Below are 57,671 nucleotides of genomic sequence, written 5' to 3'. Positions count from 1 at the left end.
ACTTTCAGAAGTATTTTTTCGTTATCATACTTTTCATAGCTGGAAAAGAAATTTTTTTTACTCAACAGTACACATTATAATTTGTAAAAATTAAGAGTAAAGACAATAATATATATATCTTAAAAAGATGCTGGCCAGCCTGAACATAGCAAAAGCATCATTAATATATTGGCAAAAAGTGGTAAAAACCAGCCACATTGAACCAAAGCGAGAATTCTTTTAAAAATAGATTATTACATTAGTAATAATTAACGTCAAAGCCCCGCTAAGATTGGTAAAAGCGATCGTTACAGAATCTTATTGCCCAATCAAAACTGAAAATAAGTCCTCCAAATTATTTGGTTCTTATTAATTCTTAGGCATTAAAAAATTCTCAATACATCGTATTAAGTTCGTTGTCTACTTTCTAGGAATTTTTGTTAATTACAGGATTAGCATACATTTCCAGGAAGCTTTTTTTAAGTTCGGCATCTGAACTGTCAATCCGCATTTCCAGGCGGCGTACAAAAAGCTGCTTTTCTTCTTCTTTATAATATTTGGAATATTGACTGCTACCATTCAGTAAATCAAAGGCAATATAATTGGTTGGCCAAAGCTTATAGTTTTCAATAATAGAGCGGTCTATCATTTTCGCAATTGCCTGAAGCTGTTTATTTTTGTTTTCGGTTACCGAAGCAATTTCATCAAATTCTGTTTCCAACAGGTTACCGGCATGTAAGTGAATGCGTTTTTTTTGCCCCAGTACCCCACTCAGCATGGTTTTAAAATCTTCATCTTCATCTTTGATATACACTTCATTTTTAGATTTCGCCATGACCTGCGGCATTTTAAGGGCATCGGTGGGATCATACTCATATGATATGGATAATGGAACTACTCTAAGCGATTTAAAAAATTCAGCTAAAGGACGGTTTCCTGCTGCCATAGCCAGCATTTTCAGAACGCCCTGCTGGGTAGCATCATTGCCGTCTTTTGTACGGCCTTCCCGTTGAGCAATCCAGACGGAACGGTTTTCGGAATGAAGCAGATTATAAATATATTCAGACATCAGCCTTGAGCTGTTCAGCTGCTCACGGATGGGCAATCCCCTCTGCACTAAAAAATTACGGTTTAATTTTGCCAGCACATGCAGAAATCTTTTCTGGACAAGGTTATCACCGATTGCTGAAGAAGTCATAATCAGCCCTTTATCCAGCAATACTAAATTCAGCAAAGAGGTATCCAGGACAATATCCCTGTGATTGGAAATGAATAGGTAGGAAGTATCTTTATCCAGCTGATCGAATCCGGAGGTCGTCAGGCCTTCTGAACTTTGTGTGAGAATCTGCCTTACCGTCTGTGAAATATACTGATGCTGAAAATCGCTAATCGAATGAATATTTTCAAACTGATTCAGCCAAAAATCTTCTTTAGAATCCGGAAAAGTAAACTGCATTAGTGCATTCATCATGGGATGCCTGGCTATACTTCCCAAAGCACTGTTCACTTCGTGATCATAAAAAGACCTGATCTCATCAAACTCCGACATATTTTTATTTAAAAATTAAAGTTGTGCAAAAAAACAAAAATTAATTGAGTTAATAGGGTTATGGGCTACCTATTTACAGAATTTTCAAATTTAAAACTATACTTTAAGTCATTCCGGTTTATGAAAATATTACATTATCTATTTTTTCAAAAAATCTTCCAATAAATAAATGTTCTTAATGTATATCAAAAAATCCCCGTAAGTTTTCTTACGGGGATTGGGTATATTTTACTTTATTTTCTGAATTACATCGTTTCCATCTTGAACGTCATGCTTTCAATAACTTTCAGGATTGCTTCAACCGTATCCATTGAGGTCAGACAGGGAACACCGTTTTCCACACTCATTCTCCTGATCTGGAACCCGTCTCTTTCAGACTGCTTGCCTTTGGTCATGGTGTTTACTACATACTGTACTTTTCCTTTCTGGATCAGGTCGATAAGGTTTACACTTTCCTCTCCGATTTTGTAACCTATCTTACAAGGGATTCCCTGCTCTGCAAAGAATTTTGCGGTTCCTTCGGTTGCCCAGATCCTGAAACCTACTTCATGGAATCTCGCTGCCAGATCTGCCGCTTCCTGCTTATGCTTGTCAGCTACCGTGAACAAAATAGAACCGTGCATCGGAACTTTTCTTCCGGCGGCTACCAATCCTTTGTAAAGGGCTTTTTCAAGCGTTGTATCTTTACCCATTACCTCTCCGGTAGACTTCATTTCAGGGCCTAAAGAGATGTCCACTTTTGTTAGTTTTGAGAAAGAGAACACCGGAACTTTTACGAAAACGCCTTCTTTATTGGGAACCAGTCCGTTTTTGTAGCCTAAATCCGTTAGCTTCTGACCTAAAATTGCTTTGGTTGCCAGGTTGGCCATCGGAACTTCAGTAATTTTAGATAAGAAAGGAACGGTTCTTGACGAACGTGGATTCACTTCAATCACATACACATTCCCTTCAAAAAGAACGTACTGAATGTTCATTAGCCCAATCACATTCAACCCTTTAGCCAACCTCTCAGTATAATCTACCAGCGTTTTGATTTCTTCGGGGGACACATTCTGTGGCGGATACACTGCGATTGAATCTCCGGAATGAACTCCGGCTCTTTCGATATGCTCCATAATCCCGGGAATAATTACGGTTTCACCGTCGCAGATCGCATCGACTTCCACTTCCCTTCCTGTAATATACCGGTCAACCAGAACCGGCTGATCTGGGCTTGCCTCTACCGCAAACTCCATGTAATGAGACAATTCGGCTTCGGTGTAGACGATTTCCATGGCTCTGCCTCCCAACACATAGCTTGGACGAACCAAAACCGGATACCCGATCTCATTGGCAATTTTTATCGCTTCTTCTTTTGAAGTGGATGTTTTCCCTAAAGGCTGGGGAATCCCCATTTCCTGAAGGGCTTTTTCAAATTTATCCCTGTTCTCCGCTCTGTCCAAGTCTTCAAGAGAAGTTCCTAAAATCTGCACGCCATGGGCGGCTAATTTATCCGCTAAATTGATAGCGGTCTGTCCGCCGAACTGAACCACAACACCTTTCGGTTTTTCAAGTTCGATGATGTTCATCACATCTTCTTCCGTCAGCGGTTCAAAGTATAATTTATCGGAGATAGAAAAGTCTGTGGAAACCGTTTCAGGATTGTTGTTGATGATGATTGATTCATACCCCATTTCTTTGATCGCCCAAACCGAATGAACGGTGGCATAATCAAACTCAACTCCCTGCCCGATTCTGATCGGTCCTGATCCCAATACAATGATTTTTTCCTTGTCTGAAGCGACACTTTCGTTTTCCTCTTCATAAGTACCATATAAATAAGGGGTTTCACTTTCAAATTCTGCGGCGCACGTATCTACCATTTTGTATACAGGCATTACTCCGTTTTCTTTTCTGAAATTGAAGATTTCACGTTCCTGTACATCCCAGAGCACTGCAATATTGACATCGGCAAAACCTAGTTTCTTAGCCTGAATTAAAGTTTCTTTGTCAAACTTATTGTCAGCGATCACTTTTTCGAAATCAATTAATTTCTTGATTTTCCAGATGAAAAACTTATCGATTTTACTCCATTCCACGATCTGTTCCCAGTCGTAACCTCTTCTTAAGGCATCACCGATGATGAACAATCTTTCATCGTCACATACCCTGATCCTTCTTTCGATTTCTTCAGCCGTAAGGGCTTCGGCCTGCTTGGTTTTTAAACCGATATGCTTAATTCCGGTTTCCAGAGAACGGATGGCTTTCTGCAAAGACTCTTCAAAATTCCTTCCGATGGCCATCACTTCACCCGTCGCTTTCATCTGAGTGGAAAGCCTTCTGTCAGCCGTTTCGAATTTATCAAACGGGAATCTCGGGAATTTGGTAACCACATAATCCAAAGCCGGCTCGAAGCAGGCGTATGTTTTACCGGTAACCGGATTCATGATTTCATCCAATGTTAGTCCTACCGCAATTTTCGCAGCAATTTTCGCAATCGGATACCCTGTCGCCTTACTCGCCAAAGCAGATGAACGGGAAACTCTCGGGTTTACTTCGATGATATAATATTCGAATGAATTCGGGTCTAAAGCCAACTGTACGTTACATCCCCCTTCAATTCCCAATGCCCTGATGATTTTTAAGGAAGCATTCCTCAGCATCTGATATTCTCTGTCAGAAAGCGTCTGAGAAGGTGCCACAACGATTGAGTCTCCGGTGTGAACTCCAACCGGATCTATGTTTTCCATGTTACAGACCACAATGGCATTGTCGTTCGCATCACGCATTACTTCGTATTCAATTTCTTTGAAACCTGCGATTGACCTTTCGATAAGGCACTGCGTCACAGGACTGTATTTCAGACCTAATTCGGCAATTTCTTTTAATTCAGTTTCGTTGGAAGCGATTCCACCTCCTGTTCCACCCATCGTGAAAGCAGGACGCACGATAACCGGATAACCGATTTCTTCTGCAAAATTCAAAGCTCCTTCAACCGTGTTGACGATGTCAGATTCAGGAACCGGTTCGTTCAGCTCTCTCATCAATTCACGGAAAAGGTCTCTGTCTTCCGCTCTGTTGATCGCAGAAAGTGTGGTCCCGAGAACTTCCACTTTACATTCTTCAAGAATTCCTGATTTTTCCAGTTCCACGGCCATGTTCAGACCTGTTTGTCCGCCCAGGGTTGGTAAAAGTGCATCCGGGCGCTCTTTTCTGATGATGTGGCTTACAAACTGAAGTGATATCGGCTCGATGTATACTTTATCCGCGATCTCCACATCCGTCATGATGGTTGCCGGGTTAGAATTGATCAGAATTACCTTATAGCCTTCTTCTCTCAGGGAAAGACAAGCTTGTGTTCCTGCATAATCGAATTCTGCCGCCTGACCGATGATGATGGGCCCGGAACCGATTACTAAAATTGTTTTTATATCTGTACGTTTTGCCATTTTATATTTTAGATATGAGATACCAGATGTCAGACTTCAGACTTCCGGCATTGTGTTTTACTTTTTTAGATTAGATTTAAATGAGTAAATCATTTTTTGAATTTCATTGAGATTTGATATTAAACCGTTGACTTTTTCTGCATTAAGCAAGCCTAATTCTCTGGTTAAGATTAATTGGGTCTGTAACTCAAAAGAAGAGGCATTTGCAATTCCAAGAAAATGGTAGAACTCTCTGTCATTATTTCTGCCTGCTCCTTCTGCAATATTTGACGGAATTGAAACGACTGATCTTTTAATCTGAGAAACCAGACCAAATTTCTCATCTTTTGGTAAATCAGAACAAATAATATAAACTTCTTTTGCAAGTTCTATTGATTTTTGCCAAAAAATAAGTTTCTCAAAATTATGCATAGTAAAGTCTGCTATCTGATGTCTATTATCTGAAATCAATTCTACTTTTTAAACCCTTCCATCAGCTCAATGAAATCATCAAACAAATAATTTGCATCTTCCGGGCCCGGGCTTGCTTCCGGGTGGTACTGAACGGAGAAACAAGGGTGGATTTTGTGTTTCAGGCCTTCGTTGGTCCGGTCGTTCAGTGCAATATGCGTTTCGATAAGATCCGTAGCTTTTAAACTTTCCTGATCCACGGCATACCCATGGTTCTGGGAAGTGATGGCCACTTTATTTTTCTCTAAATCCAAAACCGGATGGTTTCCTCCCCGGTGACCGAATTTCAGCTTGAATGTTTTTGCGCCGCAGGCCAAGCCGATCAACTGGTGCCCTAAACAGATTCCGAAAATAGGAACTTTCCCTAAGATCCCACGGATCATTTCCAGAGCCTGCTGGTTATCTTCAGGATCGCCGGGGCCGTTGGACAACATCACGCCGTCAGGATCCATCAGTAAAATTTCTTCTGCAGTCACATCCTGGGAGACAACGGTAATATCACAGTTTCTCTGAGATAATTCCCTGATAATGCCCAATTTGGAACCGAAATCAACAAGTACGACTTTCAAACCTCTTCCCGGATTGGCGTAAGGGGTTTTGGTAGACACCTGTTCCACCTGGTTGGTAGGAAAAGTGGTTGATGTTAATTCCGAAACTACCGTATCTTCATCAGCATCCGCATTAACGATCTTTCCTTTTACCACTCCATGATTCCGGAGAATCCTGGTCAGTCTTCGGGTGTCGATTCCTGAAATCCCTGACAGGTTTTTCTTTTTAAATAATTCATCCAAAGTAATCTGAGTACGGAAATTGGATGGCAAATCACAAAGCTCTTTTACAATAAGACCTTTGATGGCCGGCTCAATACTTTCATAATCATCTCTATTAATCCCATAGTTTCCGATAAGCGGATACGTCATGCAAACAATCTGACCGCAGTAAGACGGATCAGAGATCAGTTCCTGATACCCTGTCATCCCGGTATTGAAAACCACCTCTCCCGCAGTTTCCGAGGCTGCTCCGAAACCTTCTCCATGAAATACTTCACCGGACTCCAGTATTAACTTTTTCTTCATTTTTTAAATTAGATATTAGATTTTAGACATTAGAAGTTAGACTTCTGCATTCTGTTATTTATTTCTTATTTTTAACTGCCCTTGAAAAATTCCTTGAATTTTCACCACCTCACCTTTGGAAGGAAATTTTGTGAAGGTTTATTTATCTCTTAACACTCATGCGAATCTGAGCCTTAGATTCTTTAAAGGTATACCCTTCCTTTTCCAGGGCTTCCTTAAGAATGGACATTCTTGCAAAAACCCCGTTCTGCATTTGTTTGAAGATTCTCGAACGTTCACATTCCACAAGATCCGTATCAATTTCCACTCCTCTGTTGATGGGCGCTGGATGCATGATAATAGATTCTTTTTTCATGGCCTTTTCTCTTTCTTTTGTCAAACCATATTTTCTGTGGTATTCGGATGCGGAAAAGCTCATTTTGGCATCGTGTCTTTCATGCTGGATTCTTAACAGCATCAAAACATCAACCTCTTTAATCAATTCATCTACCGAAAGATAAGTCCCGTTGATTAAAGCGCCCTCATCAAACCACTGTTCAGGTCCTGAGAAATATACCTTTGCGCCTAATTTTCTCAAAGCTTCCGCATTTGAATTGGCAACACGGCTGTGTTTTACATCTCCTACAATGCCTACCTTAAGGCCTTCAAATTTTCCGAATTCCTGATAAATCGTCATTAAATCCAGCATGCACTGAGATGGGTGATTACCGGTGCCGTCTCCTCCGTTGATTACAGGAATCTTTATATTTTTCAATTCGTCAAAATACCGGTCTTTCTTATCTCTGATCACGACAAGATTCACCCCTAAGCTTTCGATTGTCTTCACCGTATCATACAGACTTTCACCTTTGTTCACAGAACTGTTTGCCGCATCGAAAGGAACGACCTGCAGTCCTAGTTTTCTTTCGGCAATATCAAAACTTGTTTTCGTTCTCGTGCTGTCTTCAAAGAAAAGGTTGGAACAAAAAACCTCTCCTTCTATTTTAGCTGTTTTACCATCGGCAAAAGCTATGGCTTCTGTCAGTATCCTGTTGATTCTCTCGGTACTCAGTTCTGTAATCGTAAACATAATAACTCAAATTTTTTACAAAAAAAAAGCGAAGAAATATCTTCGCTTACTATAAATAAATATCGTAAAGGGCGTCTACGCCCGGTAATTCTAATGATATAAATACTGTGTTATTCATTAGGTGCAAAGATATAACAATTTTGTAAATCTGCAAAAGAAAATCGGACTTAGTTAAAATACCACAATAATACCTTACTTTCATTTTTAAATATTATTTTTGTCTCCATTCAATCATACTATATGGATTTAAAAGACAAAATGATTCTCAGTATCGTCCAGGAAAATTCCACACTGTCCGTAAAAGAAATTTCAGAAAAAATCGGTCTTACGTTCACCCCTACTTATGAACGGATCAAACAGCTGGAGAAACACGGAATTATCGAGAAATACGTTGGCCTTCTGAACCGTGAAAAGTTAGGATTGAATATTGTGGTCTACTGTAACATCCGCCTGAAGGAGCAGTCCCAGAAAGTCCTTGAAAGCTTTGAAAAGAATATCGGAAAATATGATGAAGTCCAGGAAATCATCAGCCTTTCCGGCGAATATGACTACATGCTGAAAATTATTGCGAAGGACATCAATTCGTATAATGACTTTACGGTCAATGTTATTTCAAATATCCCGAATATCGGGCAGTATCACAGTTCTATCGTTCTTAATGAAGTAAAAAAGTCCACCAAGTTTAAAATTGATCTGGATTAACAGTAATATTCGGCTTCATACATTAAATTGCTTGGAGTCCCGCATGACATTGCTACCAATGCTCTTTTTAGCATTAAAGATGTCATGCTGAGCCTGTAAAAGCATTTGATAAAAATTTTTAAGTTAAAATAAATTATCCCAACAATTTATTTTTCAATGTATTAAACTGATATTCTATTTTATCCAGACAAAGATTCCCAATACTTCCCTGATGCGTATGATTTAAATTTCCTGTTTCAAAATCAAACCTGAACTCATTATTTTCAATCTCCTGCCCTACTTTTACATACGCATCACGGAACGAGCTTCCGTTTTTCACTTCTTCATTGATTTTTTCCACACTGAAAATATATTTGTACTTCTCATCTTCCAGAATTCCATTTTTTACCTGAATATTCGGTAATGTATTATTCAAAATATCCAGACATTCTTTTAAAGAATCAATAGCGGGGAAAAGAATTTCCTTGGTCAGCTGCATATCCCGGTGATAGCCTGAGGGAAGATTATTGGTGAGCAGAATAAATTCATTCGGCAGCGACTGTATCCTGCTGCAACGTGCGCGAACCAGTTCAAAAATATCCGGGTTTTTCTTGTGAGGCATGATGCTGCTTCCGGTGGTAAACTCTTTTGGAAAGCTGATAAAATCAAAATTCTGGCTTAAATACAAACAGACATCGTAAGCAAATTTCCCCAGGGTACCCGCCATAGTTGCCATTGCCATCGACACCATTTTCTCCGACTTTCCGCGCGTCATCTGGGCATACATTGAGTTATAATTCATTGATTGAAAACCTAAATTACAGGTGGTACTCTCACGGTCAATCGGGAAAGAAGAACCATAGCCTGCCGCTGAACCTAACGGATTTTTATTAATGATGTTCTTAACGGAAAGAAACATTTCAACATCATCCAGCAATGCTTCAGCATAAGCTCCAAACCACAATCCAAACGATGAAGGCATCGCAATCTGCAAATGCGTATACCCCGGAAGCAATACATTTTTATGTCGATCTGCCAGCTTAATTAATATTTGAAAGAATTTATCTGTCAATGTTGTAATCTCACGGATCTCATCTAACAAATACAGTTTAATATCCAGCAATACCTGGTCGTTCCTGGAACGTGCCGTATGAATTTTCTTCCCCGTATCTCCTAATTTTGCAATTAAAATTGACTCAATTTGTGAATGAATATCCTCCGCACTTTTATCGATTTTAAAAGTTCCGCTTTCGACTTCTTCTAAAATTTCCTCTAAAACAAATAGCATTTGATTTGATTCTTCCTTGGAAATAATTCCAACTTCTGCCAACATTGTACAGTGCGCCATCGAACCTTTAATATCATATTTCGCTAAACGTTCATCAAAATCAAGATCTTTCCCGACTGTAAAGTTATTAACTAATATATTGGTGGCATTATCGTCTTTTTGCCATATTTTTTTCATATTTTTTTCTTTTTGTAGATTGCAGATATCAGATACGAGACTTTAAATCTGAAATCTAATGTCTGAAATCTCAAGTATTATAAAACTTTTTCTAAAATCTTAATATAAAAATCAATTCCCTCTTCAATTTCCTTTATATAGATGTATTCGTCCGCGGTGTGGGAGCGTGTGCTGTCGCCGGGACCGAGCTTTACCGATGTACACGGAATAATTGCCTGATCGGATGATGTTGGCGAACCGTAAGTTGTCCTCCCGATTTCCAGACCTGCCTGTACAAAAGTGTGATCCATTTCGATTTTTGAAGAATTTAATCTGAAAGATCTTGCAGTCAACGTTGATTTCATCTTTGATTGGATGATTTCAAACGCCTCTTCATTAGAATATTCGTCTGTAACCCTAACATCTAAAGTAAAAGCACAAGATTCCGGAACAACATTATGCTGAACTCCGGCATGAATTCCAGACAACGTAACTTTAACTTCACCCAAATAATCCGAAACTTTTGGAAATTTAAAGTTTAAAATCTGATGTAAATCTTCCATACATTTCAAAATCGAATTATCATTGTTCGGATGAGCAGCGTGAGAAGGAGTACCCTTCATTTCTCCATCAATGACCAACAATCCTTTTTCTGCAATTGCCAGATTCATCTGCGTCGGTTCTCCTACAATGGCAAGCTCTATATTGGGTAGTTGGGGAAATAAGGCTTCAATTCCGTCAAAACCTGAAATCTCCTCCTCAGCCGTCAAAGCAATCACTAAATTATATTTTAAATCTTCCTGAGCATAAAAATGCAAAAAAACCTGCGCCATCGAAACCAAAGAAGCTCCGGCATCATTGCTTCCCAATCCAAACAGCTTTCCATCTTTTTCAATCGCTAAAAAAGGATCTAGGGTATATACTTTATTTGGTTTTACCGTATCGTGATGGGTATTCAGCAAAATTGACGGTTTGAAAACATCAAAATTTTTGTTCACCGCCCAGATGTTATTTTTAAAACGTTTTGTCGGAATATAGTGCTTTTTGAAAAAGTTTTCAATTTCCACAGACGTATTATATTCATCCTTGCTGAATGACGGAATCTCAATCAGTTTTTTCAGCAAATCCATTGCGTTATTCAGTAATTCTTCCTTACTATAAACAGATTTCAGTTCCTGCATGATGGTTTTCTATATGGTTTTTCAATTCGGTTTCTTTAATTAAGAATACTTTATTGACATTATTCTTTATGGCTCCAAGAGCATTTTCCAGTTTAGGAAGAATGCCTTTATGAAGTTTTCCTTCATTTTTTAAAACAAAAAACTCTTCTTCGGAAATATTTTTTATGACAGATTCAGGATTTTCGACATCTTCCAGAACCCCTGACTTATCAAAACAATACAACAATTCAACATCATATTTTGAAGATAAAGCCTGGGCAATTACTGAAGCAATCGTATCTGCATTGGTATTGAAAAGATTTCCTTTTTTATCGTGGGTAATCGCTGAAAATACAGGGACAAGCTTAAGTTTAAGCAATTTTGAGATCAATTTCCTGTTCACGCTTTTCTTCTCAATATCTCCTACAAACCCGAAATCTATTTCTGCATGTTCTCTTCTTTTAGCTTTAATTAAATTGGCATCAGCTCCCGAAAAACCTATGGCTTTACATTTTTTCTGCTGAAGTTTAGCCACAATATTTTTGTTGATTCCTCCCGCATATACCATCGCCACAATATCTAGGGTATCTTTATCAGTGATTCTACGTCCATTGATCATTTTCTGTTTAACGCCTAATTTATCTGCCAGTGTGGTTGCTAATTTTCCACCGCCATGAACTAAAATTTTTCTTTCCTTAATTTCAGAAAACTGCTCCAGAAATTCTTTCAATAATTCCTCATCATCGATTAGCGCGCCTCCTATTTTTATGATATATAATTTTTCTTTCATTGCAAACCTTTTTGAGAACCCTGTCAAGGTTTTCAGCCTTGACAAGGTTTGCGAGTGAAAACCTAACGGGTTTCGGGAACCCGTTAGGTTTGATGTCATTTTGAATTGATCTCGTCCAAAATTTCAGAAAAAACAGCCTGTGCAGAGAAAACCCGGTTTTTTGCCTGTTGATAGATAATAGAATTCTCACCATCCATAACCTCATCACTCAATTCTACATTACGACGAACCGGCAGGCAATGCATCACTTTCCCCTGATTGGTATTGGCTAATTTTTCATTCGTCAGCATCCAGTTTTCTTGAACTTCAGGCATTGCGGCATAATCATCAAAAGATGACCAGTTTTTCACATAAATAAAATCCGCATCTTTCAACGCTTCATCCTGATTGTGAATTACTTTTACCTCTTTTGTAAAGTTTTTATCCAAATCATAACCTTCAGGATTAGCAATTACCAATTCAACATCCATTTCCTGCATCCATTCTGCGAACGAATTTCCTACCGCATGGGCTATCGGTTTGATATGAGGCGCCCAAGTCAAAACCACTTTAGGTTTGCGCTCTTCCTTCCAGTTTTCTGTAATCGTGATGCAATCTGCCAAACTCTGTAAAGGATGGCGGGTTGCCGATTCCAGAGAAATTACCGGGACTTTCGCATGTTGTACGAACTGACCTAGAATACTTTCATTAACATCATCTTCCTTGCTTTTCATTCCTGCAAAACAACGAACTGCAATGATGTCGCAATATTGGTTTAATACTTTAATCGCATCTTTAATATGTTCTACCGTATCGCCGTTCATCACGGCTCCGTCTGCAAATTCCAGATTCCAGGCTTCCTGTGCGGCATTTAATGTCAACACATTTAAACCTAAATTTTGCGCTGCAATCTGGCTGCTTAAACGCGTTCTCAAACTTGAATTCAAAAAGACAAGTCCGATTGTTTTTCCTTTTCCTTTCTCGGTTTCCGAAAGAGGAGTTTCTTTAATTTGTAAAGCCTTTTTTATGATTTCCCGTAAGTTTTCAACATCGCTTACAGAGGTGAATTTTTTCATTTGGAAATTTTTATTTTTTCAATGGACAAACAGAGCATCCATTTCATTTTGAATTGATTTTAAAGATTTTTATCTTACATATTTTTGTCATTCTGACGAAGGAAGAATCTCACATCTTTAAATAGATTCTTCACTTTACTACGTTTCGTTCAGAATGACAAAGCGCATAATTTTCGCAGTTTAGATTTCTTCAAGAACTATTTTCAAAGCACTGATGAACAGATCGGTTTCTTCTTTTTTAATGTTAAGTGCCGGAAGAATCCTCAACACCGCCTTATCACTGGAATTTCCTGTGAAAATATGATGATTGTACAACAGGCTGTTCCTCACCTCTGAGCAGTCCCTGTCGAGTTCGATTCCAATCATCAGGCCTTTTCTTCGGATTATTTTGATATGTGGAAAATCTTTAATTTCGTTTTCAATATACTCGCCCATTTCCTGAGCATTTTCGATGAGATTCTCATCTTTCATTACATCCAGTACGGCAGTTGCAGCCACACAAGCTAGGTGATTTCCACCAAAAGTTGTCCCCAATAAGCCGTTGCTCGCCTGAAATTTCGGATGAATCAAAACTCCGCCGATCGGGAAGCCGTTCCCCATTCCTTTTGCGGTTGTGACAATATCTGCTTCAATTCCAAATTCCTGATAGGCAAAGAAATAGCCGCTTCTTCCGTAACCTGACTGGACTTCATCTAAAATTAAAACAGCATCATGTTTTTGGCACAATTCTTTGATTTTATTTAAAAATTCAACCGTTGGAATCATAATTCCGCCAACTCCCTGAATTCCCTCGATAATCACAGATGAAATTTCATTTCCATGTTTTTCAAAAACGGCTTCAAGCTGTTCGATGTTATTCCATTCAGATTTAATGAATCTTTCGTCAAAATTTACCGGAGCTACAATTTTTGGATTGTCGGTCACAGAAACTGCTGCCGAAGTCCGGCCGTGAAATGAACCTGAAAAATACAGCACTTTGCTTTTTCCGTTGTGAAAAGAAGCCAGCTTCAAAGCATTTTCATTCGCTTCAGCTCCTGAATTACACAGGAATAAACTATAATCTTCCAAACCTGAAAGCTTGCCTAATTTCTCAGCCAGTTCAGTTTGTAATTCATTCTGAACCGAGTTTGAATAGAAAGATATTTTATCTAATTGGTTTTTTAATTGAGTTTGATAATGCGGATGGTTATGCCCGATAGAAATTACCGCATGACCTCCGTAAAAATCAAGATATTTTTCTCCTTTATCGTCCCAAAGAAATGATCCCTGAGCTTTTATTGGATTGATGTTGAATAATGGATATACGTTGAATAAATTCATTTTTTGTTTTTTATTAATTTCTTTTGTATTGAAATCAAAGATTCGACATAGTCAAACAAAAGAAACAAAGTTCAAGATTGGAAGCTTCCGCTAAAAATTTAAATTAAATCCTAAAATTCCCAAAACTCGCACGAAATGAAGATTTGTTCTTTAATTAAAAATTTGTCTCGTGCTCAAACAGTGGGAATTTTTGAACGGATTAAATTTCAATTTTCTTAACGCTCCATTTTCCTAGGTCGTTTTGATTCAAGTTTTAAAAATTCACGATTGACTTATTGACGATTGACATTAAAATGCCACAGGCTTCAAGTTCAATCCCGAATTTTCTTCCCAACCCATTGCAATATTCATATTTTGAACGGCCTGTCCGGAAGCTCCTTTCAACAAATTGTCAATCGCTGAGTGAATAACCGCAACCTTCCCACTCTTTTCTATATGAATCACGCAGCGATTGGTGTTGACAACCCGTTTTAAATCAATGGCCTTCTCACTTATCTTTACAAAAGGCGCATCTGCATAAAAATCCCTAAACAATTGATTGATATCTGAAAGTTCTAAATCTGTTTTCACCGTGGAACTCGTAAAAATCCCTCTTGCAAAATCTCCTCTCCAGGGAACAAAATTCAGACTGATTTCATTTGTATTAAAAGAAACCAACTGCTGTAAAATCTCATCCACATGCTGATGGGTCAAAGTTTTATAGGCTGAAATATTATCATTCCTCCAGGTAAAATGCGTAGTCGGCTGTAAAGACTGACCCGCGCCTGTTGAACCTGTAATTCCCGTTGTGTAAACTTCATCCAACAAACCTTTTTGAGCTAATGGAAGCAAAGCCAGTTGAATCGCTGTCGCAAAACATCCGGGATTCGCAATACTTTTTGCTCCTGAAAGTTGTTTTTTGTTGATTTCGGGTGATCCATAGATAAAATTTCTTTTTCCAAAATTACCATCCAAACGAAAATCATTTCCTAAATCGATCACTAACGTTTCATCTTTTACGTCATTTTGAGTCAGCCATTTCTGGCTTTCTTTGTGAGGAAGACATAAAAACAAAATATCCACCTCTTCAGTCTGATCCGTTAAAACCATTTCACAAACCGTCTCTAAATCAGGATATAAATCTGAAATCTTTGTCCCCGAATTTGAACGGCTATATAAAAAACTCAAAGTCACATGGGGATGAAAAGCCAACAGACGAACCAATTCGCTTCCTGTATAACCGTTGGCACCGATGATTCCTGCTGTTTTCATATTTTCATATCGTTAATCTGATGATATATATTTAAAGAGTTGCTTACGATTTTCGTATACCCTTTTACATCTTCACCAGTCCATGTTCTGTTTGCTTCACCGTAGCTTCCGAATTTATCGGACATCAGATCATGTTCAGATTCAATTCCATTTAAAATAAATCTGTAGGGATGAAGGGTGACAAATACTTTTCCGCTGACTGTTTTTTGAGAATCGTTTAAGAAAGACTCAATATTTCTCATCACAGGATCTAAGAAAAGCGCTTCGTGAAGCCAGTTTCCGTACCAGTCAGACAATTGAGATTTCATCATTTGCTGATATTTAGAAAGCGTATGTTTTTCCAGTAAATGGTGCGCTTTGATGATCACAGACGCCGCTGCCGCTTCGAAACCAACTCTTCCTTTAATTCCGACAATCGTATCTCCAACGTGGATATCACGACCGATTCCATAAGCAGAAGCCAATTCTTCAATTTTTTGAATCGCATTGACCGAATGTTCAAAATGTTCTCCGTTTACCGCTACAACTTCTCCATTTTTAAACTCCATTTCCAATTCCGAAGGTTGGATTTCTTTAATTTGAGATGGAAAAGCTTCTTCAGGAAGATAATTTCTTGAAGTCAATGTTTCCTTTCCACCCACTGAAGTTCCCCAAAGCCCTTTATTTACAGAATATTGTGCTTTTTCAAATTCCATTTCATAACCATGGTTTTTCAAAAATTCAATTTCCTCTTCACGGGATAAAGACTGATCACGAATGAGTGTAATAATTTCTACATTCGGGCACATGACCTGAAAAATAAGATCAAAACGAACCTGATCGTTCCCCGCTCCAGTACTTCCGTGAGCAATTGCATCAGCGCCGATTTCAATGGCATATTTTGCAATTTCCTGCGCCTGGATCGTACGCTCAGCACTTACAGACAATGGATACGTGTTGTTTTTCAAGACATTACCAAAGATCAGATACTTTACGCAAGAATTGTAATAATCTTCCTGAGCATCAATGCACCTGTATTCTTTTACCCCGAGATTAAAGGCTTTTTTCTCCAGTTCTTTTTCCTCTTCTTTAGAAAAACCTCCGGTATTTACAGTGACTGCATATACTTCATATCCAAGTATTTTACTCAGATATTTGGCACAGTAAGAGGTGTCTAAACCTCCGCTAAACGCTAAGATTACTTTCCTGCTCATTTTTATATTGATTTTCGGGTTGCTTATTCTCAACTCCATTTACTTTATTATTATCCGGAACGAAAAGCATGGCTGTACAAAGACAGTTTTTACGTTCTTTCTTCATTAAAATTTCATAATTCACACAGCTTTTACAGCCGTTCCAGAATTCTTCATCCTGTGTCAATTCAGAATAAATCACGGGTCTGTAGCCTAAATCACTGTTGATTTTCATCACAGCAAGACCTGTGGTGAGTCCAAAAACTTTCGCATCCGGATATTTTTCCCTAGATAAACGGAAAACTTCATTTTTAATTAAGGTTGCAGTTCCTCTTTCCCTAAATTTCGAAGAAACAATAAGCCCGGAATTTGCCACAAACCGGCCATGAGACCATGTTTCAATATAACAGAAACCCACCCATTCTCCTTTTTCCGTAGCTACCACAGCATGGCCCTCTGAAATTTTCTTGCTTAAATATGCTATGGAACGCTTTGCAATACCGGTTCCTCTCCGCTGTGCAGAATCGTACATTTCCTGTTGTATCTGAACCACATACCTCAGATGTATGGATGAGGAAATTTCTATTTCCATTTATTATCTGTTTTTTTGGCAAATTTAAAAAATAACAACTATAAAAAACAAATTAAAAAGATATTTTTTTACAATTAAATAAATAAACAGGTAATTTTATCTTTAATCTAAATTTTTAAGAGTATCTGCCGGAAAAACATAATTTGAATATCACATTAATTCTTTAGTAAAACAGATATGTCCTGAATATACTTAAAGGAAGTTAAATCAATCATCATAATTTACTTCAACCCGGCTTAAACTCTGAATGTACAGTAATAACTTACATTTTAAGAGCTGTTTATCCAATACAGAGAGTAGTATATTTTCAGGCAGCAGGACAAAAAAATTAAGGTAACAATGTTTTTATTACATGACAGGCTGGTGATGTCATCAATGTTAACGGACACCGGCTTTCCGCTGCTGAAACAAAGGAAAACAGAAGCACAGTTGCTTTATAGAGAATGAAGTTGGGATAAAAACTCTAAAAAATCTGTTCCGGAAAAAGTTAATCAAAAGAGTATTGACAATGATTGTTGAAAATAGAAAAAACATCAATGAATTCAGGAAAAAATTGAGGAATACAGGACTTAGATAAAAAAATAAGCCTAAATTTAGATAACAATAAATCCAAAAACGAACAGGACATGAGAAATTACCTGATAGAAGATTTACCTCATTATTTTGAAGAATATAAAAAGTCCATTAAGAACCCTAAAAAATTCTGGGATAAGATCGCAGATCAAAATTTCGTCTGGTACCAGCGATGGAGCAAGGTGGTAAAATATGATATGAATACAGCGAAAATCACCTGGTTTAAAAACGCTAAATTAAATATCACCAAAAACTGTCTGGACCGCCATCTTTCCGTACGGGGTGAAAAAACCGCCATTATCTGGGAGCCGAACGATCCGAAAGAAGATGCCCAGCATATTTCTTACACCGAATTATACACGAGGGTCAATAAAACGGCTAATGTCCTCAGGGAAATGGGAATTGAAAAAGGCGACAGGGTCTGCATCTATCTTCCTATGATTCCCGAACTGGCGATTACGATGCTGGCGTGTGCCAAACTTGGAGCCGTTCATTCCGTGATTTTTGCAGGATTCTCCGCTTCCGCAGTTTCTTCAAGGGTGAACGACTGTGGGGCCAAAATGGTCATAACTTCAGACGGAAGCTACAGGGGAAGCAAAGTATTAGACCTGAAAACAATTATTGATGAAGCGCTGGAAAAAACCCCGACTGTTGAACATGTTCTGGTAGTCAAAAGAACGGATAATGAGATCAAAATGAAGGAAGGACGTGATCACCGGATGGCTGATTTGTACGAAAAAGCGTCACCGGATTTTGTTACGGTGATCATGGATGCCGAAGATCCGCTGTTTATCCTATACACTTCCGGATCAACCGGCAAACCTAAGGGAATGCTGCATACCTGTGCCGGATATATGGTATACACCGCCTATACTTTCAAGAATGTATTCAATTATAAAGAAAACGATGTTTACTGGTGTACGGCTGATATCGGCTGGATTACAGGTCACTCCTATATTTTGTACGGTCCGCTTTTAAACGGAGCAACGACCGTGATTTTTGAAGGGGTACCTACCTATCCTGAGCCTGATCGGTTCTGGGAAGTTATTGAAAAACATAAAGTTACACAGTTTTACACAGCGCCTACCGCGATCCGCTCTCTGGCTAAAGAAAGCTCGGAATGGGTAGACAAGCATGATTTGAGCACCCTGAAAGTAATCGGTTCTGTAGGGGAGCCGATTAACGAGGAAGCATGGCACTGGTTCAATGACCATGTCGGCAAGAAAAAATGCCCGATTGTCGATACCTGGTGGCAGACGGAAACCGGAGGCATCATGATATCGCCGCTTCCTTTCGTGACCCCGACAAAACCAACGTATGCCACCCTGCCGCTACCGGGAATCCAGCCTGTGCTGATGGATGATAAACGCAATGAAATTTCAGGGAACCAGGTGACGGGAAACCTGTGTATCCGTTTTCCGTGGCCCGGAATTGCAAGGACCATCTGGGGCGATCACCAAAGATATAAAGAAACCTATTTTACTGCTTTCCCCGGGAAATATTTTACCGGGGACGGTGCATTAAGAGATGAAGTGGGATACTATCGAATTACCGGCCGTGTGGATGATGTAATTATCGTTTCAGGGCATAATTTAGGAACAGCCCCTATCGAGGACAGCATCAACGAACACCCTGCCGTAGCGGAATCAGCCATTGTCGGCTATCCTCATGACATTAAAGGGAATGCCCTGTACGGATTTGTGATTTTAAAAGATTCCGGTGCCGACAGAAAACAGGAAAACCTGGTAAAGGAGATCAATCAGTTGATTTCAGAACAGATCGGCCCGATTGCAAAGCTTGATAAAATCCAGTTTGTTTCCGGGCTTCCGAAAACCCGTTCAGGGAAAATCATGCGTAGGATCCTGAGAAAAATTGCAGAAGGGGATACCAGTAATTTCGGGGACATCTCTACCCTGCTGAATCCTGAAATCGTAGAGGAAATTAAAAATGAAAGAATCAATTAAACAATAATTAAAGATGCGCGGAGTTTTTTCCGCGCATCTTTTGATTTATTTGATGATCTTAATGGATTGCCTTCCTAAATTAGAATGGATATCAAGCAGGTAATTCCCTTTGGGATAATTAAATTCCAGAGAATATTTTTTCAGGCCTTTATCCTTCACATCATCTTTAAGGATATTTGTAATAAACTTTCCGGAAGCCTCATACAAACCGACGATAATGTGATCAGAATGTATATAATGAATATTCAGGTTCAGTTTATCTTTAACCGGATTCGGAACAACTTCCACTTTTAATTTCCGTTCCTGCTTTTCATCAGAAACTTCCTGTGCCGCCAAACTTCCGGTGGTCATTTTATAGACATTCGTTCCGGCTGCAAACGCGACATTGTTATTAAGAATAAAAATTCGGTTTAAAGAACCTCCCACCCATGTATCCGTCCATGTGTTACCACCATCAAAAGTTTCATAAAACCCGGTATTGTGGCCGCCCATCCAGCCGTGTGTTGCTGACGTAAAACCAACCGCCTGCACATAATGATCAGGAAAATCCTTTATTTCCCAGCTGAAACCGCCATTCAGGGATTTCAGCAGTTTACCGGTATTGGGAAGCTCCGATTCTATGGAACAGAAAATCTGGTTATTGTCTAAAAACTGCATTTTCCAGACATATTCGTTTTCAATATTACTGTTATAAATTTTCAGCCAGCTGTTTCCGCCGTCCGTTGTTTTCAGGATCACCGCTCCGTTGTCATCATTCCCTGCTGCGTACCCTATATTTTCAGTAACAAAATGAATTTCTACCAAGGCATTTGCGTAGGAAGACATATCAATATACTGCCATGTATTCCCGCTGTCTGTCGATTTTATGATATAGGCCGGGTAAAACCATGCTCCGCAGCCGTACACCGTAGAGGTTCCCACACAATCCAGTCCGCAGATGGCCTGTGGATAGGGTGAAATATTGTTCACCCGCTGCCAGGAATTTCCACCGTCAATAGTTTTGTAAAAATCACTGCTCAATGTTCCGAGGAAACCTACATTTTCATTTAAGAATTCTATATTCCGGTAATACTGGTTAGTGGCAGTGCTTACCGTTTGCTGCGTCCAGTTAACACCGCCATTGGTTGTTTTAAAAACGGCTCCGTTACCGCCTCTTGCTGCCCAGCCTACATTTTCATTAAGGAAGAAAACATCATCATATCTTCCGGTAGTACTGGGCGGAGGATAAGAAAAGGCAGTCCAGGAATATTGTGCGTGGAACAGCGAACCCAGAAGCGAGAAAGCAAGAATCATTTTTTTCATAAGGCTATTAATTTTTGATTCACAAATTTGTCATTTTTTAAACAGGTATGCAATATATAATTTCAAAAGGGATAAAATAGCATTGAGGTCTTAAATGATTTTCCACAGAATGAACTATAACATTTGCTGTTTGAAAAGTGCAGAAAATTTCGTATTTTCGTTTGCACATAGGCATTAGCACAAATGAGTTACGACTTAGAACAGGAAAACAAAGAGATCCTTGCAAGATATAAGGATCTGATTTCAAATACATACCGGACTTTAGATGAGGAAAACAATAAACTTATCCGAAAAGCCTTTGATATTGCACTGGATGCACACAAAGACCAGAGAAGAAAAACCGGCGAACCATACATTTACCATCCGATTGCCGTGGCAAAAATCGTGGCAACGGAAATCGGGCTGGGCGCTACGTCCATTGCCTGCGCGCTTCTGCATGATGTGATTGAAGATTCTGACTACACCTATGAAGACCTGAAAAAGATTTTCGGTGAGAAAATAGCTGATATCGTGAACGGGCTCACCAAGATCTCTATCATGAACCATCAGAATATTTCCGTGCAGTCTGAAAATTACCGGAAGCTTCTCCTTACCCTTTCCGAAGATTTCCGGGTTATCCTGATTAAAATTGCCGACCGCTTACACAATATGCGTACGCTGGAAAGCATGGCTCCGGACAAGCAGAAAAAGATCGCTTCCGAAACGGTTTATATTTATGCCCCGATGGCGCACCGTCTCGGTCTGTATAACATCAAATCCGAGCTGGAAGATCTTTCCCTGAAATACAACAATCCGGATGTCTTCAACGAAATAACGGAGAAACTTGAGCTTGCGAAGGAAAACCGCGAAAGGTATATCGAGGAATTCAAGACGGAAGTTTCAGAGAAGCTGCATGAAGAAGGATTAAACTTTAAAATAAAAGGGCGTGCCAAAGCGATTTCCTCCATTTACCGGAAAATGCTGAAGCAGGGTGTTTCTTTTGAAGAGGTCTATGACAATTATGCCATCCGGATCATCTATAAATCCGATGCCAAGAATGAGAAGTTCCTGGCCTGGAAAATCTATTCGATTGTAACAGATGTATACCACAGCAACCCTTCAAGAATGCGTGACTGGATTACCCAGCCGCGGTCAACAGGATATGAAAGTCTCCATCTTACGGTTTTAGGCCCTGACAAAAAATGGATTGAAGTCCAGATCCGTTCCGAGAGAATGGATGAGATTGCGGAAAAAGGCGTTGCCGCCCATTATAAGTACAAGGAAGGCTATAAACAAAGCTCGGACGACAGGAATTTTGAAAATTGGGTAACCGAAATCCGTGACGTGCTGGAGCAGCAGCAAAACCTTACAACTTCGGAACTCCTGGATAATATTAAGCTTAACCTGTACTCCAAAGAAGTGTTCGTCTTTACGCCGAAGGGAGAAATTAAAATTCTGCCAACCAATGCTACTGCTCTGGATTTTGCTTTTTCAGTTCACTCCGACCTGGGGATGAAATGCCTCGGCGCCAAGATCAACGGAAAGCTTGTGCCTATCTCTTACGTACTTCAGAACGGGGACCAGATTGATATTCTGTCTTCCCAAAACCAGAAACCCAAATCCGACTGGTTGGAATTTGTCGTAACATCCAAAGCCAAGTCCAAGATCAAGAGTTATTTAAACTCACAGAAAAATCAGCTGGTGGAAGAAGGGAAAGAAATTCTGCAGAGAAAGCTCCGTCACGCCAAAATTAATTTCAATGACGAAGAGATTAATAAGCTTCAGAAGTACTTCAATCTTAAAAGCTCTCAGGAACTGTTTTTAAAATTTCAGAGCAATGAACTGGATGCCAGCAGCCTAAGAAAGTATATAGAAAGTAAAAATGTATTTAACAATTTACTTTCAAGGTTCAGGAAATCCCCGTCGAAAAATACCGCTTACATAGAGCCTAAAGAGCAGAATCTCGACATGATCGTTTTTGGGAAGGATGAAGAAAAGCTCAATTACACGTATGCCAAATGCTGTACGGTGATTCCGGGAGATAAAATTTTCGGGTTTATTACAATTTCCGAAGGCATTAAAGTGCACAGCGACAGCTGCCCGAATGCCATTAATCTCCGTGCCCAATATGACTACAGGGTGATTCCTGCCAAATGGGTGAACGCAGAAAGCTTTAAAAACAGGGTGAAAATTGAAATCGAGGGTCTTGACCGTATGGGGATGATCAACGAAATAACAACCGTTATCAGCGGCGCAATGGGCATGGATATGAAAAGTTTATCCATAGAATCAAATGACGGTATTTTTACCGGGACAATCAATCTTGAAGTCAAAAATAAAAGCCAGCTGGAGCAGACCTTTAAACGGCTTACCGATATCAACGGTATTTCAAGAGTAAGAAGGCTATAATATTTCAGGAATGAATCTGACACTCTATTTTAAAAAATTTTTCAGCAGCAGCCAGGCTTCAGGAATCATCCTGATTTTTTGTGTCCTGATTTCATTATTCATTGCTAACTCTTCTTTTGCAGAAGATTTCCAGGCTATTTTAGATAAAAATACCGGAACAGACCTTTTCGGATTAAAATATCCGGTAAGCATCTGGGTCAATGACGGCCTGATGGCCATATTCTTTCTTCTGGTAGGTCTGGAAATCAAACGGGAAATGGTGGAAGGGGAACTTTCATCATTTAAAAATGCTTCCCTGCCGATTTTTGCTGCGTTAGGCGGCATGCTGGTTCCGGCGGTCATTTACACGACTTTTAACTTCGGAACGAAATACGGAAACGGATGGGGAATCCCGATGGCAACTGATATTGCCTTCTCCTTGGCTATTATTTCCCTGTTAGGCAAAAGAATCCCGAACTCCATTAAAATTTTCCTCGCAGCACTGGCGATTGTGGATGATCTGGGAGCGATTTTAGTGATTGCCGTATTTTATACAGACCAGATTCACTGGACTTATTTATTACTGTCTTTCGGGGTTGCCGCTTTGTTGTTTTTACTGAATTTTTTAAAGGTAACCAAAATTGTTTTTTATCTGATTCCAGGATTATTTTTATGGTATTTCCTGCATCATTCGGGGATACATGCAACAATTGCCGGAGTTCTGCTCGCTTTTTCAATTCCTACCAATGTGTCCACGACAGAGATTTCACCTCTGGAAAAGCTGGAACATCAGCTGCATGTGCCGGTAGGTTTCTTTATCATGCCGATCTTTGCCTTGTCTAATACCAACATCACTTTCACTCATGAAATGGTCTCAGGAATCACCAATACTTTAGGACTGGGAATTATCTGTGGCCTGGTTCTGGGTAAGCTGTTCGGCATCAATCTATTTTCATTTATTGCGATTAAGTCCAGGCTGAGTTCATTGCCTCAGAATGCATCATGGAAACAGATGTGGGGGGTCGGCTTAATAGCCGGAATCGGGTTTACCATGTCTATTTTCATTGCTTTGCTGTCTTTTAAAGGATCAGCTGAAATCCAGGATGAAGCAAAGTTTGCAATACTGATAGCTTCTTTACTGGCAGGAATATCAGGTTTTATGGTATTGAAATTAAGTTCGGGAAACCCTGTGGCTGAAGAAGAGAATTAAAGGCCACCCCGCCTGAACAGTATCTATTTGTAGAGGTTATTTCTTCGAGTTAATGTTCAAATAATAATACTCAGCTTTTATGCACCTTCATCTTTGGAACCGCTGTTTTCCGATTCTTTTTTAAGCTCATCAGACAATATTTTTTTGATCCTTACTTTTCTGAGGGCCATATTCAGTTCATTTCCAAAAAGCAAAAGATATACATTGACGTTCACCCAGACCATCAGCAGGATCATGCTTCCGATAGATCCGTATAGTACATTATAACGGGCAATATCCTTGACATATAACGCAAAGAAATAAGTGGTCACCACAAACAGAACAGTGGTAAGAATAGCTCCGGGAACGGCCTGCCTAAACCTTGCGATCTTTACAGTACCCAACCAGTAGAACATGGCTAAAAGAATAAAGTAAAAGATAGGAAATGAAACAAATCCGATAATTTTCGTAAGGTTGTTCATCAGCCAGGAAACATCATACACCGGCGTAAACATTTTAAGTACAACTTCCGAATAATATACTCCGAAAAGGGTCAGGAAAACAATGAGTATAAAGCCGATGGTAATAAAGAATGAAAGGATGAATTCTTTGACATCACCCATCTTCTCCTCTGCCTGTTCATTAAACCCGTTAATTAATGAGAAAGTCCCGTTAGTGGCAAATACCAATGCTAAAACAATCGTCAGATTGCTGATTCCCTTCATATTGGGAACAATGCTCTGTTCAATATAATTCCTTACATCCCCTTCTATATTGGATGGAAAAACATTATGCAGCAGGACTTCAAAAATATAAAACTGAAGTTTGTCATAATGCGGCATATAGGGCATTATCGACAGCAGGAACAAAACAAAGGGAAATAAACTGATGGTAAAGCTCCAGGAAATTGCCGCTGCCTTTCTTCCTATTTTTTCTTTAAAAACCCCTCTGAAATAAATCTGAAACATTTCCCACAGGGAAATACCCAACAAAGGAATATGGATGTCATCAAAAAATTCTCGGACTTTCAGGATAAATTTAGGAACTTTCATGCCCATAGTGCTTAAATAGTGTTGATCTTTTTAATCTGCTTCAGAACTGAATGAAAAACAGAAAATAAAAAGAATTAATGCTTTCATCAAATTAATGCTCTGCAAAAATAATGTTTTTTTTAAACTTAAGCATTTTTCATAAAAAACACGGAATATGACCTTCTTAAATTTATGAATATCTTTGCCGCCTCAACTCTTAAAACACATGATATGCAGATTAATTTGCTTTGTATAGGAAAAACGGATGATAAGGAAATTGCTTCATTGATCAATTATTACCTGAAACGCCTTCCCAAGCACTGGAATTTTGAAATCATAGAAATTCCTGACATTAAAAATGCTAAAAATCTGACGCCGGACCTTCTAAAAAAAGAAGAAGCCAAACTATTTATGGCGCATATTGACCGTACTGACCTTGTGCTGATCCTGGATGAAAAAGGAAAACAGTTTACCAGCCGGGAATTTGCACAGAAAATAGACAGCTGGATGAATTCTTCAGTGAAAAAAATTCATCTCCTGATCGGGGGAGCCTACGGATTTTCGGAAGAAATTTACAGCAGGGCCAATGAAAAAATGTCACTGTCCAAAATGACATTTACCCACCAGATGATCCGGTTGTTTATTGTTGAGCAGATTTACCGTGCCGATCAGATCTTACAGGGGAAGCCTTACCATAACGATTGAATTACAGGCCGGCTTTTAAACCGATCTGCCTTTTTGCTTCACCCACAACAAAAGCCACGGAATTGGCGATGTTGAAACTCCGGATCAGTTTAGACATCGGGATTGTTACATGATTTTCAAAACGGTCTAAAACATCTTTACTCAGGCCAGTGCTTTCTTTTCCGAATACCAGCCAGTCGCCATCCTCAAAAACGGTCTCAAGATAGGATTTTTCGGCATGCGAGCTCATCAGCATCACACGGGACATATCCGGAATAACTTTCAGCCATTCATCCACATTTTCGTATTCGGTAACATCAAGATGTACCCAGTAATCCAGTCCGGAACGTTTCAGGTTTTTATCATTGATTACAAATCCGAACGGATGAATCAAATGCAGCCTGCTTCCGGTGCCTACACATAATCTTCCGATGTTACCGGTATTGTTGGGTATTTCAGGTTCTACAAGAACAATGTTTAACATGAATAATGTATCTGTATTTTAAAGTTTCCGGTACACCCGGTCAGAATGGTTAATCTTCGGAATACCCGATTATTTTTTCTCACATTTAGCATAATATTCCAAAAGCAAAGGCTTTTCATACCCTAGACTCACCGCTTTGTCTAAGCTTGCACAAGCTTCCTTCGGTTTTGCGGTTTCAAATAAGATTAATGCTTTATTAACGTGGGCCTGGGCAAATTTCGGATCGATAGCAAGCGCTTTGTTTACATCTGCGAGTGCTTCCTTATTTTTCTTCAGTTTAAAATAAACATCGCCCCTCCCGCTGTACAGAAGAGATTCCGGTTTTTCTGAAATCAGCTGATTATAATCTTTCAAAGCACCTTCAAGATCCCCGCTGTTCTTTTTGAGGTTTGCGAGTCCGGTTCTTGCGTAAATGTTGTCGGGAGCAAAACTTAAAAGCTGGTTGAGGTCTTTAGCAGCCATGTCTTTTTTGCCTAAATTTTCATATACTTTAGCACGGGTAAGGTACATGTCTGCGTTTTCAGGCTGTAATCTGATCCCCTGATTCAGATAATCAATAGCGGCCTGCTTATTTCCTTTCTGTCCGTGGATGGAACCTAAATTGGCATATACTGCCGCAGACATCGGGTTGGCTTTCAATGCTGATTCATAAGATTTGAAGGCAGAGGTTGTCTTCCCCAGCCTGCGCTGGGCAGTTCCCAGGTAATTATAATATTCGGACTTGATCTGCTGGATTTTTTCATTCTGTGCCAATGCAGAATACTGTTCTTCAGCACATTTATAATCTGCCTTCTGAAAGCATTCTTCCGCAGTTTTTTTATCCTGGGCATAAAAGTTTAATGATAGCAATGCTAATGTGAGAAATGATAGTTGTTTTTTCATGAGGTTATTTTTTGTTTATTGATTACTTTTTTGGCGAGCGCAGCAAAAATCACCCCCAATAAAGTTCCAACAAACGCCCCCACCAAAATATCCATCGGGAAATGCACTCCTAAATAGATCCGGCTGTACGCTACTATGGCCGCCCATACAAATATAACATAAGGAAACCATTTCAGCCTCTTTTTTAATAAAATACTTAAATACGCCGCTAAAAAGAAAGTATTGGAGGCATGTGCAGAATAAAACCCGAACTGCCCACCGCACTTTACGATCCTCATATGATGTTCTAAAGAAGGGTCATGGCAAGGTCTCAGCCTTTCAATCCCGTGTTTGAAAACCCCGGCAAGCTGGTCTGAAACCGTGACTCCGATGGCTACGAATATCAAAATAAAAACCAGAGACCTGAGTTTATAGCTTTTAAATAAAAAATAACAGAAAATAATGTAAAGCGGAACCCAGATCCAGGTACTGGAAATCAGCATCCAGAACTGGTCAAATGAAGAGTCTCCCAGATTATTGAGAAATAAAAAGACCTTTTTATCTTCCTGAATGATTTCCTCCATCCTTAATCTATCTGCTTACCGGTCCTTCGTACGTTTCATCATCGGAAGGCTTCGGCTGTACTGCAGGCTCTTCAGATGCTTTAGGTTGGGCTAAGGTATCTTTTTCGATATCTTTCATCGGATTGTATTCTTTTGCAGCATCTTTTACCTTTTCAATTTCACGTTTGATCTCAGAAACGGGATTATCCGTTTCTTTCATAATCTCCGTTTTAATATCTTCCACTGCCCCGCGCATTTTCCGAACACCTGATCCTAAGTCCCGTGCGATTTGAGGAAGTTTATCCGGACCGAATAATACAACGATTGCAATGGCAATAAGTGCCATCTCTCCTATGCTTAGTTCCATTCGGTAAAATTACAAAAGATTATACATATGCAATACAAATGTATGGCATTTTAAACAAATTTTAAGAAATGAACGGTTTTAAGATTTAAAGTTTCGTATTAAATATTCATGATCGGTTTCAGGATTTATGAATCATTATCACTGTAAAATTTCAGAAATCCGTTTCTATTACCTTTTCTACACTTCCGGAAATTTAACTATGAATTGAAATCAGGATACCTGACTGACATCCCGGTTGATTTATTTCAAAAGATCTTTTTTTAAATTCTTTTTCTTAAAATTAATATAGGTAATAACCACGCTGACCGCCATTAAGATAAAGGCCAGGAAGAAAGGGGCTCCCGAAAACTTAAACGGGGCATCCTCATGTGTGAAAAAATAAAATAAATTGGTCATCATCGGCGGCCCGATAATAGCGGTTGCACTCATCAGGCTGGTCAATGCACCCTGCAATTCTCCCTGTTCATTGGAAGGGACACTTTTGGTGATGACCGATTGGAGTGCCGGTCCGCAAATCCCACCCAGACAATACGGGATTAAAAACACGAACATCATCCAGCCCTGCGATGCAAAAGCGAACAGCAGCATTCCGATCGCATACAGGGTCAACCCGTAATAGATGCTTTTCTGCTCCCCTAATTTCGGAGTGGTCCATCGGATCAGTACGCCCTGAACCAGCCCTACCAGTAATCCTACGACACCCAGCGAGATCCCCACCATTCTTTCATTCCAGTTGAATTTATACATTGTGAAAAAGCTCCAGTTACTCTGGACGGCATGTCCGGCAATATAAATTAAAATCAAAGAAGCAATCAATCCGGAAATTTCAGGATGCTTTCCCAGGAATTTGAATGACCCGACCGGATTGGCGCGTTTCCAGTTGAACTCCCTTCTTTTTTCCTTATCCAGACTTTCCGGAAGAATGAAATATCCGTAAAGAAAATTCAGCAAGCATAATCCGGCCGCAGCATAAAATGGAACTCTGGCCCCGTAATGTCCCAATAAACCGCCTAAAACCGGCCCTATAATAAACCCGAGCCCGAAAGCGGCACCGATCAGCCCGAAGTTTTTCGCCCGGTCTTCATCTGTAGAGATATCGGCAATATAGGCACTTGCGGTTGTAACACTTGCACCGGTAATCCCGGCGATAACCCTTCCTACAAAGAGCCATACAATGGTAGGGGCCAAAGCCAGCAAAATATAATCCACTGCAAACCCGAAAAGGGAGATCAGAATGATCGGCCTCCTTCCGAATTTATCACTCAGGTTTCCTACCACGGGAGAAAAGACAAACTGGGTAAATGCATAGGCAAAACCCAGCCAGCCGCCATATTTAGCCGCTTCACTTATATCAGCATGAATAAGTTCCTCTATCAGTTTCGGAACTACGGGAATGATAATTCCCCAGCCCGTAATATCAATCAGCAACGTGATAAATATGAAGCTCATCGCAGCTTTCTTCCTTGAGTTTTCCATAATGCTGCAAAAATACTCAAATCACGAAAATAATAGTAAAAATATTTATAATATCTAATAAGTGACTGTTAATCAAAATTGTATTAATAATAAATTTAAGAATGGTGAGATAGACAAAATATTACATTATCACATAAAGCGGTATGTCCTGAATTTTAACTTTAGAACAGATATAACCATTACCTGGAAATTGTTGTCAAATAAGATGTAAGCATAAAAAAAGCCTTTCAGGATCTGAAAGGCTTTTCTCTTATTTATTGTAGTTTACTTATTTTGAAGCAAGCACTTCTTTGCTCGTGGTTGTTTTACCGTGAACTTCATCTTCTTTTCCTGTTTTAAGGAAATCGTAAGCAATGGCCGACGCAATGAAGATGGATGAATAAGTACCGAATCCGATACCGATTAACATGGCAAACATGAATCCTCTAAGGTTGTCTCCGCCAAAGATGAAGATGGCCAGGATTACCAAGATGGTCGTAAACGAGGTGTTGAATGTTCTTCCTAATGTACTTGAAATAGAGTCATCAAATAAACCGGCAAGGGTTAAGGCTTTTTTCTCTTTCAAATATTCCCGGATTCTGTCGAAAATAATTACCGTATCATTGATTGAATATCCTAATACCGTTAAGATCGCAGCGATAAAATCCTGATTGATCTCCATGTTGAACGGCATAAACTTGTGAAGCAATGAATACGCTCCCAGAATAATGATCGCATCATGGAATAAAGCGGCAACCGCACCCAATGAGAACTGCCATTTTCTGAACCTGATCAGGATGTATAAAAATATACCTCCCAGGGCAGCAGCCACTGCCAGAATACCGTGAGTCTGAATATCATCGGCAACTGTAGGGCCTACTTTTTCGGAAGAAATAATTCCGGCATGTTCTTTATCCGCAGACTTGAAATCTTTTAATGTCATTCCTGCAGGAAGGTTTGTTTTCAAGCCATCAAATAATTTCTGTTCAATGGTCTGGTCAGCTTTCAGAGACTCGTCTTCAATCAGGTAATCCGTAGAGATTTTCAACTGGTTGTCATTTCCAAAAGTTTTTGCTTCCACAGAAGAGTTTTTGCCGTCTTCCGTTTTAAACATTGCTACCAGTTTCCCTTCGATGTCTTCTGCATTTACGGGTTTGTCAAAACGAACCACATAATTTCTTCCTCCGGTAAAGTCGATCCCGTATTTAAATCCGTGGATCGCAATGGATGCAATACACACAACCGTTAAAATAGCGGAAACGATATAGGCATATTTTCTTTTCCCGATAAAATCAATCCATGTATTTCTAAATAGGTTTTTCGTCGGCGGTGTCCAAACAGAAAGATGTTTCCCTTTATTCAGTCTTGAGAAAATCATCACTCTGGAAAGCAGAACCGACGTAAAGAATGTCATTAAAATACCAATTCCTAAGGTTAACGCAAAGCCTTTGATCGGTCCTGTTCCGAAAAGAAAAAGCACACCGGCGGTTAATAATGTCGTTAAGTGACCATCCACAATAGCACTTAATGCATGTTTGAAACCGTCTTTATACGCTTCAAGAATACTTTTTCCTGCAAACAGCTCTTCCTTGGTTCTTTCGTAAATAATTACGTTGGTGTCAACCGCCATCGCCATGGTTAATACAATACCTGCAATACCGGGAAGCGTAAGCGTGAAGTCTCCGGAATCCATAATCCCGAAAATATAGAATAAGTTGATGATCATTGCAATAACAGCGTATACCCCTGCACCGCCGTAATAGAAAATGATATAAACAATGATGATCAAAAATGCAATAGCAAATGAAATGATCCCTGCGTTGATCGATTCCTGTCCTAGAGATGGTCCTACCACGGTTGCCTGAACCACTTTTGCCCCTGCAGGTAATTTACCAGCCCCTAAAACGTCTACCAGTTCCTTGGCTTCTTCCTGAGAGAAATTACCGGAGATCTGTGTTCTTCCGTTCGGAATGGCGTTGACCACATTCGGTGCAGTGTACACTCTGTTGTCAAGAGTTACGGCAACCGGCTTGCCAACATTTTTCTCCGTCATGGTTTTCCATTCCTTAGCGCCTTTGGAGTCCATCTGCATGTCTACCACTACTCTGCTCAGTTCATCATAACTGATGCTCGCACTTTCCACCGCACCGTCTACCGGAGCTTTCTGATTGATGTTGCCTCTGATGGCATATAATACAAGGCTTTCAGCATCAGCAGCTTCAGGTTTGTATCCCCACATGAATTGGGTATATTTAATATTAGCAGGACGTAAAGACTGTCCTACTTTGCTGTTTAGGATTTTGTTTACCGCAGCGGTATCAGACAATTTCACATTAGCGACCCCGTTCGTTCTTAATTTGTCAAGGTGCAGAAGGTTAATGAAGTTAGTCGTTTTGGCAACTCCCATAGAATCGCCTTTCACAGCGATAACAGAAGTCAGGGTCTGGAAATACGGTGCCATTTCAGGAACCTGCTGTACTTCCCAGAACTGAAGCTTTGCAGAAGTCTGAAGCATTTTTTTCACTTTATCGATATCCTTCATACCCGGCATTTCCACAGAAATCCTTGCGGTTCCCGGTACTCTCTGAACATTCGGCTGTACCGCTCCCATCTTATCGATTCTCGTTCTGATCACCTCAAAAGCGGTTCCTACAGACGCATCGATTTTTCTCTTGACAATGCTTTTTACCTGGTCGTCAGGCGTGTTGTATTTTACCTCGGTGAGGGTGGTATTTCCGAAAAGTTCCGGATCTGCCAGCTTAAGGTTGGTGCCTTTTGCTTTATTTACCGCATCGAACTGCTCAAAGAAGTTATCAATATACGATCTTGTAGAATTTTTCTGTACTTCGTCAGTTTTATTCAAAGCCTCAATAAGGACCGGATTGGTAGAATAATTGGTAAGATCGTTTACAAGATCTCTCTGGTTGATCTCCAAAAGAACGTTGATCCCGCCTTTCAGGTCAAGACCCAATTTCATTTCCTTGTCTTTGGCTTTAGAATAATAGAGTTGGGTAAAGCCAAGATTAAGGGTGTCCTCCTTCAATCGCTTGATCTCTTTCTCGTTTCCGTTTGCAGCTTCAATCTGCGATTCAATTTTGCTGGCGTACCAGGTTGGCAATAGCTCATTTAAGCAAATCAACCCTAGTACAATAGCAACAATTGTAATAAGTCCTTTTCCTTGCATTTTGTTATAACTACGTTAAATTAAGTCGGCAAATATAATCATTTTCTTGTATTTTATAAATTTTTAACAACAGAAATCGTTTATTTTCAGATATATCGGCAATCTTATTTTTATTTTAGATTTAATAATGTTTTTATGATATTATAATGAATTTTTCAATGGCTGATTGGTATGAAATTTTCATTCTGATTTAATACACTAAATATCAAAATATTATGAAAAAACTACTATTTTCTGCCGGCATCCTCTTTTCCACCTTTAATGAGGCCCAAACCATTACCTTACAGGAATTTGCCACGGGATTTACGGCTCCTGTAGAGATCGTTCATGCCAATGACAGCAGGATGTTCGTGGTCCAGCAGAACGGCATTATCAGGATTGTACAGCCCAACGGAACCGCCAATGCAGCCAATTTTCTGAATATCAGCTCTAAAATTACCTATGGCGGCGAAAGAGGGCTTTTAGGGCTTGCCTTCCATCCGCAATACTCGACCAACGGGTATTTTTTTGTGTATTATAATGATACCAGTGGAAATATTACGGTGGTAAGATACACCAGAAGTTTATCCAACCCTGATATCGCTGATGCATCAACAGAAAAAATCATCCTCAATCAGCCAAAACCTTTCGACAACCATAACGGCGGCAGTATCCATTTTGCACCGGACGGCTATCTTTGGGTAGTCACCGGTGACGGCGGAAGTGGCGGTGACCCGAACAATAACGGCCAGAACAAAAACTCGCTTCTGGGAAAATTGCTAAGACTGGACATTAATTCCACCGGACCTTACAATATTCCTCCCGGGAACCCTTTCGTAGGGGTTGACGGAGCCGATGAAATCTGGGCCTATGGATTGAGAAATGCATGGAAATTTAATTTTGATACCGCTTCAGGAAATGTGATGATTGCCGATGTGGGACAGGGACAAATTGAAGAGATCAACAGAATGCCGCTTACCCAGGCCGGAATCAATTACGGATGGAGATGCTACGAAGGAAATTCGGCCTATAATACCACAGGGTGTGCGGCACAATCCACGATGACATTCCCAGTGGCTGCGTATGACCACAGCGGAGGAAAATGTTCCATCACCGGAGGGTATGTTTACAGAGGCACCCAATTCCCTGCTTTACAGGGAAAATACATTTTTGCGGATTACTGTTCTACACAAATCGGGATCTTAAATACTGATGATTCCATTACCTGGACTTCAGCGTTCTCCGGAAATAATTTCTCTACCTTCGGGCTGAATAACCAGAATGAATTATTTGTAGCGGCAGTCAACAACGGGAAAATTTTCAGGGTAACGACTACCACTCTGTCCACTCAGGAAAATGAACTCTCCGGTGCCATAAAAGTATATCCTAACCCGGCTTCGAAAAAAGTATATGTTGAAGGGATAAAAGATAAAAATACTACAATTGAGATCATCAACTTTGAAGGAAGGAAAGTTCTGGAGTCGGCTGGTGTTAAAAGCGATAACAGCCTTGACATTTCAGGGATTCAGGCAGGAGCCTATTTTATCAATATCAATTCGGGGAACACAAAAACCTACAGCAAGAAACTGATCATCAAATAATAAATTAATTAATTCTCATTTCAAATAGTTTTCAGAGTCTCAATCCTTTTGGGTTGGGGCTTTTTTAATAAAGTGCAGGTCGTCAATACAATTGTAAAAGTTAGCCAACCCTTAATTAAAGCCCTCTTTTAATAAACCCAAACCTGTAATCCGGCATCCAGTGCGCCTCCGATCAGCCATTGGATACCGTAAGGTCTTCAGAACACTGAAAACAAGTCCATAGAAATAAAGTAAGATCAGGAGAACTTTTCTGCTCATCAGCTAGATCGTCATGGAGAAAATCCTGGTTTCCGGCTTATTCCTCATCATCCTGAGATCGAAAACCATCGCCACATTCCGGGTAAATGCCCTTCCTTTTTCGGTGATCTGTATCCGGTGATCATGAATTTCCACCAATTCATCTTTTTCCATTTCCTTCAGCATTTCAAATGCATGCTGTAGTTCGGGAAAAAAATGGTCTGCATCAAAAGTCGTTTCCAGCTGGCACATTAAATTTAGGATATGCCTTCTCACCACCAGGTCTTCTTCATTCAGGATATGGCCTTTCACGACAGGAATTTCGCCGGCTTCAACCATTTTCTGATATTCTTCAACGGTTTTTACATTCTGCGCAAAAGCATACCATGAATCAGAGATGGCGGACATTCCAAGGCCCACCATCAGCTGGGTTTTGCTGGAAGTATAACCCATGAAATTCCGGTGCAGCTTTTTCTGAATCAAGGATTGGTACAGGTCATCATGCTCCAGGGAGAAATGATCCATCCCTACTTCGATATATCCCAGATCTTCAAGCAGTTTTTTCCCGTCTTCATACAGTCGGCGTTTTTCTTCACCGCTGGGAAGGTCGTTTTCGTCAAAACCTCTCTGCCCGACTCCTTTTATCCAGGGAACGTGCGCGTAAGAATAAAATGCAAGACGGTCCGGTTTCAGTTCCATTGTTTTGCGGATGGTATTTTCCATCGCTTCCCAGGACTGGTGCGGAAGCCCGAATACCAGGTCGTGGCTGATGCCGCGGTACCCGATTTCTTTAGCCCATTCCGTTACTTCCTTCACTTTCTCAAAGGTCTGGATCCTGTTGATGGCTTTCTGGACTTTCGGGTCGTAATCCTGTACGCCGAAACTCACTCTTCTGAATCCAAGGCCATACAATGTTTCCAGATGCCCTCTGGTAGTATTATTCGGGTGCCCTTCAAAAGAAAACTCAGGCTCTTCAGCGATTTCAACGGTTTCAAAGATCCCTTCCAATAAAGCTTTTAGATTTTGCGGTGAAAAGAAGGTAGGTGTTCCGCCTCCTAAATGCAGTTCCTTTAATTTAGGTTTTTCATTGAAAAGCCGGAGGTACAGCTGCCATTCCTTCAGCACGCTTTCCAGGTACGGGATTTCAACACTGTGCTGTTTGGTAATCCGTTTATGGCAGGCGCAAAAGGTACATAAAGCCTCACAGAAAGGCAGGTGAATGTAAATAGAAATTCCCTCTTCTGCATTGCTTTCCCTGAAGGTCCTGATCACACTCTGTTTCCAAAGCTCCGGTGAAAAAGAACTTTCGTCCCAGTAAGGAACGGTAGGATAAGAAGTGTAACGGGGTCCGGGAATATTATATTTATCTATTAAAGAATTCATTGTTGATTTAAACTTTTTAAATGAACTTCAGGATAGAAATCCATTATGCAAAATTAAATATATCTTATGAATTTTGAATCATGAAATATATTAGGGTTTTTTTTCGAAATTTATAATGAGTCTAAATACCTCTTCGGCAAACTTCTGTCCCATATCAATATAGGCTTCGCTGTTGTAATGCCACGGATCATTGCCGTATTCATAATTTTTGGTTGACCGGACAATCGCAGCATTTTTATCATCTTTAACAAATTTCTCCTGCGCATACTGAACAAGCTCTCCCATTTTCCAAACCCTTCCGGAAGGATCTTTCCCGGAATCCGAAATTTTCCCGATCACTACCGGAAGGTCATCCGTCAGTACAGTTGCTCTTATCTGATTCATCAATGTTTTCAAATGATTGTAATAAGCATTGGCAATCTCTTCGGTATAACTAGCATCGCCTTCACCCTGCATCCAGAGAATTCCGGAAGGGATGATAATGTCTTTTTTGCCGTCTTTATCAATATCTGTTTCCGACAGCGCATTTTTCACTGTTTTTAAAAAATGATCATACTGGTTCAGTCCGTTGGTTCCGTAAAAATCTGCATCCCAGCAACCGAAATTTCCTCTTGCAGCACTGTCAATGGAAGTTCCTTCCCGGGCATATTTAATCAGCGCAATTTTATCATTAGGGAAAAGCTCTTTCATTTTTCTGGCAAATGAAAGTTCCAGCCCGAACCGGTCTGAAAGTACATTCGTCTTCCCATCTGTTTTAAAGCCGGTTCCGTTGCCGGGCTTCAGGACATCCCATTTTCCGGTCCCGCCGTTCAGATCTCCGTCCGGGGCAGATTTCCCCTGAAAGATGTAAACGTCTTTAAACGTTTTTAAATCACCCGGCAGGTCTTTATTGTAGCCGAATCCGTTCATATTGGATTGCCCGGCCAATATAAATACCCTGATCTTTTGGGTATAGAATAAAGCCGGAAATAATAAAAGCAAAAATATTCTGAGATTTTTCATCGGTGAAATTTAATCAAAGGTAGGATGAAAAAGCCAATAAAAGAAAACGGTTTTTTCTATGTCTCAGATTTAAAAATGCTTTGAAAAAAGCCCTATAAATTCAAACGGTCAATAAGTTTGTGTTATTCCTATTCTGATCCCAGCTTCCGTTAAGCATCTGTATGAGTGCTTCTGCAATTATAATCAGTTTTTAAACAGGAAAAGAGCTGTCCAGAAACATTTTGAAATGGGAATCATCTGTAGGAATAGTTTCAATCTCTTCTGCAGAAATTTCCGGGCCTTTATTCTGAAGATGTATTTTAACATTTTCAAGAAGCCATACCATTATTCCTGATTCCTGCTCTGCCTGAAGAAATTTGTGCCAGCCGATCCAAAGATCTCCGAAAACATACCCTTTCACAAAAAAATCCGTTGCCGCTAAAAAAGTTTTCTTTAAGGCAAAATGATACTGAGATTTCAGCATCTCTTCATAAATATAATAAGACATCATCTGCATATCAAGATCCGGAATCCACAACGAGCGTTTCCATAAGCCATTTTACATCATCCCACATGCTGTTTCCTTATTTATCACTTAGCTTCATCACAGAAATCTTATCTTTTCCTGCAAAAACAACTGTGTTTCCGTCAATCCATCCACAGACAAAAAATCCTTTTTCATCAGAAATTTTCTTCCATGTTTTCCCGGAATCAGAAGAATAACTGATGTGCTGATCTCCCACGGAAATAATTTCCTTCCCTTTGGAGCCGGGTTTAATTTTCACACAGGTAGTATAACCGGCGTTTTGTCCTGAAGCCTGTACCAGCCAGGTTTCCCCTGCATCGTTTGTAGTGGCAATATTATTGATGTTGGCCTCCTGTTTGGTATAGTCACCGCCTACCGCAATCCCGAAACGGTTATCTGAAAAGTCAATGGAATAAATGCCCTGTGAAGATTCACCCTGAACAAATGGGGTATTGAAAACTTCAAAATCACCTTTCTTAAGGTTTAACCGCAGAATTCTGGAAGCCTTTCCGCCGGTAGCAATCCAGAGGTAATTCTTTGTAGAAGCGATATTGGTATTACTGGCTGCAAATGCCGCCTCCCCTTTGTTTAAAGTTATATTATTCTTATGTATTCCCCATTTTCCCTTTTTAAATTTGGCCAGCTTCAGTTTATTATCGGTCCCGGCATCACTGAAGGCAAACGCATATTGAGCATTTACAAAATGCAGTGCATCATAAAAAGCCGTTTTAACCGTATCTGAAAATACAATTTCAGCAGTCAGATCTTTTTTACTGATTTTAAAAAATTCAGCAGGACTCTCAATATTAATGGCATAAAAGAAATTTTTATCCTGAGCTAAGGTCCTGAACTGCAGTTTCTTTTCGGATAATTGCACCTGTTTCCGGTTTTCCGGTTTTTTCAGGTCAACAAACCCGAATTTTGAATCCGTGCCGGTGTACCAGATTTTACCGTCATGCAATTCTATTGCCCTGATGCTGATTTTATCATTGAATATCTTTTCAAAGCTTTCTACCTTCTGGGAAAATGCCATAATGCCTAAAAGCGAAAATATAACCGGAAATATTTTTTTCATAGTCTTGCAAAAATAAAAAAACCACAGCATGCTGTGGTTTTTAATTGAAATATTTTTTTTTATAGATCGATATCAGGTTTTTCCAAAGGCTCCTGTTCTGCTTTGAACGTTTCCCCATAGCCCACTTTATGAAGTTTACTGTGTCGGAGACTGTACGTGAAGTAGATGATTACACCCAAGGCAAGCCAGGCCATAGAAAGGTATTTTGCTTCGTGGCTCAGGTTCCAGATCAAGTAAAGGTTGATGCAGATTCCCAATGTAGCAATAACCGGCAATGCAGGCACCTTAAAAGTCCTCGGCAATTGCGGTTCCTTTTTTCTCAGGATCCAAACGGCTACACAAACCATCGTGAAGGCAAATAATGTCCCGAAGCTTGTCATATCTGCCAGTTTACTGATGGGTGTTAATGAGGCTACCGTTGCAATAACAAGCCCTAAAAGCATTAAACTTTTTGCCGGCGTTTTTCTTACCGGGTGAACATCACTGAACATTTTAGGAATCAGTCCGTCTTTAGACATTCCCAGGAAAATCCTTGACTGTCCCATGATCATTACCATTAATACAGAGATCAAGCCTACGGTTGCCGCAATGGTGATGATATAACCGGCCCAGCCCTGACCTGCGATTTCAAATGCATACGCTACAGGCGCTTTAATGGCATCAGGATATTTACCATGAGGATCAAAATTCTGGTAGTTCATCATCCCGGTAAGGACCAATGATACCAAAATATAGAGAAACGTACATACCAGAAGCGAAACAATGATCGCAAACGGAACATCCTTCTTCGGATTAATTGCTTCCCCGGCCTGTGTAGAAACCGCATCAAAGCCCACATACGCAAAGAATATAGCTGCGGCTCCGGAAACAACGCCCTGGAAACCGTACGCTTCTTTCATATTTTCGCCTTCCATTACCATTTGCTGTGCAGGAATAAAAGGATGCCAGTTGGCCGTATCTATGAAAAACACCCCGGCAATAATCACAAACAGTACTGCTGAAACTTTCATAATCACGATAAGATTGTTGGCTTTAGCGGCCTCCTTCGTTCCTTTGATCAGGATGGAGATGACAAATAAAACAATAAGAAAAGCAGGCAGGTTCATGGAAAAACCTTCTCCCGCATAACTTGCCGGGTCTGAAGTTAGATAATCCGGCAGATGAAGGCCGAACATTTTAAGAAGTTTATTGAAATACCCGGACCATGAAACCGCCACCGTCATGGATCCCATCGCATATTCGAGGATAAGCCCCCAACCGATAATCCACGCGAAAATCTCCCCTACCGTTCCATAGGCATAGGCATACGCAGAACCTTCTACCGGTAATATGGAAGCAAATTCGGAATAACACAAAGCTGCAAAAACACACGCAATCCCTGCAATAATGAAAGATATTGCTAAAGCAGGACCCGCATGGTAATAGGCACCGGTACCCGTCAGTACGAAGATTCCTCCTCCGATGATCGCTCCGATACCGATCGCTGTAAGACTCCATTTACCAAGCACTCTTTTAAGCTGACTACTTTTAACATCATTCTCAAAAGCACTCATCGGCTTTTTCGTCCAGATTTTTGACATATTTTATTATTTATTAAAGATTTACGAAAATATAAAAAAATTAGAAACTTTAACGTTTATTAATAAACTTAAAACAATATTTATTAAAAATAAATTTAAAATTCTGATTTTCATATTATTTAAACTATTTTCAGGGAAGTGATTTTTTGTTTATTTTTGATCACATGAATTTATATGATCTTTTCATAAAGCCCTATGAAAGCTATACTCTGTTACAGATATTTTCAGAAGCACTTGCTGCCGTCTTCGGAATTCTGAGCGTCTATTTTTCAATTAAAAAAAACATCTGGGTTTATCCTACCGGAATCGTCTCTACTATATTATATGTTTATATTCTCTTCAACTTCGGATTGCTGGGAGACTGTATGATCAATGTTTATTATACGGTGATGAGTATCTACGGATGGCTGCTGTGGGCCAGGAGTTCAAAAGACAATATTCATGTGGAAGTTTCATGGGCTTCCAAAAAAGAATGGCTGTACGGGATTTTACTTTTTGCCTTAAGTTTAATCTTAGTAACAGGAGTGTATTATTACAAACCTTATATTGACAACGGATTTTCAATGACGGGTGCAGATTTAGGCCTCTATCATCTGGACTGGGGCAACTGGCTGGACGTTGTGACCACTTCTGTATTTCTGGTAGGCATGTGGTTTATGGCGAAACGCCGTATTGAAAACTGGATCTTCTGGATCATCGGGGATTTTATCTGTATCCCGATGATGATTTATAAAGGCTTAGGAATCACTTCGGTTCAATATTTGGTATTTACTGTAATGGCTATCCTCGGATATGTCAGCTGGAAAAAAAGTTTAAGAAAAAATGTATTAAGTCATGAAGAATTTATTAAAAATAGCATTTAGCGTAATCACCATAACAAGTTTAACTTCTTGTGCAGTGTATTCGGATCCCGCCGTCAGCGGATACGGAGATCCATATTATGATAACGGAAATTATTATGCCCCTCAGGGATATTACGGAAACGGCGGATATTGGGGAAATGACGGATATTATTACAGAAATGATGTCAATTATTATTATGATAACGGCAGCCCGTATTATTACCAGAATTACAACAATTCGAGGAAAAAGGTGTATGTAGACCGAAGATCGTCAAGCCAGGGAACGGCCACGACCAGTTCACAAAGACCGAACAACGGGTTCAGAGGCGGCGTGAATGACGGGCCTACGATTAACGGCAATTCCAACAGCGGGTTCAGACAGAATAACAGGCAGAACAGCAGCAGAAGACAGAACAATGGTTTCAGAAACCAGCAGCAGAATACGCCGAGGCCACAGAATAACAGTGGCGGGTTCAGGAATAATTCATCCACCAATACGAATTCAAACAGCGGAGTCAGAAATAATTCCTCTACGAACTCCAATACGAACTCAAACAACGGCGGATTCAGGAACAGTTCAGGGACAAGCACCCAGCAGAATTCAAATTCCTCATCTCAGCAGAATTCCAACCGTAATACCAACGGAGGAGGATTTAGATAAAACGATTATAAATAAGCGAACGGACAGCTAACCCTGTTCGTTTTTTGTTTTAATTATAGTAATTTTGCCTGTTTAATTTTAAGACAAAACATGATATCAGAAAATATAGAATTTTATAAATACCAGGGAACGGGAAACGATTTTGTTATGATAGACAACCGTGACCTTCAGTTTCCGAAAAATAAGGAAATCATTGAAAAACTGTGTGACAGGAGATTCGGAATCGGCGCAGACGGCCTTATTCTGCTGGAAAATGATGAAGGGTATGATTTTAAAATGGTATATTATAATTCTGACGGCGGCGAAAGCACCATGTGCGGAAACGGCGGAAGATGCCTGGCAGCCTTTGCTTTCTTTCTTGATATTTTTGAAAACAGATGCCGCTTTATCGCTATTGACGGCGAACATGAGGCAGAAATCCATAATGGGATTGTGAAGTTAAAAATGATTGATGTCAACACTATTTCTCAGGAAGGCGGAGATGCTGTAATGAATACGGGTTCACCCCATTATGTAAAATATGTCGAAGATTTGGTTAACTACAATGTTTTTGCAGAAGGAAACGGCATCAGGAATTCTGAAAATCATAAGGAAAATGGCATTAACGTCAACTTTGTAGAAAAAACAGCAGACAATGAAATATTCGTAAGGACCTATGAGCGTGGCGTTGAAGATGAAACCTATAGTTGCGGAACGGGCGTTACCGCTTCGGCTTTAACTTTTCTGCAAAAGAGCCATCTAACTTCAGTAAAAGTAAAGACTTTAGGAGGCGATCTTAAAGTCTATGCTGAAAAAAACGGGGATTCCTTCACCAATATATGGCTGGAAGGCCCTGCAAAGCAGGTTTTTAAAGGAAAAATCAACCTTATTTAATCAGTAACTTTAATCATAGTACATGAAAAAAGCTGTTCTCATTATCATCCTTCTTGTTCTTATAACAGGCGGATTTTTCGGTTTGAGATTATACACCAAATACTACGGAAACAACATTCAAAAGGACGGTTATGTCCTGATTTCGCATAATGCCGGTTTCAGGCAGATCATGGATTCAGCGGCAAAATATGTTGATAATAAAGAATCTTTCGAGGCGGTTGCAAAAGACAAGGATCTTGGGAAAAATTTCAAGCCAGGCCGTTACCATTTCCAGAAGGGTCTTGGGAATGCAAAACTGGTAAACATGATCAAAGCCGGTAACCAGGCGCAAAACAGTTTCAGGATAGGAGATTTCGGAGATGTGTACCAGATGCTGGGTAAAGTAACCAAAAAAACAGAGCTCGACTCTCTGCAATTTGTGAATGGCCTCAATACCATTGCATCCGAAAAAGGGTATAACAATGCAGAAGATCTCAAAAAATATTTCTTTATTGATACCTATAATTTTTTCTGGACCGTCACGCCCAAAGACTTTTTCAACAGGTTTAATGACCAATACAACGAATTCTGGAATGCCGCAAGAAAAGCGAAGGAAGAACAGGCAGGTCTGACAAGAGATCAGGTGTATGCACTCGCTTCTATCGTTTATAAAGAATCCGGAGGAAAAAAGGATGAAATGAAAACGATTGCCGGCCTGTATCTCAACCGGTACAGAAAAGGAATAAAGCTGCAGTCTGATCCTACCGTCATCTACGCTATTAATAAACAGACCAACTTTAAGGAGCCGATCAAACGGGTTTTTTATAAACATCTTTCAACTCCGTCACCTTATAATACCTATGCTAATAAAGGCATTCCGCCAGGACCAATCTGTATTGTAGATAAGACTTCCGTTGATGCGGTTTTAAATGCAGAGAACAATGATTACATATTCATGTGTGCGGATCCTGCAAGGTTCGGATACCACAAATTCACAGCCAGTGCCGAACAGCATGCCATTAATGCAAAAGCTTACCAGGACTGGCTGGATTCTAAAAATATAAAATAAGAAATATATTTAACTTTATTTTAACAATTCAATAATTAACATTTCGCTTTTTAAAGCGACTTATGCATTATAAATAATAAATTATTACTTCATATTCGGGAATACGCAGGTTAGCAATTTCATAATATTAAGTAGAATTTTTCACGATTTTACACAAACAATACCTTATGAATCAGACGGAAATCATTAACATTTTTACAAAAAAAACCTTAGGGCTTACTTTTGTACTTTCGGCAGCGGCATTTGCCTTTGCGCAGGAGAAGGTCGGTATTTCCGGGTCGGTTGTCAATAAGAGCAACCAGCCCGTTCCTTATGCTTCTGTTACATTCAGTAATAAAGCCAACAAATTATTCAGCGATGCTACGCTTACGGATGAAAAAGGCCAGTATACGCTTGACCTTGCACCCGGAGCCTATGATATCACGGTAGAAGCTATCGATTATAAAAAAAGTGTGGTTAACAAACAGATTACAGCCGCAGGAAATATCGGGGCTTTATCCATAGATCCTGAAGGCAGCGCCACAAATCTTAAAACAGGAGACATCCAGGGTATCGTGATTACAGCTCCTTCTACCAAACCTTACAAAGTAGAGCTGGATAAAAGAACCTATGATCCTTCTCAGGATATCGTAAGTAAAGGAGGGAACCTGCAGGATGTACTTCAGAATGTGCCTTCTGTAGAAGTTGATACGGATGGTACGGTCTCAATGCGGGGAAGTTCTAATGTAAAGTTTCTCATAAACGGAAAACCTTCTGCTCTGTTGGGTATTTCTGAAGGGAGTAATGCACTTCAGAGTATTCCTGCCGATCAGATTGAAAGAATTGAGGTAATTACAAATCCTTCCTCAAAATTTGAAGCGAGCGGAACTTCGGGCATCTTAAATATTATTTTAAAGAAAAGTAAAAAAGTAGGATTCAATGGAAGTGTAGTAGGAACGTTAGGGTATCAGCCAAGAACATTGCTAAATGCTAATCTCAGCTGGAGAAAAAATAAATGGACATGGTTTGTAAATGGTGGCGGTGGCTATAATGAATCTACCGGAACCAATAGAAACAGCAACCTGAATTATGACAAAAATGAACAGTTTCAATTATTAAGGTCAGATCAGGAGACCAAAAATAAAAATTATTCTAAAAACTATAATGCCACAGCTGGTTTTGTATATGATATTGATGATAAAAACTCTGTCAATTTATCCGGTACTATAAGAACCTTTGATAACGAAACAGATGGCAGGATTAATTATAATTATCTTTATAATTATATTCCTTTACCGAATCCTTATACATTAAGAACAAATAACGGAAACAATACCAACCTTGCTTTTCAGGGAGATTTAGGATGGGATCATAAATTTGATGATAAAGGACAGATTCTATCTGCTTCACTAAGTGCTCAGAGCAACAAAAGTGACAATACAACAGACATTTATGAAGAGTCCGATTTTTCAACTGTTTTAAATAATTCCGGGAATGTAATTGGTATTGTTCCTGGTATGAATTATACTTTAAGCAACAATTCCCAATACTCACGAACAAAAACCTTAATAGGAAAATTAGATTACGAACTTCCTATTGGTGAGAGTTCCAAGTTTGAAGCAGGGTATAGGATTGACAGTAATAATAATTTTTATGATAATACCGCAAATGAAGCAGACGGTTTAAATGTACCATTTTCTGTTCTGAACAAATTTACCAATGTTACAAATTACGATGAATTGTTCAATGCATTCTATGTACAGTTTCGCAGTAAAGTAGGAAATTTCGGCTATCAGTTAGGACTTCGCGATGAACTTTCTAATGTGAAAGTAGACTACAGAAACCTTGAAGGTGGGGAAAAGGGTACAGTTAATAATAATAAAAACTATAATAATTTATTTCCAAGCGTATTTTTAAGTTATGACTTAGGAAAAGATAACCAGTTTTTATTGAATTATTCAAGAAGAATTGACAGACCCCGCTCATGGTTTTTAATTCCTTATTTTTCTATTACTGATAATCAAAACCTGTTCTTGGGAAATGTTGATTTAAATCCATCTTATGTAGATTCATTTGAATTCGGATACAGTATTTCTAAAAAGAAATTCACCCTAAATCCCACTCTTTTTTACAGAAGAACTACAGAGGATACAAAGACAGTAGCCTACCAGGAAGATGAACGAACCAATATTTATTTTACAACTCCACTGAATTTAGGAACGAATGATCAGTACGGTTTAGACTTTAACGGAACAGCAGATGTATTTCCATGGTTAAAATTAATGGGAAGCTTTAGTGTATTCGGCTATAAAACGACGGGAGAATATTCTTATAATACTATTGATATCAAAGGAAAAAATGTTAACAGAATCCAATCCTATGCAGGAGACGGTTTTTCTACCAGAGCAAGGCTGAACGCTACCTTTAAAGTGGATAAAACATTCAGTTTTCAGTTACAAGGATTTTACAGAGGTCCTCAGAATACGGCAAGCCAGGATAGAAAAGCAATGTATGCTTTAAATCTTGGAGCATCTAAAACAATTTGGAAAGGAGACGGAACAATTTCTTTTAATATGCAGGATATTTTCAATACCCGTTCTATGAGAAGCACGAATTATCTGGCAACAGGTATAAGAGAATCTTATATGCAATGGCAGCCAAGGCAGTTCTCTGTCTCTTTAACCTACAGATTTAAACAGGGTGAGAAGGTAGACCAGCCTAAAAGGAAAAAAGATATCAACTCCAATGCAGCGGGTGATGACCAGCAGGGCGGACCAATGTAGAATGAAAATACATAAACAAGAATCCCGAAAATAATTTCGGGATTCTTTTATTTTACAGTTTCTTCAGCTTCCATTCTTGAAAGTTTGGCAAGTTCTGCCTCATAGATTCTTTTTCTCAGGTCGCTGGAAGAAAACCGGTGGTCTCTTTTATTGTAAAAGATTTCTATCCCTTTTTCCTCGCAGTATTTTTTTCCTGTGAAATCTTTGTCAAGATAATCGTCTCCGATGATTCTTACATCAATAACAAACGACTTCAGGATATCCAGAAGATCTTCCTCCGTATAATAAGGAATGATTTCATCTACAGCATTGACAGCCTTAAGCTGGATATAGCGTTCTACGATGGTTTGGGTAGGCTTGTTTTTGGTCGGGCGGTCGTGCGAAGGGTCAATCTGCAGACCGACGATCAGGTAATCACATACTGTTTTTGCCTCCTCCAGCATCTTGATGTGACCGGCATGCAATAAGTCAAATGAGGAGAATGTGATGCCTATTCTCTGTGTTTTCATACTAATATCCAATTATTTGTTGATTTAAAATGTTGCCGAAATAAAAGTCCTTTTAAAAGGATAAAAGACCGGTGATTTCGTAAAAATATGTTTTAGTTCTTTTTTATAATCTTCATTGAAGGCTTGCTGTAAATCTTCGGGCAGCTTGTCAAGGTACGGAATCATGGCTGTTCCTGATGCCCAGGTAAAAACAGCTTCTGCATCATCCATAACAAGAGGGTATACTTTTTCAAAAACCGTAATCCCACTGCCGTTATGATCAAACATTATCCGGGCATAATCTTCAATTTTCAAAACAGAATATTGCCTTGTCCATGAATGGTAAGCGGCCTTATACGGTTCGGTTTCCGCGACTTTCCTAAGGAGCTGATGCACGATAAATTCATGATTCGAAGGAATCTGGATAGCCAGCTGGCCGCCTTTGTTTATTCTACTGATGATCTCCGGAAACAGCTTTTCATGATGGTCACACCACTGGATGGCTGCATTGGAAATAATGAGATCAAAAGTTTCATTGGCTTCCAGCTGCTCTTCAATGCTTCTCTGATAGAATTTCAGCTGTCCGGTTTCAAAATGCTTTGCTTTTTCCAGCATTTCAGCAGAAGAATCAATGCCGGTGATTTCCGAACCTGATAAATAACCCGGCAGTTCCGAAGTCAGCTCACCCGTTCCGCAGCCCAGATCAATCACTTGTATATTATCCTTAGGGATGACCAGTTTCAAAAGATCAAAAAACGGTGCGGACCGTTCTTTTTTAAATTGATCATAAAGTTCAGGATTCCAGACCATACGTTAATAATTTAAACGGTTCTTGAAACCAGATAATTCTGCCATTGCCATACGGACCTTAATGCTTCCTCCAAGGAAGTTTCAGATTTCCAGCCAAGTTCTTTTTCCGCTTTGTCAACGTTGGCATATGCAATGGTAATATCACCTTCCCTACGGTCACAGATCTGATATTTTACCTCAACGCCATTTGCTGTTTCAAAAGCTTTGACCACTTCCAGCACTGATGATCCTTTTCCCGTACCCAGGTTAAAAATATCAATTACCACGTTATCAGAATCATCTTCCATTAACTTTTTTAAAGCAGCAACATGGGCTTTCGCAAGGTCAACCACATAGATATAATCACGTACTGCTGTTCCGTCTTCTGTAGGATAATCATCGCCCCAGATGCTGAGTGTTTCACGGATTCCGGCAGCGGTCTGCATGACAAAAGGAACCAGGTTATTCGGAATTCCGATAGGCAATTCGCCTAACTTTGCTGAAGGATGGGCACCGATCGGGTTAAAATATCTTAATAATGAAACTTTACGCTGGTATGCTTTCGCAAAATCAGCCAGGATCTCCTCTCCCATCTGCTTGGTTTTTCCGTAAACGCTTTCCGGCATTTTCAACGGGGTATTTTCATTAATCGGCATCTGGTCTGCCTGTCCGTATACGGTACAGGACGAACTGAAGATAAAATTGGAAAGTCCACGCTCTTTAAATTCCTGCAGGATGTTGATCAGGGAAAACAAGTTGTTCTCATAATAATCAACGGGCTTCAACTGGCTTTCACCTACTGCTTTTGAGGCGGCAAAATTAATACATCCATCAATCTGATGCGCATTAAAAACCTGAGTGAGAAGTTCTCTTCTCTTTAAGTCAAAAGGATAAAAGACCGGCTTTTTCCCGGTGATTTCCTCAATATTTTTTAAAATAAATCTTTCTGAGTTGGATAAATCGTCTACGATAACAACTTCAAAATTGCTATTCAAAAGTTCTACTACGGTGTGTGAACCGATGTATCCGAGACCTCCTGTTACGAGTATTGTCATATTAATTTTTTGTCTTTTCCGGTGATTAAGATCCGGCAGTTTTATATGGTTATATTTTATTCTTTATTAGTTAATGTCGATAAAATCAGGTCATCCAAATATCACTTTAGAAAAATATATTCTTTTATAGCAAATTAATGTAAAATAGGAGTATATAATCCTAAAATCGGTATTTACGTTATAGTCGATTGAATCCCTGAATTATTATTAAAAATCAGTAAAATTCTATTCGGTAGAAACTCAAAAAACGGACCATTGTTATTAATAATCCTTACTGAAGCACGTGATGTGGTATTTATTGACAGATTCATCTGAATACAGCTGTTCCCATCTTACCAGACTCAAAACATTTACAAAATTCTGATCAGTCTTCGAATGCAGATTAATGAGCGATATCTTATGAAATAATCTATATCCAAACAGGATACCGAAAGGACATTCAGACACGCATGGAAAACTTTAAGTTTTAGTTTTACTGAAGATTTATTTCATAAATTCCAGTACTGCATCCGTAATATATTTCAGCTGTTCATCATCCAGTTCGGTATGCATCGGAAGCGAGATCACCTGTTCCAGCAGTTGGTCTGTATTAACAAAATCAGCATCATTGCTTTCCTGGTAATAGGCCTTCTGTTTCCGTAACGCTACAGGGTAATAGATCATAGCAGGGATTTCTTTTTCGGTCAGGAATTTCTGTAAATCGTTTCTCTTACCGTTCAGGATCCTCAGGGTATACTGATGAAAAACATGGGTTGAATTTCCTGCTCTTTTAGGAGTCAGAAGACCTTCGTGTCCCGCAAATGCTTCATCATAATAATCGGCGGCCTTACCCCTTGATTCGTTATATTGATCAAGATGCGGAAGCTTTTTCCTTAAAATGGCAGCCTGTACACTGTCTAATCTTGAATTTACTCCAACTTCGTCATGATAATACCTTTCATACATTCCATGATTCACAATCCCTCTTAAACGGTGGGCCAGTTCATCATTATTGGTAAAAATAGCACCGCCGTCTCCGTAGCAGCCCAGGTTTTTAGAAGGAAAGAAAGAGGTCGTTCCTACCGTGGACATCGTTCCCGCTTTTTTTACGGTACCGTCTGAAAAAGTAAATTCAGCACCGATGGCCTGCGCATTATCTTCAATGACATATAGGTTGTGCTCTTCAGCTATTTTTAAGATTTCCTCCATATCTGAACACTGTCCGAAAATATGTACAGGAATGATCGCTTTTGTCTTGGGCGTGATTGATTTGCGGATCGCTTCCGGTGAAATGGTAAACGTATCATAATCAACATCTACCAGAACGGATTTAAGCTTCAGCAGATGAATCACTTCCACAGTAGCGGCAAAGGTAAAATCCGCCGTGATGATTTCATCTCCTTCCTGAAGGTCAAGGGCCATTAAAGCGATCTGAAGGGCATCCGTACCGTTTGCACAGGGAATCACATGATTTACGTCTAAATATGACTCCAATTCATTCTGGAAAGACTTTACTTCCGGCCCGTTGATAAAAGCCGCAGAATCCATTACATTTAATACTGCATTATCCACATCATTCTTTATTTTGTAATACTGACTTTGTAAGTCAACCATTTGAATCTTTTTCATAGATAAATATTTCTGTAAAAATAAGGAATTTAACATCCTATCAAAAATTTTATTGATTTTGTTTTATCTTTATACAAAATAAAGATATGAAAAAAACTTTACTTTTTTGTCTTTTAGCAGGTTACACGGTAAGTTTTGCGCAGACATCACTCGTTTTTGTGTTTTTCAAAGACAAGCCGAATAAGGCGGCTTTCTATGCCAATCCCCTTTCTGAACTCTCCCAGAAATCCCTGAACCGGAGGACGACACTCGGCATTGCCCTCAATGATCAGGACGCCCCGATTGAACAGTCGTACATACAGAATATCCAGACTCTGGGTTTTAACGTAACCGATTATTCAAAATGGCTGAACGGAGTTGCGGTAAATGCCACACCTGCCCAGATAGCTGCTCTTCAGGCTCAAACGTATGTGCAGTCGGTAGAGAGTTTTGCTAAAAATGCGGCCGGCATTCCCAAATATAAAAATGTTAATAAATGGGAAGCTGTTGGTGATGGTTCCGCGAATAAAGCTTTAACGACATTTGATTACGGTTCGGGTTCCGGGCAGATCGACCAGGTCAATATCAGGCCGCTCCACCTCGCGGGTTACACCGGGACAGGCGTAACCATTGCAGTGATCGATGCCGGATTCCCCTATGTCGATAACGGTTCTGCCTTTTCAAGATTATGGACCAACGGACATATCAAAGGCGGATATGATTTTGTAAATAAAGGAACTGATATTTACAATACTTCGATCAGCAACCATGGCTCTGTGGTTTTAGGTGCCATCGGAGGATATATTCAGGATACCTTTGTCGGTGCCGCGCCGGATGCTGATTTTTACCTGTACCGGAGCGAAAATGCAGCGGTGGAAATCCCGGAAGAAGAACTGTACTGGATTGAAGCCGCTGAAGAGGCTGACCGGAAAGGGGTCGACCTTATCACTACTTCACTGGGCTATGCCACTTTCGATGACCCGAAATATAACTATACCTATGCTCAACTGAACGGGACTACTTCCTTTATCGCAAGAGGAGCTGAAATCGCCGTCAGTAAAGGGATCTTTACATTATTTGCGGCTGGAAACTCAGGTGCCCAGCCATGGCATTATATTCTGACCCCGGCAGATAATGCAAAAGTATTTACCATCGGTTCTGTAGATGCAGCAGGGGTTTCTTCAGATTTTTCATCCTATGGCCCCAATGCTTCAGGTGTGGTAAAGCCTGATGCAAGTACACGGGGAAGCAATACAACTACCGTAAATAACAACTCAACAATATCGGTGAACGGGACATCCATTGCCACACCGATCGCTGCAGGAGGCATTGCCTGTTTACTTCAGGCATTTTCCGCCATGAACAGGGATGCTGTGAGAGACCGGTTAAGGCAGACGGCATCTCTGTACCCGAACCATACCGATCAGATGGGTTATGGGATCCTGAATTTCGGAAGCTTTTACAATATGGTACTCAATACTTCGGAAACGGTTCAGGTTAAACAGCTGAGCATTTTCCCCAATCCTGTTAAAGACATCCTGAACATTGCAACGGAAAAAGAAGTACTGTCCTTGGAATTCTATGACAACCTCGGAAGGCTGATTACGAAAGTTGATCATCAGAAATCGGTGAAGGTTGAAGATTTCCCAAAAGGCATTTACTACATTAAAATCCTGACCAAAGATAAAATCTTTTATGAAAAAATGATAAAGGAATAAAATAAACAAAGCCTCTCATATACGAGAGGCTTTGTTTATTTTATTTACGTCAGGTCAAGTTCATCGAAGTCCTTGATTTCAGATAACACAACAGGTTTCTGAACTTTAATTTTACTCCAGGTTTCTTTAAACACCTCTTCCCCGCTGTCCGCACCTTTATTTGTATTTTCCCTGAACTGTTTTTTACCAGTCAGGAAATTGATACTCGTCTCGCTGTTGATCACCGGGCAGAAATTATCGCTGGAATCATAGCCTATCAGTTGGAAATCAGAATTCCTGTACTGGAAAGTATACATCCAGTAGCCGTATCTGCCGTGTGCATAGTGAACAAATAAATTTCCTTTTTCTGCGTATACCTCCAGTTCAGGAGCATAATACGTACCGCCTTCTTCATTTTCTGAGGAAAAACAGCTTTTATTCTCAACAACCAATTTGTAACTATTATCCCTGGTTTTAAGAAGAACAATAATCCCTCTGCGATTGCGGTCTAATTTCCCTCGCGTTTCATCTGCAATGACTTTACCTTTTTCCGTCCCTTTGATGATCAGGATATCATCATCCATTCCGTCGTTATTCAGGTCGCCCTGCACTTCGTCAAAAAGCACAAATCTTTTCGGCAGGAAATCTGCCGGCTTTTTCTTCTCTTCAGTCTGCAGGTGGTCATCTGCTGCTTTTTCGATAGACAACGCTTCGTTTCTGGCAGCAGGCGGCAGCTGATCCTTTTTGGATTCTTTACAGCCTGCTGAAAACATCAGGGCAATTATTAAAACAGGTATCCTCATATTTAAATTTTAAGCTGAATTCCTGCTTGCATTGATATTCCCGAAGAGGGAGCGCATCACCAGCTTTTCATAGGCTTCCTTGTTCCCTTCCCCTTTCTGGATTTTCATCAGAGCATACTGCTGGATACTCAGCAGCGGCAGTACGATCTTCTCACGGATTTTCACGGATTTCCTTGATAAGGCATCTTCCTCCTGGAGCATGGTAAAACCGGTCAGTTCCAGCATGATTTCCTTGGAAAGCCGGTATTCGTCAAATAAAACAGTCCAGAACGGACCAAATTTCGGATTGTTTTTAATGTAATAGGTCAGCGGGAAATAAGTCTTGTTCATGCTCATCATGGAGTTGAGTACCAGTGTCCTGAAGAAATCGGAGCCTTTATATAAAGCTCTTACCTCATCAAACCTTCCCTGTTCCTTCAGCTGCTGCATCGCAAATCCGAAACCGAAAAACCCGGGGACATTCTGTTTCAGCTGTGCCCAGGATCCTACAAACGGAATTGCCCTCAGGTCTTCAAATTTCAGTTCATTTCCGCCGCCTCTTTTTGACGGCCGGCTGCCGATATTGGTTTTTCCGTAATATTCCAGCGTGCTCATTTCCTGAAGGTACGGTACAAACATAGGATGCGCTTTCAGATCCGAATATTTCTGATAGCTGATATCGGACAACTCTATCATGAGCGCCCGTTCTTGTTCCGTTAAATCTTTTTTGGCATTTTTAAAGACATCATTTTCCACACCGGCTGTCAGAAGCTGTTCAAAATTATATTTCGCCTGTTCTTTGTTCCCGAAAATACTGGTAATGGTCTGGCCCTGGATCGTTAATTCAATTTTATTATTGGCAATCGTGCTTCCCTGCGAAGCATAAAAATCATGGGTTTTCCCGCCGCCTCTGGCCGGCGGCCCGCCTCTGCCGTCAAAAAAGATCACTTTAACCCCGTTCTGTTCAGAAAGCGCGGTAAGAAGTTCCTTGGCTTTATAAATCTCCCAGTTGGCTTTCAGGTATCCGCCGTCTTTCGTTCCGTCTGAAAAGCCCAGCATAATGGTCTGCTGGTTTCCCCTTCCTGCCAGATGTTTCTGATATACCGGATTTTGGTACAGGTCGCTCATTACTTTTTCAGCATGGGCCAAACCTTCCATGGTTTCAAAAAGCGGAACGATATCCATATTGATTTCTTCATCCCGGTACCCGCAAATTTTGAAGAATGCATAGACATTCATGACGTCTTTCACCGCATCAGAATTGGAAATTATATAGCGGTTCATTCCTCTTATGCCGTTCAGCTGCTGGATTTGTGATATCTGCGTAACGGTAAGCAAAGTATCTTTAACAATATCTTCGAAATCTTCCGGATCAACGGTTTCTGAGGCCTGAATCAGCTGATTAAATTTTTCTTCATAGGAAGCTTCAGAATTTCCGGATATTTTAGCAAAAACTTCATCAATAACCGTCTGATGAATCCTGCTGTCCTGACGGACATCCAATGTCGCAAAATGGGTCCCGAAAATCTTTACCCTGTCCCTGAAATCGGTCAGCAGATCCAGGAACAATGAATTATGCTGCTCCACCACGATTTTTTCTGCTTCATCAATTCTTCTGATAATATCTTCTGCCATGATCTTTTCATTTCTGAAAATGGCAGCATACAGTTCATTGCTCAATTTTCCCAAAACCTCTGAAACGCCTCTGAAACTGAGCCTTCTCCGTACAGATTTGAGATTATTGTAATAGGCTTTTAAAATTGCGGAATGCAGTTCTTCCGCTACTCTTCTGGTAACGTCCGCAGTGACAAAAGGGTTCCCGTCGCGGTCGCCTCCGGGCCAGAATCCCAGCTGGATCAGGTCTTCATGCAGATGGAAATGATCATTTCCGAAAGTTGATTTGATCTTGGTAAAAAGTTCCCCGATGGTATCATAATATACATACCTCAGATAATAGATGATGCTCATGGCTTCATCAATAGGCGTCGGCTTTTCTTTGTTGACAAAAGGGGTTTTCCCCAATTGCTGCAGAAGCATATCAATATCCGTTACCGAATCTTTGGTAATCGCATTTCTGAGATCATGCAGGATTCTCTGTACGGAGTTGGGATAAAACTGGGTAGGGTGTGCCGTAAAAACAATTTTAACGGCAAAATCCTTCAGTTTTTCACGTACTTTTTCGAGTTTATGATCCTGCAACGAACGTTCGTACAGATTGGTTACCATTCCTTTGTCGCTTTCCGAGTGCAGGCTTGGGAAGGCCGCATCTTCAATACTGTCAAAAAGGACTACCTGCCGCTCGATATACTGGATGATCTTAAAAAGCAGTTCAAGCTTCTGTTCTTCCGTCTGGAGATGGGTATGGTTATGAAAAAATTCTTCTACGATTTCTTCCGGGGTCTTTCCTGCTTCGTAGCCGGCTTTGCTTTCTTCGTAAAGAAACGGAAGCAGCATCCCGATGTTGGTCATTTTATCATAAGGCAGGCTCATAAACAATGAATTGTAGATCTGGAATTTATTTTCCACGATCTGTCTGAATTTTTCTGCGCGTCGGTCGTGTCTCATATAACAAATGTAGGGGATTTCGGTTTGATATAATTCAGTTTTTATTTTAAAAATAAGTAATTTATTTTAAACAAACCCTTTTAAACATCCGTCAACGCTGACAGGGTTCCGGCTATAGATCAAATTCAGAACATGATAAATCTGCAAATTATTTATAAATAAATTATATGTAATCGTTGATTTATTAATTTCAATAGTTTTTATTTTTATGTTTAAATTGCATCTTACAATTATAAATCAACGGCAATGAAAAAAACCTTCATCTTTTTCGTCATGGCTTTCCTGTTCACTGCCTGTGGCGACGACTGTTATAATGCCCCGCAGCCGATTGTTTTCAAGTTCGTTAATGCTGATGATGAAAACCTGATTACTAACGGTACGCTTACCGCATATTCAATTCAGGATGAAAGCCAAGTTGGAGTACAATTGACAAAGACTGATCAAGATATGGTCATTTTAGAAAATGTAGGCGCCTATAACGGAATAAAAAACTACAAATTTTATTCTAATGTGAAAATTTTTGATTTTTCAATCCAGTCATCCGAATTTAAGGGAGGCTGTGACGGTTACCAGATTAATAAACTGACGTTTACAGGGGTAGGCATTGATGTAAAAGAAGAACAGGGCTACTATAAAATTATACTGAAATAGGATTCAGGACCATCAACGTATGAAAATTATTTCAATCATTTTTTTTCTGACATCCGGTTTATTACTATCTCAAAATGAGGTTTCCCGAGATTTTAAAAAGATTCCGGAAATCCTTGACAATCCCGAGCTCCTCCATCCTTTCATCATCCCGGACAGCAGATACGAATACTGGTCTGTACTTAGAAATAACCCTGATCCTGATCTGGCAGTGATCTATGAAAGCCAGATGCCACAGTACATGACATTGAATGATCCGGCACCGGAAAAAGGATTCTTCCGGAAATGCCTGGGCGAAGACTGCTTTTCCTATCTTATGGCCTGTGAAAACGGCCGGTCTATATATTTTTCAACCGAACAGCGGTTAAGGGACTTTATCGGATCCGTGGATAATCTGCCGGAAGCTGTTTTAATTGCCAATACCTATGGTTTCAGCGTTGACGCAACCAACAGACTGGGGAGTTCCTATAAAATAGATGACCGGTATATTTCTTTGTACGTTTCAAAAACAAAAAGCTGCCCGCTGACCAGAGAATCTTTTCTAATTAAGATCAATAGAAAAAACGGGAAACCGGATTTTAAAAGCAATGGGATTTATTTTACAAGTGAAGATTGTATTGCAGAGTAAGATGAGATCCTGACAACTTCAATAATTTTGTCGGGATAAAGATTGATTGTAACATTATAGTTTATATTCCTGCATAATAATAGCTAGTGTTATTTTTCACTGGATTTATGCTCTTTAATGAACACAGTCATCCGCTTTATTTCCATGTTCAGATATAATAGTTTTTATTAAAGTCCGTCATTAGAATTTTAAAACTTCTTTAACGCTGTTTTCATGGGCTATTCCGTACATTTGGGTTAAAATAAATTTAAAACAATGCTTAATTTCGAGTTTAAAAATCCAACAAAAATACTTTTCGGAAAAGGTGAGATTGCTAAAATCTCAAAAGAAATTCCGGAAGATGCCAGAATATTACTGATTTACGGTGGCGGTAGTATCAAAAACAACGGAGTCTATGACCAGGTGAAAGAAGCCTTAATAGACCGTGAATTTTATGAATTTGGAGGCGTACCTGCGAATCCTGAATATGAAGTCCTTATCACTGCGCTGGATTTTATCAGAGAAAAAAACATCACCTTCCTTTTGGCGGTCGGCGGCGGTTCGGTTATCGACGGTACGAAGTTCTTATCCGCAGCAGCCAATTACGATGGTGAGCCTTGGGAAATTTTAAAGAAACCGGTACGGACTTTTGAAGGCGAAGGCATGCCTTTCGGAAGCATCCTTACTTTACCGGCAACAGGTTCCGAGATGAATTCGGGCTACGTAATTTCCAGAAGGGAAACGAATGAGAAGCTGTCTTCGGGAGGCCCGGGACTGTTCCCTCAATTTTCAGTACTTGATCCCGAAGTGGTAAGAAGCATTCCTGAACGGCAGATCGTCAACGGACTGACGGACGCCTATACCC

47 protein-coding genes (1 of these 47 cut by a window edge) are annotated in these 57,671 nt (G+C 39.8%); 15 read left to right on the top strand and 32 right to left on the bottom strand.

All coding sequences use genetic code 11. From position 1 onward, the window contains the following. Positions 1–406: 406 nt before the first annotated feature. The 5 genes from H561_RS0108300 to H561_RS0108280 form a co-directional block, all read right to left on the bottom strand. A complete protein-coding gene (locus tag H561_RS0108300; protein ID WP_027386576.1) occupies positions 407–1,528 on the bottom strand; it encodes a glycerol acyltransferase in 1,122 nt (373 codons plus the stop codon). 245 nt (positions 1,529–1,773) lie between these two features. Continuing rightward, positions 1,774–4,956 carry a carbamoyl-phosphate synthase large subunit gene (gene carB / locus H561_RS0108295; protein WP_027386575.1) on the bottom strand — a complete coding sequence of 1,061 codons (3,183 nt, stop codon included), beginning with the start codon at positions 4,954–4,956 and terminating at the stop codon, positions 1,774–1,776. Positions 4,957–5,013: 57 nt separating this feature from the next. Beyond that, positions 5,014–5,367, bottom strand: coding sequence for a four helix bundle protein (locus tag H561_RS0108290; RefSeq protein ID WP_027386574.1), 354 nt, complete (start codon positions 5,365–5,367; stop codon positions 5,014–5,016). Positions 5,368–5,408: 41 nt separating this feature from the next. After that, complete coding sequence (locus H561_RS0108285) at positions 5,409–6,482, bottom strand: carbamoyl phosphate synthase small subunit (protein WP_027386573.1); 1,074 nt, start codon at positions 6,480–6,482, stop codon at positions 5,409–5,411. Positions 6,483–6,624: 142 nt separating this feature from the next. Then, entirely contained in the window at positions 6,625–7,551 is a 927-nt protein-coding gene (locus tag H561_RS0108280; protein ID WP_027386572.1) for an aspartate carbamoyltransferase catalytic subunit, read from the bottom strand. Positions 7,552–7,791: 240 nt separating this feature from the next. Between H561_RS0108280 and H561_RS0108275 the strand changes: the two genes are divergently transcribed. Continuing rightward, the gene (locus H561_RS0108275; protein WP_027386571.1) at positions 7,792–8,253 is read left to right on the top strand and encodes an Lrp/AsnC family transcriptional regulator; all 462 of its coding nucleotides are present in this window, start codon (positions 7,792–7,794) and stop codon (positions 8,251–8,253) included. 133 nt (positions 8,254–8,386) lie between these two features. On the opposite strand, the gene argH is transcribed toward H561_RS0108275, so the two are convergent. From argH to H561_RS22285, 8 genes are all read right to left on the bottom strand, one after another. Next, positions 8,387–9,697 carry an argininosuccinate lyase gene (gene argH / locus H561_RS0108270; protein WP_027386570.1) on the bottom strand — a complete coding sequence of 437 codons (1,311 nt, stop codon included), beginning with the start codon at positions 9,695–9,697 and terminating at the stop codon, positions 8,387–8,389. Between the two features lie 77 nt (positions 9,698–9,774). Continuing rightward, on the bottom strand, positions 9,775–10,857 hold the full coding sequence (locus tag H561_RS0108265) for a M20 family metallo-hydrolase (protein WP_027386569.1): 1,083 nt from the start codon (positions 10,855–10,857) through the stop codon (positions 9,775–9,777). Beyond that, positions 10,832–11,626, bottom strand: coding sequence for an acetylglutamate kinase (gene argB, locus H561_RS0108260; protein WP_027386568.1), 795 nt, complete (start codon positions 11,624–11,626; stop codon positions 10,832–10,834). The genes H561_RS0108265 and argB overlap by 26 nt, the downstream gene beginning before the upstream one ends. Positions 11,627–11,721: 95 nt before the next feature. Beyond that, positions 11,722–12,681 carry an N-acetylornithine carbamoyltransferase gene (locus H561_RS0108255; protein ID WP_027386567.1) on the bottom strand — a complete coding sequence of 320 codons (960 nt, stop codon included), beginning with the start codon at positions 12,679–12,681 and terminating at the stop codon, positions 11,722–11,724. A gap of 180 nt (positions 12,682–12,861) precedes the next feature. Further along, positions 12,862–14,001: an aspartate aminotransferase family protein gene (locus H561_RS0108250; protein WP_027386566.1), complete on the bottom strand. Its 1,140-nt coding sequence runs from the start codon at positions 13,999–14,001 to the stop codon at positions 12,862–12,864. A 288-nt stretch (positions 14,002–14,289) separates the two neighbouring features. Continuing rightward, on the bottom strand, positions 14,290–15,252 hold the full coding sequence (argC, locus tag H561_RS0108245) for an N-acetyl-gamma-glutamyl-phosphate reductase (RefSeq protein WP_027386565.1): 963 nt from the start codon (positions 15,250–15,252) through the stop codon (positions 14,290–14,292). Beyond that, complete coding sequence (locus H561_RS0108240) at positions 15,249–16,445, bottom strand: argininosuccinate synthase (RefSeq protein WP_027386564.1); 1,197 nt, start codon at positions 16,443–16,445, stop codon at positions 15,249–15,251. The genes argC and H561_RS0108240 overlap by 4 nt, the downstream gene beginning before the upstream one ends. Then, positions 16,417–17,016 (bottom strand): N-acetyltransferase, encoded by a 600-nt coding sequence (locus H561_RS22285; protein ID WP_051349339.1) that lies wholly within the window; start codon positions 17,014–17,016, stop codon positions 16,417–16,419. Before H561_RS22285 ends, H561_RS0108240 begins: the two co-directional genes overlap by 29 nt. Positions 17,017–17,597: 581 nt before the next feature. Between H561_RS22285 and acs the strand changes: the two genes are divergently transcribed. Then, complete coding sequence (gene acs, locus H561_RS0108225; RefSeq protein WP_228372240.1) at positions 17,598–19,553, top strand: acetate--CoA ligase; 1,956 nt, start codon at positions 17,598–17,600, stop codon at positions 19,551–19,553. Between the two features lie 45 nt (positions 19,554–19,598). Here acs and H561_RS0108220 read toward each other — a convergent pair whose 3' ends face one another. Beyond that, positions 19,599–20,855, bottom strand: a complete 1,257-nt coding sequence (locus tag H561_RS0108220; RefSeq protein WP_027386562.1) for a photosystem II stability/assembly factor-like protein — start codon at positions 20,853–20,855, stop codon at positions 19,599–19,601. A 183-nt stretch (positions 20,856–21,038) separates the two neighbouring features. On the opposite strand from H561_RS0108220, the gene H561_RS0108215 reads away from it, so the two are divergent. Then, positions 21,039–23,243, top strand: coding sequence for a RelA/SpoT family protein (locus tag H561_RS0108215; RefSeq protein WP_027386561.1), 2,205 nt, complete (start codon positions 21,039–21,041; stop codon positions 23,241–23,243). Between the two features lie 10 nt (positions 23,244–23,253). Beyond that, positions 23,254–24,432: a Na+/H+ antiporter NhaA gene (nhaA, locus tag H561_RS0108210; RefSeq protein ID WP_027386560.1), complete on the top strand. Its 1,179-nt coding sequence runs from the start codon at positions 23,254–23,256 to the stop codon at positions 24,430–24,432. Positions 24,433–24,509: 77 nt separating this feature from the next. Here the strand turns inward: nhaA and H561_RS22280 are convergent, their stop codons facing one another. Beyond that, a complete protein-coding gene (locus tag H561_RS22280) occupies positions 24,510–25,469 on the bottom strand; it encodes a YihY/virulence factor BrkB family protein (RefSeq protein ID WP_034761669.1) in 960 nt (319 codons plus the stop codon). A gap of 204 nt (positions 25,470–25,673) precedes the next feature. Between H561_RS22280 and H561_RS0108200 the strand changes: the two genes are divergently transcribed. Further along, positions 25,674–26,147, top strand: a complete 474-nt coding sequence (locus H561_RS0108200; protein WP_027386559.1) for a 23S rRNA (pseudouridine(1915)-N(3))-methyltransferase RlmH — start codon at positions 25,674–25,676, stop codon at positions 26,145–26,147. Position 26,148: 1 nt separating this feature from the next. Here the strand turns inward: H561_RS0108200 and H561_RS0108195 are convergent, their stop codons facing one another. From H561_RS0108195 to secD, 6 genes are all read right to left on the bottom strand, one after another. Further along, positions 26,149–26,610, bottom strand: a complete 462-nt coding sequence (locus H561_RS0108195) for a tRNA (cytidine(34)-2'-O)-methyltransferase (protein ID WP_027386558.1) — start codon at positions 26,608–26,610, stop codon at positions 26,149–26,151. Positions 26,611–26,679: 69 nt separating this feature from the next. Beyond that, entirely contained in the window at positions 26,680–27,492 is an 813-nt protein-coding gene (locus tag H561_RS0108190) for a tetratricopeptide repeat protein (RefSeq protein WP_027386557.1), read from the bottom strand. After that, the gene (locus H561_RS0108185; protein ID WP_027386556.1) at positions 27,489–28,055 is read right to left on the bottom strand and encodes a phosphatase PAP2 family protein; all 567 of its coding nucleotides are present in this window, start codon (positions 28,053–28,055) and stop codon (positions 27,489–27,491) included. The genes H561_RS0108190 and H561_RS0108185 overlap by 4 nt, the downstream gene beginning before the upstream one ends. Positions 28,056–28,062: 7 nt before the next feature. Beyond that, positions 28,063–28,401, bottom strand: a complete 339-nt coding sequence (locus tag H561_RS0108180) for a Sec-independent protein translocase subunit TatA/TatB (RefSeq protein WP_027386555.1) — start codon at positions 28,399–28,401, stop codon at positions 28,063–28,065. A gap of 240 nt (positions 28,402–28,641) precedes the next feature. Further along, entirely contained in the window at positions 28,642–29,877 is a 1,236-nt protein-coding gene (locus H561_RS0108175) for a TCR/Tet family MFS transporter (protein ID WP_027386554.1), read from the bottom strand. 268 nt (positions 29,878–30,145) lie between these two features. Beyond that, the gene (gene secD, locus H561_RS0108170; RefSeq protein WP_027386553.1) at positions 30,146–33,040 is read right to left on the bottom strand and encodes a protein translocase subunit SecD; all 2,895 of its coding nucleotides are present in this window, start codon (positions 33,038–33,040) and stop codon (positions 30,146–30,148) included. A 215-nt stretch (positions 33,041–33,255) separates the two neighbouring features. Between secD and H561_RS0108165 the strand changes: the two genes are divergently transcribed. Next, complete coding sequence (locus H561_RS0108165) at positions 33,256–34,620, top strand: PQQ-dependent sugar dehydrogenase (RefSeq protein ID WP_027386552.1); 1,365 nt, start codon at positions 33,256–33,258, stop codon at positions 34,618–34,620. Positions 34,621–34,881: 261 nt separating this feature from the next. On the opposite strand, the gene hemN is transcribed toward H561_RS0108165, so the two are convergent. The 5 genes from hemN to H561_RS22270 form a co-directional block, all read right to left on the bottom strand. Next, positions 34,882–36,240, bottom strand: coding sequence for an oxygen-independent coproporphyrinogen III oxidase (gene hemN / locus H561_RS0108160; protein ID WP_027386551.1), 1,359 nt, complete (start codon positions 36,238–36,240; stop codon positions 34,882–34,884). A 90-nt stretch (positions 36,241–36,330) separates the two neighbouring features. Further along, the gene (locus H561_RS22275) at positions 36,331–37,242 is read right to left on the bottom strand and encodes a sialate O-acetylesterase (RefSeq protein ID WP_051349338.1); all 912 of its coding nucleotides are present in this window, start codon (positions 37,240–37,242) and stop codon (positions 36,331–36,333) included. Between the two features lie 190 nt (positions 37,243–37,432). Then, positions 37,433–37,729, bottom strand: coding sequence for a hypothetical protein (locus H561_RS0108150; protein ID WP_155845764.1), 297 nt, complete (start codon positions 37,727–37,729; stop codon positions 37,433–37,435). Positions 37,730–37,805: 76 nt separating this feature from the next. Beyond that, positions 37,806–38,822, bottom strand: coding sequence for a WD40/YVTN/BNR-like repeat-containing protein (locus H561_RS0108145; protein WP_027386549.1), 1,017 nt, complete (start codon positions 38,820–38,822; stop codon positions 37,806–37,808). A 59-nt stretch (positions 38,823–38,881) separates the two neighbouring features. Continuing rightward, complete coding sequence (locus H561_RS22270; protein WP_051349337.1) at positions 38,882–40,402, bottom strand: APC family permease; 1,521 nt, start codon at positions 40,400–40,402, stop codon at positions 38,882–38,884. 164 nt (positions 40,403–40,566) lie between these two features. Between H561_RS22270 and pnuC the strand changes: the two genes are divergently transcribed. The 5 genes from pnuC (at position 40,567) to H561_RS0108115 (ending at position 46,588) form a co-directional block, all read left to right on the top strand. Beyond that, positions 40,567–41,265: a nicotinamide riboside transporter PnuC gene (gene pnuC / locus H561_RS0108135; protein WP_027386548.1), complete on the top strand. Its 699-nt coding sequence runs from the start codon at positions 40,567–40,569 to the stop codon at positions 41,263–41,265. Further along, positions 41,237–41,905, top strand: a complete 669-nt coding sequence (locus H561_RS0108130) for a hypothetical protein (protein ID WP_027386547.1) — start codon at positions 41,237–41,239, stop codon at positions 41,903–41,905. Before pnuC ends, H561_RS0108130 begins: the two co-directional genes overlap by 29 nt. 90 nt (positions 41,906–41,995) lie before the next feature. Beyond that, the gene (dapF, locus tag H561_RS0108125; RefSeq protein ID WP_034761665.1) at positions 41,996–42,778 is read left to right on the top strand and encodes a diaminopimelate epimerase; all 783 of its coding nucleotides are present in this window, start codon (positions 41,996–41,998) and stop codon (positions 42,776–42,778) included. Between the two features lie 22 nt (positions 42,779–42,800). Next, on the top strand, positions 42,801–43,826 hold the full coding sequence (gene mltG, locus H561_RS0108120; protein WP_027386545.1) for an endolytic transglycosylase MltG: 1,026 nt from the start codon (positions 42,801–42,803) through the stop codon (positions 43,824–43,826). Between the two features lie 167 nt (positions 43,827–43,993). Next, positions 43,994–46,588, top strand: a complete 2,595-nt coding sequence (locus H561_RS0108115; RefSeq protein ID WP_027386544.1) for a TonB-dependent receptor domain-containing protein — start codon at positions 43,994–43,996, stop codon at positions 46,586–46,588. Between the two features lie 47 nt (positions 46,589–46,635). On the opposite strand, the gene H561_RS0108110 is transcribed toward H561_RS0108115, so the two are convergent. From H561_RS0108110 to H561_RS0108095, 4 genes are all read right to left on the bottom strand, one after another. Next, positions 46,636–47,097 carry an adenylyltransferase/cytidyltransferase family protein gene (locus tag H561_RS0108110; protein WP_027386543.1) on the bottom strand — a complete coding sequence of 154 codons (462 nt, stop codon included), beginning with the start codon at positions 47,095–47,097 and terminating at the stop codon, positions 46,636–46,638. 24 nt (positions 47,098–47,121) lie between these two features. After that, positions 47,122–47,886, bottom strand: coding sequence for a methyltransferase domain-containing protein (locus H561_RS0108105; RefSeq protein ID WP_027386542.1), 765 nt, complete (start codon positions 47,884–47,886; stop codon positions 47,122–47,124). Between the two features lie 11 nt (positions 47,887–47,897). Then, entirely contained in the window at positions 47,898–48,920 is a 1,023-nt protein-coding gene (galE, locus tag H561_RS0108100) for a UDP-glucose 4-epimerase GalE (protein WP_027386541.1), read from the bottom strand. Between the two features lie 483 nt (positions 48,921–49,403). Then, on the bottom strand, positions 49,404–50,528 hold the full coding sequence (locus H561_RS0108095; protein WP_027386540.1) for a DegT/DnrJ/EryC1/StrS family aminotransferase: 1,125 nt from the start codon (positions 50,526–50,528) through the stop codon (positions 49,404–49,406). 86 nt (positions 50,529–50,614) lie between these two features. On the opposite strand from H561_RS0108095, the gene H561_RS0108090 reads away from it, so the two are divergent. Continuing rightward, positions 50,615–52,225 (top strand): S8/S53 family peptidase, encoded by a 1,611-nt coding sequence (locus H561_RS0108090; protein ID WP_027386539.1) that lies wholly within the window; start codon positions 50,615–50,617, stop codon positions 52,223–52,225. Positions 52,226–52,269: 44 nt separating this feature from the next. On the opposite strand, the gene H561_RS0108085 is transcribed toward H561_RS0108090, so the two are convergent. Next, positions 52,270–53,007 carry a hypothetical protein gene (locus H561_RS0108085; protein ID WP_027386538.1) on the bottom strand — a complete coding sequence of 246 codons (738 nt, stop codon included), beginning with the start codon at positions 53,005–53,007 and terminating at the stop codon, positions 52,270–52,272. Positions 53,008–53,016: 9 nt separating this feature from the next. Beyond that, complete coding sequence (locus H561_RS0108080) at positions 53,017–55,551, bottom strand: phosphoenolpyruvate carboxylase (RefSeq protein WP_027386537.1); 2,535 nt, start codon at positions 55,549–55,551, stop codon at positions 53,017–53,019. Between the two features lie 246 nt (positions 55,552–55,797). Between H561_RS0108080 and H561_RS0108075 the strand changes: the two genes are divergently transcribed. The 3 genes from H561_RS0108075 to H561_RS0108065 form a co-directional block, all read left to right on the top strand. Beyond that, on the top strand, positions 55,798–56,202 hold the full coding sequence (locus H561_RS0108075) for a putative periplasmic lipoprotein (RefSeq protein ID WP_027386536.1): 405 nt from the start codon (positions 55,798–55,800) through the stop codon (positions 56,200–56,202). A 19-nt stretch (positions 56,203–56,221) separates the two neighbouring features. Then, entirely contained in the window at positions 56,222–56,827 is a 606-nt protein-coding gene (locus H561_RS0108070) for a hypothetical protein (RefSeq protein WP_027386535.1), read from the top strand. Positions 56,828–57,082: 255 nt separating this feature from the next. Further along, positions 57,083–57,671, top strand: partial view of an iron-containing alcohol dehydrogenase gene (locus tag H561_RS0108065; protein WP_027386534.1) — the 5' portion only. Its footprint extends 575 nt past the window's final position; only the first 589 of its 1,164 coding nucleotides appear in the window; the start codon lies at positions 57,083–57,085; its stop codon lies off the right edge, out of view.

Origin of the sequence: Chryseobacterium gregarium DSM 19109 (assembly GCF_000430845.1) — a bacterium.
GTDB classification, from domain to species: Bacteria; Bacteroidota; Bacteroidia; order Flavobacteriales; family Weeksellaceae; genus Chryseobacterium; species Chryseobacterium gregarium.
Note: the sequence above shows the minus strand (reverse complement) of the source record. Positions and strands in the feature narration are given on the sequence as shown.

Bases quoted from the DNA above. Each gene is read 5' to 3' on its own strand.
- H561_RS22275 (WP_051349338.1), bottom strand. From the start codon at position 37,242: ATGAAAAATCTCAGAATATTTTTGCTTTTATTATTTCCGGCTTTATTC.
- dapF (WP_034761665.1), top strand. From the start codon at position 41,996: ATGATATCAGAAAATATAGAATTTTATAAATACCAGGGAACGGGAAAC.
- H561_RS0108220 (WP_027386562.1), bottom strand. From the start codon at position 20,855: ATGAAAAAAATGATTCTTGCTTTCTCGCTTCTGGGTTCGCTGTTCCAC.
- H561_RS0108280 (WP_027386572.1), bottom strand. From the start codon at position 7,551: ATGTTTACGATTACAGAACTGAGTACCGAGAGAATCAACAGGATACTG.
- H561_RS0108075 (WP_027386536.1), top strand. From the start codon at position 55,798: ATGAAAAAAACCTTCATCTTTTTCGTCATGGCTTTCCTGTTCACTGCC.
- H561_RS0108145 (WP_027386549.1), bottom strand. From the start codon at position 38,822: ATGAAAAAAATATTTCCGGTTATATTTTCGCTTTTAGGCATTATGGCA.
- H561_RS0108285 (WP_027386573.1), bottom strand. From the start codon at position 6,482: ATGAAGAAAAAGTTAATACTGGAGTCCGGTGAAGTATTTCATGGAGAA.
- nhaA (WP_027386560.1), top strand. From the start codon at position 23,254: ATGAATCTGACACTCTATTTTAAAAAATTTTTCAGCAGCAGCCAGGCT.
- carB (WP_027386575.1), bottom strand. From the start codon at position 4,956: ATGGCAAAACGTACAGATATAAAAACAATTTTAGTAATCGGTTCCGGG.
- H561_RS0108265 (WP_027386569.1), bottom strand. From the start codon at position 10,857: ATGCAGGAACTGAAATCTGTTTATAGTAAGGAAGAATTACTGAATAAC.
- H561_RS0108195 (WP_027386558.1), bottom strand. From the start codon at position 26,610: ATGTTAAACATTGTTCTTGTAGAACCTGAAATACCCAACAATACCGGT.
- H561_RS0108175 (WP_027386554.1), bottom strand. From the start codon at position 29,877: ATGGAAAACTCAAGGAAGAAAGCTGCGATGAGCTTCATATTTATCACG.
- H561_RS0108115 (WP_027386544.1), top strand. From the start codon at position 43,994: ATGAATCAGACGGAAATCATTAACATTTTTACAAAAAAAACCTTAGGG.
- H561_RS22280 (WP_034761669.1), bottom strand. From the start codon at position 25,469: ATGGGCATGAAAGTTCCTAAATTTATCCTGAAAGTCCGAGAATTTTTT.
- hemN (WP_027386551.1), bottom strand. From the start codon at position 36,240: ATGAATTCTTTAATAGATAAATATAATATTCCCGGACCCCGTTACACT.
- H561_RS0108215 (WP_027386561.1), top strand. From the start codon at position 21,039: ATGAGTTACGACTTAGAACAGGAAAACAAAGAGATCCTTGCAAGATAT.
- H561_RS0108240 (WP_027386564.1), bottom strand. From the start codon at position 16,445: ATGAGCAGGAAAGTAATCTTAGCGTTTAGCGGAGGTTTAGACACCTCT.
- H561_RS0108090 (WP_027386539.1), top strand. From the start codon at position 50,615: ATGAAAAAAACTTTACTTTTTTGTCTTTTAGCAGGTTACACGGTAAGT.
- H561_RS0108255 (WP_027386567.1), bottom strand. From the start codon at position 12,681: ATGAAAAAATTCACCTCTGTAAGCGATGTTGAAAACTTACGGGAAATC.
- H561_RS0108180 (WP_027386555.1), bottom strand. From the start codon at position 28,401: ATGGAACTAAGCATAGGAGAGATGGCACTTATTGCCATTGCAATCGTT.
- H561_RS0108105 (WP_027386542.1), bottom strand. From the start codon at position 47,886: ATGGTCTGGAATCCTGAACTTTATGATCAATTTAAAAAAGAACGGTCC.
- H561_RS0108085 (WP_027386538.1), bottom strand. From the start codon at position 53,007: ATGAGGATACCTGTTTTAATAATTGCCCTGATGTTTTCAGCAGGCTGT.
- H561_RS0108070 (WP_027386535.1), top strand. From the start codon at position 56,222: ATGAAAATTATTTCAATCATTTTTTTTCTGACATCCGGTTTATTACTA.
- H561_RS0108290 (WP_027386574.1), bottom strand. From the start codon at position 5,367: ATGCATAATTTTGAGAAACTTATTTTTTGGCAAAAATCAATAGAACTT.
- H561_RS0108185 (WP_027386556.1), bottom strand. From the start codon at position 28,055: ATGGAGGAAATCATTCAGGAAGATAAAAAGGTCTTTTTATTTCTCAAT.
- H561_RS0108165 (WP_027386552.1), top strand. From the start codon at position 33,256: ATGAAAAAACTACTATTTTCTGCCGGCATCCTCTTTTCCACCTTTAAT.
- H561_RS0108300 (WP_027386576.1), bottom strand. From the start codon at position 1,528: ATGTCGGAGTTTGATGAGATCAGGTCTTTTTATGATCACGAAGTGAAC.
- H561_RS0108130 (WP_027386547.1), top strand. From the start codon at position 41,237: ATGAAGAATTTATTAAAAATAGCATTTAGCGTAATCACCATAACAAGT.
- argB (WP_027386568.1), bottom strand. From the start codon at position 11,626: ATGAAAGAAAAATTATATATCATAAAAATAGGAGGCGCGCTAATCGAT.
- H561_RS0108150 (WP_155845764.1), bottom strand. From the start codon at position 37,729: ATGTCTTATTATATTTATGAAGAGATGCTGAAATCTCAGTATCATTTT.
- H561_RS0108110 (WP_027386543.1), bottom strand. From the start codon at position 47,097: ATGAAAACACAGAGAATAGGCATCACATTCTCCTCATTTGACTTATTG.
- secD (WP_027386553.1), bottom strand. From the start codon at position 33,040: ATGCAAGGAAAAGGACTTATTACAATTGTTGCTATTGTACTAGGGTTG.
- H561_RS0108250 (WP_027386566.1), bottom strand. From the start codon at position 14,001: ATGAATTTATTCAACGTATATCCATTATTCAACATCAATCCAATAAAA.
- H561_RS0108190 (WP_027386557.1), bottom strand. From the start codon at position 27,492: ATGAAAAAACAACTATCATTTCTCACATTAGCATTGCTATCATTAAAC.
- H561_RS22270 (WP_051349337.1), bottom strand. From the start codon at position 40,402: ATGTCAAAAATCTGGACGAAAAAGCCGATGAGTGCTTTTGAGAATGAT.
- pnuC (WP_027386548.1), top strand. From the start codon at position 40,567: ATGAATTTATATGATCTTTTCATAAAGCCCTATGAAAGCTATACTCTG.
- H561_RS0108200 (WP_027386559.1), top strand. From the start codon at position 25,674: ATGCAGATTAATTTGCTTTGTATAGGAAAAACGGATGATAAGGAAATT.
- H561_RS22285 (WP_051349339.1), bottom strand. From the start codon at position 17,016: ATGGAAATAGAAATTTCCTCATCCATACATCTGAGGTATGTGGTTCAG.
- H561_RS0108095 (WP_027386540.1), bottom strand. From the start codon at position 50,528: ATGAAAAAGATTCAAATGGTTGACTTACAAAGTCAGTATTACAAAATA.
- mltG (WP_027386545.1), top strand. From the start codon at position 42,801: ATGAAAAAAGCTGTTCTCATTATCATCCTTCTTGTTCTTATAACAGGC.
- H561_RS0108275 (WP_027386571.1), top strand. From the start codon at position 7,792: ATGGATTTAAAAGACAAAATGATTCTCAGTATCGTCCAGGAAAATTCC.
- galE (WP_027386541.1), bottom strand. From the start codon at position 48,920: ATGACAATACTCGTAACAGGAGGTCTCGGATACATCGGTTCACACACC.
- argH (WP_027386570.1), bottom strand. From the start codon at position 9,697: ATGAAAAAAATATGGCAAAAAGACGATAATGCCACCAATATATTAGTT.
- H561_RS0108080 (WP_027386537.1), bottom strand. From the start codon at position 55,551: ATGAGACACGACCGACGCGCAGAAAAATTCAGACAGATCGTGGAAAAT.
- argC (WP_027386565.1), bottom strand. From the start codon at position 15,252: ATGAAAACAGCAGGAATCATCGGTGCCAACGGTTATACAGGAAGCGAA.